60 protein-coding genes are annotated in these 55,071 nt (G+C 59.2%); 33 read left to right on the top strand and 27 right to left on the bottom strand.

What is annotated here, in order from left to right:
- Positions 1 to 71 precede the first annotated feature (71 nt).
- Complete coding sequence (gene rpmB, locus Q1W15_RS03855; RefSeq protein ID WP_019410280.1) at positions 72 to 305, top strand: 50S ribosomal protein L28; 234 nt, start codon at positions 72 to 74, stop codon at positions 303 to 305.
- A gap of 11 nt (positions 306 to 316) precedes the next feature.
- Positions 317 to 472, top strand: a complete 156-nt coding sequence (gene rpmG / locus Q1W15_RS03860; protein WP_003437824.1) for a 50S ribosomal protein L33 — start codon at positions 317 to 319, stop codon at positions 470 to 472.
- Between the two features lie 93 nt (positions 473 to 565).
- Here rpmG and Q1W15_RS03865 read toward each other — a convergent pair whose 3' ends face one another.
- Both Q1W15_RS03865 and Q1W15_RS03870 read right to left on the bottom strand, forming a co-directional pair.
- A complete protein-coding gene (locus Q1W15_RS03865) occupies positions 566 to 1,150 on the bottom strand; it encodes a hypothetical protein (protein ID WP_300722311.1) in 585 nt (194 codons plus the stop codon).
- A gap of 181 nt (positions 1,151 to 1,331) precedes the next feature.
- Positions 1,332 to 1,694: a cupin domain-containing protein gene (locus Q1W15_RS03870; protein WP_300722323.1), complete on the bottom strand. Its 363-nt coding sequence runs from the start codon at positions 1,692 to 1,694 to the stop codon at positions 1,332 to 1,334.
- 236 nt (positions 1,695 to 1,930) lie between these two features.
- Between Q1W15_RS03870 and Q1W15_RS03875 the strand changes: the two genes are divergently transcribed.
- Together Q1W15_RS03875 and Q1W15_RS03880 are read left to right on the top strand one after the other, a co-directional pair.
- Positions 1,931 to 3,424, top strand: a complete 1,494-nt coding sequence (locus tag Q1W15_RS03875) for an aldehyde dehydrogenase (protein WP_300722335.1) — start codon at positions 1,931 to 1,933, stop codon at positions 3,422 to 3,424.
- Between the two features lie 148 nt (positions 3,425 to 3,572).
- The gene (locus tag Q1W15_RS03880; protein WP_300722366.1) at positions 3,573 to 4,718 is read left to right on the top strand and encodes an MFS transporter; all 1,146 of its coding nucleotides are present in this window, start codon (positions 3,573 to 3,575) and stop codon (positions 4,716 to 4,718) included.
- A gap of 72 nt (positions 4,719 to 4,790) precedes the next feature.
- On the opposite strand, the gene Q1W15_RS03885 is transcribed toward Q1W15_RS03880, so the two are convergent.
- Both Q1W15_RS03885 and Q1W15_RS03890 read right to left on the bottom strand, forming a co-directional pair.
- Positions 4,791 to 6,326 carry a phospholipase D family protein gene (locus tag Q1W15_RS03885; protein WP_300723422.1) on the bottom strand — a complete coding sequence of 512 codons (1,536 nt, stop codon included), beginning with the start codon at positions 6,324 to 6,326 and terminating at the stop codon, positions 4,791 to 4,793.
- Positions 6,327 to 6,356: 30 nt separating this feature from the next.
- Entirely contained in the window at positions 6,357 to 7,784 is a 1,428-nt protein-coding gene (locus Q1W15_RS03890) for a PLP-dependent aminotransferase family protein (protein ID WP_300722383.1), read from the bottom strand.
- A 169-nt stretch (positions 7,785 to 7,953) separates the two neighbouring features.
- Between Q1W15_RS03890 and Q1W15_RS03895 the strand changes: the two genes are divergently transcribed.
- Positions 7,954 to 8,187, top strand: coding sequence for a DUF1127 domain-containing protein (locus Q1W15_RS03895; protein ID WP_300722400.1), 234 nt, complete (start codon positions 7,954 to 7,956; stop codon positions 8,185 to 8,187).
- A gap of 104 nt (positions 8,188 to 8,291) precedes the next feature.
- On the opposite strand, the gene Q1W15_RS03900 is transcribed toward Q1W15_RS03895, so the two are convergent.
- Positions 8,292 to 9,593: an FAD-binding oxidoreductase gene (locus tag Q1W15_RS03900; RefSeq protein WP_300722416.1), complete on the bottom strand. Its 1,302-nt coding sequence runs from the start codon at positions 9,591 to 9,593 to the stop codon at positions 8,292 to 8,294.
- 149 nt (positions 9,594 to 9,742) lie between these two features.
- Between Q1W15_RS03900 and Q1W15_RS03905 the strand changes: the two genes are divergently transcribed.
- Positions 9,743 to 10,096, top strand: a complete 354-nt coding sequence (locus Q1W15_RS03905; protein WP_300722433.1) for a YkgJ family cysteine cluster protein — start codon at positions 9,743 to 9,745, stop codon at positions 10,094 to 10,096.
- A gap of 244 nt (positions 10,097 to 10,340) precedes the next feature.
- On the opposite strand, the gene Q1W15_RS03910 is transcribed toward Q1W15_RS03905, so the two are convergent.
- Positions 10,341 to 10,829, bottom strand: a complete 489-nt coding sequence (locus Q1W15_RS03910) for an AsnC family transcriptional regulator (protein ID WP_300722449.1) — start codon at positions 10,827 to 10,829, stop codon at positions 10,341 to 10,343.
- Between the two features lie 156 nt (positions 10,830 to 10,985).
- Here Q1W15_RS03910 and dadA point away from each other — a divergent pair, with 156 nt between their 5' ends.
- From dadA to Q1W15_RS03940, 6 genes are all read left to right on the top strand, one after another.
- The gene (gene dadA, locus Q1W15_RS03915; protein ID WP_300722460.1) at positions 10,986 to 12,287 is read left to right on the top strand and encodes a D-amino acid dehydrogenase; all 1,302 of its coding nucleotides are present in this window, start codon (positions 10,986 to 10,988) and stop codon (positions 12,285 to 12,287) included.
- A complete protein-coding gene (locus tag Q1W15_RS03920) occupies positions 12,259 to 12,612 on the top strand; it encodes a RidA family protein (protein WP_300722468.1) in 354 nt (117 codons plus the stop codon). Before dadA ends, Q1W15_RS03920 begins: the two co-directional genes overlap by 29 nt.
- 100 nt (positions 12,613 to 12,712) lie before the next feature.
- A complete protein-coding gene (gene alr, locus Q1W15_RS03925; RefSeq protein ID WP_300722480.1) occupies positions 12,713 to 13,786 on the top strand; it encodes an alanine racemase in 1,074 nt (357 codons plus the stop codon).
- 127 nt (positions 13,787 to 13,913) lie between these two features.
- A complete protein-coding gene (locus Q1W15_RS03930) occupies positions 13,914 to 14,462 on the top strand; it encodes a cupin domain-containing protein (RefSeq protein ID WP_300722494.1) in 549 nt (182 codons plus the stop codon).
- Between the two features lie 181 nt (positions 14,463 to 14,643).
- The gene (locus Q1W15_RS03935; protein WP_300723437.1) at positions 14,644 to 15,057 is read left to right on the top strand and encodes a c-type cytochrome; all 414 of its coding nucleotides are present in this window, start codon (positions 14,644 to 14,646) and stop codon (positions 15,055 to 15,057) included.
- 133 nt (positions 15,058 to 15,190) lie between these two features.
- Positions 15,191 to 17,116 (top strand): acetyl-CoA hydrolase/transferase C-terminal domain-containing protein, encoded by a 1,926-nt coding sequence (locus Q1W15_RS03940; RefSeq protein ID WP_300722508.1) that lies wholly within the window; start codon positions 15,191 to 15,193, stop codon positions 17,114 to 17,116.
- Between the two features lie 60 nt (positions 17,117 to 17,176).
- On the opposite strand, the gene Q1W15_RS03945 is transcribed toward Q1W15_RS03940, so the two are convergent.
- Both Q1W15_RS03945 and rep read right to left on the bottom strand, forming a co-directional pair.
- The gene (locus tag Q1W15_RS03945) at positions 17,177 to 17,749 is read right to left on the bottom strand and encodes a xanthine phosphoribosyltransferase (RefSeq protein WP_300722521.1); all 573 of its coding nucleotides are present in this window, start codon (positions 17,747 to 17,749) and stop codon (positions 17,177 to 17,179) included.
- Positions 17,750 to 17,805: 56 nt separating this feature from the next.
- Positions 17,806 to 19,815: a DNA helicase Rep gene (gene rep / locus Q1W15_RS03950; protein WP_300722534.1), complete on the bottom strand. Its 2,010-nt coding sequence runs from the start codon at positions 19,813 to 19,815 to the stop codon at positions 17,806 to 17,808.
- 262 nt (positions 19,816 to 20,077) lie between these two features.
- Here rep and Q1W15_RS03955 point away from each other — a divergent pair, with 262 nt between their 5' ends.
- Positions 20,078 to 21,745, top strand: a complete 1,668-nt coding sequence (locus Q1W15_RS03955; RefSeq protein WP_300722549.1) for a bifunctional diguanylate cyclase/phosphodiesterase — start codon at positions 20,078 to 20,080, stop codon at positions 21,743 to 21,745.
- A gap of 21 nt (positions 21,746 to 21,766) precedes the next feature.
- On the opposite strand, the gene Q1W15_RS03960 is transcribed toward Q1W15_RS03955, so the two are convergent.
- The 5 genes from Q1W15_RS03960 to Q1W15_RS03980 form a co-directional block, all read right to left on the bottom strand.
- Positions 21,767 to 22,699, bottom strand: coding sequence for a phosphatidate cytidylyltransferase (locus Q1W15_RS03960; RefSeq protein ID WP_300722565.1), 933 nt, complete (start codon positions 22,697 to 22,699; stop codon positions 21,767 to 21,769).
- A 1-nt stretch (position 22,700) separates the two neighbouring features.
- On the bottom strand, positions 22,701 to 23,321 hold the full coding sequence (locus Q1W15_RS03965; protein ID WP_300722579.1) for a lysophospholipid acyltransferase family protein: 621 nt from the start codon (positions 23,319 to 23,321) through the stop codon (positions 22,701 to 22,703).
- Between the two features lie 82 nt (positions 23,322 to 23,403).
- A complete protein-coding gene (locus tag Q1W15_RS03970; RefSeq protein WP_300722586.1) occupies positions 23,404 to 25,158 on the bottom strand; it encodes a bifunctional alpha/beta hydrolase/class I SAM-dependent methyltransferase in 1,755 nt (584 codons plus the stop codon).
- 10 nt (positions 25,159 to 25,168) lie between these two features.
- Positions 25,169 to 25,789, bottom strand: coding sequence for a CDP-alcohol phosphatidyltransferase family protein (locus Q1W15_RS03975; protein WP_300722600.1), 621 nt, complete (start codon positions 25,787 to 25,789; stop codon positions 25,169 to 25,171).
- 229 nt (positions 25,790 to 26,018) lie between these two features.
- Entirely contained in the window at positions 26,019 to 27,425 is a 1,407-nt protein-coding gene (locus Q1W15_RS03980) for a NorM family multidrug efflux MATE transporter (protein ID WP_300722618.1), read from the bottom strand.
- 152 nt (positions 27,426 to 27,577) lie between these two features.
- Here Q1W15_RS03980 and Q1W15_RS03985 point away from each other — a divergent pair, with 152 nt between their 5' ends.
- On the top strand, positions 27,578 to 28,498 hold the full coding sequence (locus tag Q1W15_RS03985; protein ID WP_300722633.1) for a LysR substrate-binding domain-containing protein: 921 nt from the start codon (positions 27,578 to 27,580) through the stop codon (positions 28,496 to 28,498).
- Between the two features lie 50 nt (positions 28,499 to 28,548).
- On the opposite strand, the gene Q1W15_RS03990 is transcribed toward Q1W15_RS03985, so the two are convergent.
- Positions 28,549 to 30,042 carry a YifB family Mg chelatase-like AAA ATPase gene (locus tag Q1W15_RS03990; RefSeq protein ID WP_300722648.1) on the bottom strand — a complete coding sequence of 498 codons (1,494 nt, stop codon included), beginning with the start codon at positions 30,040 to 30,042 and terminating at the stop codon, positions 28,549 to 28,551.
- 128 nt (positions 30,043 to 30,170) lie between these two features.
- Positions 30,171 to 30,755, bottom strand: coding sequence for a MarR family winged helix-turn-helix transcriptional regulator (locus tag Q1W15_RS03995; RefSeq protein WP_300722661.1), 585 nt, complete (start codon positions 30,753 to 30,755; stop codon positions 30,171 to 30,173).
- A 145-nt stretch (positions 30,756 to 30,900) separates the two neighbouring features.
- Between Q1W15_RS03995 and Q1W15_RS04000 the strand changes: the two genes are divergently transcribed.
- From Q1W15_RS04000 to hpaI, 4 genes are read left to right on the top strand one after another with little or no spacing between them, the layout of a single operon-like run.
- Entirely contained in the window at positions 30,901 to 31,359 is a 459-nt protein-coding gene (locus tag Q1W15_RS04000) for a VOC family protein (RefSeq protein ID WP_300722674.1), read from the top strand.
- 24 nt (positions 31,360 to 31,383) lie between these two features.
- Positions 31,384 to 32,094: a flavin reductase family protein gene (locus tag Q1W15_RS04005; RefSeq protein WP_300722686.1), complete on the top strand. Its 711-nt coding sequence runs from the start codon at positions 31,384 to 31,386 to the stop codon at positions 32,092 to 32,094.
- Complete coding sequence (gene hpaH, locus Q1W15_RS04010) at positions 32,078 to 32,881, top strand: 2-oxo-hept-4-ene-1,7-dioate hydratase (protein WP_300722696.1); 804 nt, start codon at positions 32,078 to 32,080, stop codon at positions 32,879 to 32,881. Before Q1W15_RS04005 ends, hpaH begins: the two co-directional genes overlap by 17 nt.
- A 24-nt stretch (positions 32,882 to 32,905) precedes the next feature.
- Positions 32,906 to 33,670, top strand: a complete 765-nt coding sequence (hpaI, locus tag Q1W15_RS04015) for a 4-hydroxy-2-oxoheptanedioate aldolase (RefSeq protein WP_300722709.1) — start codon at positions 32,906 to 32,908, stop codon at positions 33,668 to 33,670.
- A 61-nt stretch (positions 33,671 to 33,731) separates the two neighbouring features.
- Here hpaI and Q1W15_RS04020 read toward each other — a convergent pair whose 3' ends face one another.
- Positions 33,732 to 34,166 (bottom strand): VOC family protein, encoded by a 435-nt coding sequence (locus Q1W15_RS04020; RefSeq protein WP_300722720.1) that lies wholly within the window; start codon positions 34,164 to 34,166, stop codon positions 33,732 to 33,734.
- Positions 34,167 to 34,210: 44 nt separating this feature from the next.
- On the bottom strand, positions 34,211 to 34,471 hold the full coding sequence (locus Q1W15_RS04025; RefSeq protein ID WP_300722733.1) for an accessory factor UbiK family protein: 261 nt from the start codon (positions 34,469 to 34,471) through the stop codon (positions 34,211 to 34,213).
- 416 nt (positions 34,472 to 34,887) lie between these two features.
- Between Q1W15_RS04025 and glnK the strand changes: the two genes are divergently transcribed.
- The 3 genes from glnK to sutA all read left to right on the top strand — a co-directional run bounded on the left by glnK (position 34,888) and on the right by sutA (position 37,390).
- A complete protein-coding gene (glnK, locus tag Q1W15_RS04030; protein ID WP_002555808.1) occupies positions 34,888 to 35,226 on the top strand; it encodes a P-II family nitrogen regulator in 339 nt (112 codons plus the stop codon).
- 34 nt (positions 35,227 to 35,260) lie between these two features.
- On the top strand, positions 35,261 to 36,598 hold the full coding sequence (locus Q1W15_RS04035; RefSeq protein ID WP_300722747.1) for an ammonium transporter: 1,338 nt from the start codon (positions 35,261 to 35,263) through the stop codon (positions 36,596 to 36,598).
- 465 nt (positions 36,599 to 37,063) lie between these two features.
- Entirely contained in the window at positions 37,064 to 37,390 is a 327-nt protein-coding gene (sutA, locus tag Q1W15_RS04040; RefSeq protein WP_300722762.1) for a transcriptional regulator SutA, read from the top strand.
- 143 nt (positions 37,391 to 37,533) lie between these two features.
- On the opposite strand, the gene Q1W15_RS04045 is transcribed toward sutA, so the two are convergent.
- From Q1W15_RS04045 to Q1W15_RS04070, 6 genes are read right to left on the bottom strand one after another with little or no spacing between them, the layout of a single operon-like run.
- Positions 37,534 to 38,223 carry an HAD family hydrolase gene (locus Q1W15_RS04045; protein WP_300722775.1) on the bottom strand — a complete coding sequence of 230 codons (690 nt, stop codon included), beginning with the start codon at positions 38,221 to 38,223 and terminating at the stop codon, positions 37,534 to 37,536.
- Positions 38,220 to 39,116 carry a tyrosine recombinase XerC gene (gene xerC, locus Q1W15_RS04050; RefSeq protein ID WP_300722791.1) on the bottom strand — a complete coding sequence of 299 codons (897 nt, stop codon included), beginning with the start codon at positions 39,114 to 39,116 and terminating at the stop codon, positions 38,220 to 38,222. The genes Q1W15_RS04045 and xerC overlap by 4 nt, the downstream gene beginning before the upstream one ends.
- 2 nt (positions 39,117 to 39,118) lie before the next feature.
- Entirely contained in the window at positions 39,119 to 39,835 is a 717-nt protein-coding gene (locus Q1W15_RS04055; protein WP_300722806.1) for a DUF484 family protein, read from the bottom strand.
- Positions 39,836 to 39,848: 13 nt separating this feature from the next.
- Positions 39,849 to 40,679 (bottom strand): diaminopimelate epimerase, encoded by an 831-nt coding sequence (dapF, locus tag Q1W15_RS04060; RefSeq protein ID WP_300722834.1) that lies wholly within the window; start codon positions 40,677 to 40,679, stop codon positions 39,849 to 39,851.
- A gap of 4 nt (positions 40,680 to 40,683) precedes the next feature.
- Positions 40,684 to 41,931, bottom strand: coding sequence for a diaminopimelate decarboxylase (gene lysA / locus Q1W15_RS04065; RefSeq protein WP_300722844.1), 1,248 nt, complete (start codon positions 41,929 to 41,931; stop codon positions 40,684 to 40,686).
- Between the two features lie 9 nt (positions 41,932 to 41,940).
- Positions 41,941 to 42,090 carry a lipoprotein gene (locus tag Q1W15_RS04070; RefSeq protein WP_300722853.1) on the bottom strand — a complete coding sequence of 50 codons (150 nt, stop codon included), beginning with the start codon at positions 42,088 to 42,090 and terminating at the stop codon, positions 41,941 to 41,943.
- Between the two features lie 203 nt (positions 42,091 to 42,293).
- Between Q1W15_RS04070 and cyaY the strand changes: the two genes are divergently transcribed.
- The 3 genes from cyaY (at position 42,294) to rnk (ending at position 43,411) form a co-directional block, all read left to right on the top strand.
- Positions 42,294 to 42,626, top strand: a complete 333-nt coding sequence (gene cyaY / locus Q1W15_RS04075) for an iron donor protein CyaY (protein ID WP_300722867.1) — start codon at positions 42,294 to 42,296, stop codon at positions 42,624 to 42,626.
- 2 nt (positions 42,627 to 42,628) lie between these two features.
- Positions 42,629 to 42,835, top strand: a complete 207-nt coding sequence (locus Q1W15_RS04080) for a DUF1289 domain-containing protein (RefSeq protein WP_300722882.1) — start codon at positions 42,629 to 42,631, stop codon at positions 42,833 to 42,835.
- A gap of 162 nt (positions 42,836 to 42,997) precedes the next feature.
- Positions 42,998 to 43,411: a nucleoside diphosphate kinase regulator gene (gene rnk, locus Q1W15_RS04085; protein ID WP_300722896.1), complete on the top strand. Its 414-nt coding sequence runs from the start codon at positions 42,998 to 43,000 to the stop codon at positions 43,409 to 43,411.
- Between the two features lie 47 nt (positions 43,412 to 43,458).
- Here the strand turns inward: rnk and Q1W15_RS04090 are convergent, their stop codons facing one another.
- Positions 43,459 to 44,745, bottom strand: a complete 1,287-nt coding sequence (locus Q1W15_RS04090) for a class I adenylate cyclase (RefSeq protein ID WP_300722911.1) — start codon at positions 44,743 to 44,745, stop codon at positions 43,459 to 43,461.
- Positions 44,746 to 44,921: 176 nt separating this feature from the next.
- A complete protein-coding gene (locus tag Q1W15_RS04095) occupies positions 44,922 to 45,173 on the bottom strand; it encodes a TIGR02647 family protein (RefSeq protein WP_300722927.1) in 252 nt (83 codons plus the stop codon).
- A gap of 363 nt (positions 45,174 to 45,536) precedes the next feature.
- Here Q1W15_RS04095 and oscA point away from each other — a divergent pair, with 363 nt between their 5' ends.
- From oscA to Q1W15_RS04120, 5 genes are all read left to right on the top strand, one after another.
- A complete protein-coding gene (oscA, locus tag Q1W15_RS04100) occupies positions 45,537 to 45,719 on the top strand; it encodes a sulfur starvation response protein OscA (protein WP_300722942.1) in 183 nt (60 codons plus the stop codon).
- Positions 45,720 to 45,787: 68 nt separating this feature from the next.
- A complete protein-coding gene (locus tag Q1W15_RS04105; RefSeq protein WP_300722958.1) occupies positions 45,788 to 46,798 on the top strand; it encodes a sulfate ABC transporter substrate-binding protein in 1,011 nt (336 codons plus the stop codon).
- Between the two features lie 90 nt (positions 46,799 to 46,888).
- Complete coding sequence (gene cysT, locus Q1W15_RS04110; RefSeq protein ID WP_300722971.1) at positions 46,889 to 47,707, top strand: sulfate ABC transporter permease subunit CysT; 819 nt, start codon at positions 46,889 to 46,891, stop codon at positions 47,705 to 47,707.
- A gap of 13 nt (positions 47,708 to 47,720) precedes the next feature.
- Positions 47,721 to 48,593, top strand: a complete 873-nt coding sequence (gene cysW, locus Q1W15_RS04115) for a sulfate ABC transporter permease subunit CysW (protein ID WP_300722986.1) — start codon at positions 47,721 to 47,723, stop codon at positions 48,591 to 48,593.
- 3 nt (positions 48,594 to 48,596) lie between these two features.
- Positions 48,597 to 49,577, top strand: a complete 981-nt coding sequence (locus Q1W15_RS04120; RefSeq protein ID WP_300722998.1) for a sulfate/molybdate ABC transporter ATP-binding protein — start codon at positions 48,597 to 48,599, stop codon at positions 49,575 to 49,577.
- Between the two features lie 67 nt (positions 49,578 to 49,644).
- On the opposite strand, the gene Q1W15_RS04125 is transcribed toward Q1W15_RS04120, so the two are convergent.
- A complete protein-coding gene (locus tag Q1W15_RS04125) occupies positions 49,645 to 49,923 on the bottom strand; it encodes a YheV family putative zinc ribbon protein (protein WP_300723008.1) in 279 nt (92 codons plus the stop codon).
- Positions 49,920 to 51,998: an oligopeptidase A gene (gene prlC, locus Q1W15_RS04130; protein ID WP_300723022.1), complete on the bottom strand. Its 2,079-nt coding sequence runs from the start codon at positions 51,996 to 51,998 to the stop codon at positions 49,920 to 49,922. Before prlC ends, Q1W15_RS04125 begins: the two co-directional genes overlap by 4 nt.
- Before the next feature lie 75 nt (positions 51,999 to 52,073).
- Here prlC and Q1W15_RS04135 point away from each other — a divergent pair, with 75 nt between their 5' ends.
- The 4 genes from Q1W15_RS04135 to Q1W15_RS04150 all read left to right on the top strand — a co-directional run bounded on the left by Q1W15_RS04135 (position 52,074) and on the right by Q1W15_RS04150 (position 54,985).
- Positions 52,074 to 52,622 (top strand): gamma carbonic anhydrase family protein, encoded by a 549-nt coding sequence (locus Q1W15_RS04135; protein ID WP_300723036.1) that lies wholly within the window; start codon positions 52,074 to 52,076, stop codon positions 52,620 to 52,622.
- A gap of 22 nt (positions 52,623 to 52,644) precedes the next feature.
- Positions 52,645 to 53,292 carry an HAD family hydrolase gene (locus Q1W15_RS04140; RefSeq protein WP_300723052.1) on the top strand — a complete coding sequence of 216 codons (648 nt, stop codon included), beginning with the start codon at positions 52,645 to 52,647 and terminating at the stop codon, positions 53,290 to 53,292.
- Between the two features lie 164 nt (positions 53,293 to 53,456).
- Positions 53,457 to 54,038, top strand: coding sequence for an alpha/beta hydrolase (locus Q1W15_RS04145; protein ID WP_300723065.1), 582 nt, complete (start codon positions 53,457 to 53,459; stop codon positions 54,036 to 54,038).
- A 50-nt stretch (positions 54,039 to 54,088) separates the two neighbouring features.
- The gene (locus Q1W15_RS04150; protein WP_300723097.1) at positions 54,089 to 54,985 is read left to right on the top strand and encodes a sigma 54-interacting transcriptional regulator; all 897 of its coding nucleotides are present in this window, start codon (positions 54,089 to 54,091) and stop codon (positions 54,983 to 54,985) included.
- The last annotated feature ends 86 nt before the right edge of the window (positions 54,986 to 55,071 follow it).

Below are 55,071 nucleotides of genomic sequence, written 5' to 3' on the forward strand. Positions count from 1 at the left end.
GCGCCAAATGACTGAGAGATTAAGCGGCCAACCCATGCCGGGTTGGGCATGTGGTTTTAGAGGGCTGAGGCATGTCGAGAGTCTGTCAAGTTACCGGTAAGGGTCCGGTGACTGGGAATAACATTTCCCACGCAAATAACAAAACCCGTCGTCGTTTCCTGCCGAACCTGCAGCATCACCGCTTCTGGGTTGAAGAAGAGAAACGTTTTGTGCGTCTGCGCGTATCTGCTAAAGGCATGCGTATCATCGACAAGCGTGGCATTACTGTCGTGCTGGCCGAAATCCGCCGTGCTGGCAAGATCTAAAGGAGCTAATCATGCGTGAATTGATCCGTTTGGTGTCGAGCGCTGGTACAGGCCATTTCTACACCACTGATAAGAACAAGCGCACCACTCCGGACAAAATCGAAATCAAAAAATTCGATCCGCGGGTTCGCAAGCACGTGATCTACAAAGAAGCCAAAATCAAGTAATTGGTTTTGTTTCTTACAAGAAAGGCCCGCATCTCACGATACGGGCCTTTTTTGTTGCTTGTGTGAGCGCTCAACACCGTCGCCTGAGCCCCATCATCCTTCTTCCGGGTAAGGGATTGCGACTTCCAGAATTTCCATCGCTAATGTCCCTTTGCCATTTGAGCCTCTCTCACTCAGGTAGGGATAACCTTCATCGTACATTCGTTTGATCACCACCCCACTGGCGCTGGTCAGTTTCACATCGTCAAAAAAGTCGCCGAACCCGATACTCTCAGGGTTAACCGCCCCGAGCTGCCATGTGCCCAAGACACTGCCCCCGTACTCCATAAGCCCCAGTGGTCGGTCATATAGCCCCACGTAGCCATTACGGCTGATATCGAGTTGATAGCCCTTGAAGAAAGGCTCCTTACGCGACAAGGGAACACACCGCACATCGTAATAATACTGGCCCGACTCAACGTAACAGCCGAACCAGAAATCCATCTTGATCACGGCCTTGGACAGCACCACACCGTGGTATCGGGTGTAATCGTCGTAGCCCGCAAACAGCCAGCCATCATTGTGCTTAAAAGGGGTGCCTGCATCATAGCCGGCACCCACCCGGTGCAAGATGGCTTGCGACTCCTGCCAGTAAAGCGTTGCCCTGAAACTGTAGGCCTGCTTGAACACAAAACTCATATGACGCTCCTTGTCCGGCGAATGAAAGCGGCTTCTACCGCCCTCAAAGCGTGGCTCAAATGCGCCTTGATGTTCTGGCAGGAACGCTACGGCGGGGTGAAGCCTGACCAGGGAAGTGCCCACACAAAAAAGCCCCGCCGTCTTTCGATGGCGGGGCTTGCGAACGCTCTAGTTCAGCGCTTCAGGGCTTTTGTTCAAAGACGACGTATACCTTCTTACAGGGTTCGAGCACTTCCCATGTCCCTTTGAACCCCGCCGGGATGACAAACCGGTCACCCACGCGCAGGGTCTTGCTGTTGCCTTCCTGATCGCGCAAAACAGAAACGCCCTGCAAGATTTCACAATACTCATGCTCGGTATAAGACACTGTCCACAAGCCCAGCCCACCTTCCCAAACGCCAGCGTTCATTTGCTCGCATGGGCTATGGTAGTGGTTGTGGATAACTTGTTCGGGATCGCCCTTGAGTACCTTCTCCGGCGACGGGCGAAAGCGTTCAGTCTGAGTGGTGGCGGTACCAAAATCGACGACAGTTTCGATGCTCATTGCGCTTATCCCCCCGAAATGACAGTGCGTACGGTTAGCCAAAACAGAGTCTATGTTTATTAAAACGAACAAGCCATGGCGTTTGCGAGACCCGTGTCAAATATATTGAAAGTCTGCGGGCCACTGGTTTAGGGTGGTACGTGCCTGGTGCCAGTCACGCTTGTTGACTGGCCAGCATTCCTGACGCGCCCCATCAAACGTGGCGCGTTTATTTTCACTGAGAGGAGGACACTCGAATGACCACCCTGACGCGTGCTGATTGGGAACAACGGGCCCAGCAGCTGAAAATCGAAGGTCGCGCCTACATCAACGGTGAATACACCGACGCGGTCTCCACTGACACATTCGAGTGCCTCAGCCCGGTCGACGGCCGCTTGCTGGGCAAGGTCGCCAGCTGTGATGCCGCTGACGCCCAGCGCGCCGTCGAAAACGCGCGCAAAACCTTTGATTCCGGTGTCTGGTCGCGCCTGGCTCCGGCCAAACGCAAGGCCGTCATGATCCGTTTTGCCGGGCTGCTCAAGGCTCACGCCGAAGAACTGGCCCTGCTTGAAACTCTGGACATGGGCAAGCCGATCAGCGATTCCCTGAACATCGACGTGCCCGGTGCGGCGAATGCGCTGAGCTGGAGCGGTGAAGCCATCGACAAGATTTACGACGAAGTCGCCGCCACCCCGCACAATCAGCTGGGCTTGGTGACCCGCGAAGCCGTCGGCGTCGTGGCAGCCATCGTCCCGTGGAACTTCCCCCTGATGATGGCCTGCTGGAAGCTGGGGCCTGCGTTGTCGACCGGTAACTCGGTCATCCTCAAACCGTCTGAAAAATCCCCGCTGACCGCCATTCGCATCGCGGCGCTGGCCGTGGAAGCGGGCATCCCTGCCGGTGTGCTGAACGTGCTGCCAGGTTACGGTCACACCGTTGGCAAGGCGCTGGCCCTGCACATGGACGTCGACACGCTGGTGTTCACTGGCTCGACCAAAATCGCCAAGCAACTGCTGATTTACTCCGGCGAATCCAATATGAAGCGCATCTGGCTGGAAGCCGGTGGCAAGAGCCCGAACATCGTCTTCGCTGACGCGCCGGACCTGCAAGCCGCAGCAGAATCCGCAGCCAGTGCCATCGCGTTCAACCAGGGCGAAGTGTGCACTGCAGGCTCGCGCCTGTTGGTCGAGCGCTCGATCAAAGACACCTTCCTGCCATTGGTAGTCGAAGCCCTCAAGGGCTGGAAACCGGGTAACCCGCTGGACCCGGCCACCAACGTCGGCGCACTGGTCGACACACAGCAGATGAATACCGTGCTGTCGTACATCAAATCCGGCCATAGCGAAGGCGCAAAACTGGTCGCCGGGGGCAATCAAATCCTGCAGGAAACGGGCGGTACTTACGTTGAGCCGACCATTTTCGACGGTGTTAGCAATGCGATGAAAATCGCCCAAGAGGAAATCTTTGGCCCGGTCTTGTCGGTGATCACGTTCGACACCGCCGAGCAAGCGATTCAAATTGCCAACGACACGCCTTACGGCCTGGCTGCGGCGGTGTGGACGGCAGACATTTCCAAGGCGCACCTGACCGCCAAAGCCCTGCGCGCTGGCAGCGTGTGGGTCAACCAGTACGACGGCGGTGACATGACCGCGCCGTTTGGCGGCTTTAAGCAGTCGGGTAACGGCCGTGACAAATCGCTGCACGCGTTCGACAAATACACCGAGCTGAAGTCAACCTGGATCAAGCTGTAACACACCTCGCGTAACACCCTGTGCAAGCCTGCCCCTGCTAACCCCTGCGGGAGCGGGCTTGCCCACGATTCAGGCAACCCGGTTTGCTTGATGCGCCGCGTTGGAAAGATCGCGAGCACGCTCGCGCCTACAGATAGGTGGCATGCACATGCGTTGGGCGACGTATTTCGCCGTACTGGCCTCGGTGCTCAGTGTTGGCTTGGCACTGGGCGTCAGCATGCCGCTGGTGTCGTTCCGGCTAGAAGGCTGGGGCTATGGCGGCTTTGCCATTGGTGTGATGGCGGCTATGCCGGCTATCGGTGTGCTGGTCGGTGCCAGCATCGCCAGTAAGCTGGCCGCACGCTTTGGCACGCCCGGGCTGATGCGCCTGTGTTTGTGGTGCGGAGCGCTGTCTATTGGCCTGCTGGCCCTGTTGCCGAGCTACCCGATCTGGCTGGTGCTGCGCCTGTTGATCGGGGTCGTGCTCACCGTCATTTTTATCCTCGGCGAAAGCTGGATCAACCAACTGGTGGTCGAACAATGGCGCGGCCGCTTGGTGGCGCTGTACGGCTGCGCGTATGCCTTGAGCCAGCTGTCCGGGCCGTTGCTGCTGGGGCTGGTGGGCTCTGAAAACGATTACGGTTTCTGGATCGGCGTCGCCTTGCTGACGCTGGCACCCCTGCTGTTGATGGGCCGAGACGGCGCACCGACCACGGAGTCGTGCAGCGTGACCTTTAAGGACTTGCTGGCCTTCTGCCGAGGTTTACCCGCTATCGCCTGGGCCGTGGCGCTGTTCGCCGCCTTTGAGGCGATGATCCTGACATTGCTGCCCATCTACTGCCTGCGCCAAGGGTTTACCGCCGACATTGCGCTGGCGATGGTCAGCACCGTGGTGGTGGGCGATGCGCTGTTGCAACTGCCCATTGGCGCGCTGGCCGACAAGCTGTCACGCCGCTCACTGTTTACCGGCTGCGCAGTGCTGTTGATGCTGTCCAGCCTGGCGGTGCCACTGTTGCTCGATACGCTGTTGATCTGGCCGTTGTGGGTGGTTTTCGGAGCCAGCGCGGGCGGTCTGTTTACCCTGTCGCTGATTCTGATTGGCGAGCGTTACCGTGACGACGCTCTGGTGCGGGCCAATGCCCACGTCGCGCAACTGTGGGGCATCGGCTGCCTGATCGGCCCCCTGGCGGCCGGGGCGGGTAGTCAGTGGATCAGCGGGCATGCGCTGCCGCTGTTTATGGCCGCCGGGGCTTTTGGGCTGGTGATATTGGTATCGCGCCAAGGTGCTTTTGGTGCGGAACAACAACCTGCATAACCCGAAAACCATACCTTGCAGGAGCCGCCGGTAGACGCTCGATTGCTCGCGATTTTTTAATCCATCGCGGCGCTACAGCATCTTCTCCAACCCCACCTGCTTGCTGACCCACGCATTGAGCCGACGCCACCAGTTGCCCGGTTCGTGCGTGAGGGTATGCAACTGGCCATTGTCTTCGGTCAGCCATACCAATTTGCCCTGCTGCAGCCTGGGCTCATAACTCAAGGCGGGCTGCATGCCCTGAAGCGCCAGGTCGCGAGCCTGGGCGGCCAGTTGCGGGCTGTCCACCAGCACACCGACCTCGGTATTCCACAAGCCCGAGCGCGGGTCGAAATTGAACGAGCCGATAAACGACTTCTGCTGGTCGAAGATCATGGCCTTGCTGTGCAAGCTCGAATCCGTACTCATACTGGTCTTGAACAGGTGCGGCCCGCTGCCGCCCGTGCTACCCGGTTGGCGGCGCAACTCGTACAACTTGACCCCATGCTCCAGCAAGGCCTTGCGATAAGGCGCGTAACCACCATGCACGGCCGGCACGTCGGTGGCCTCCAGCGAGTTGGTTAATAAGCGTACATCTACCCCGGCATCCGCCCGGCCAGTGAGGTACACCAGGCCGGTTTTTCCCGGCACAAAGTAGGCCGACACCAGAATCAATTCTTGGGTGACGGCCGAAAGGTCAGGTGCCAGTTGTGTGGTCAGCAGCAGGTGCGGGTCGGGCTCATCCTTGGCCAGCACCTTGCTCGGAGCGTCCCATAACGCCTGGTTCCAGGCCCAGATCAGCTCATCGCGCCACACGTCCAGTTGCGGGTGGGTTTCGTAGGCAGCCAGTTGTTGGTACAGCTCGGGATCGTGTTGTTGCGCCTTTTTCAGTGACACCCTTAAGGCCTGGCGCGCCTTGGCCAACTGCGGTTGAGTGAGGCGCATCGAGACAAAATCCCCGATGGGCTGGCTCAAGGCGCTGTTCCAGTATTGGTCGAAACTGTGCCCCAACTGTTCGGCCACCGGGCCAACACCCAACAGGTCAATGTCGGTGAAGTTGAGGTCGGGCTGAGCGTCGAAATACTCATCACCCAGGTTACGCCCGCCCACAATCGCCGCACTGTTATCGGCAAGCCACAGCTTGTTGTGCATGCGCCGATGCTGACGCGACAGATTGAACAAACGGCCCATTGCGCGGGTAACGCCCGTGCTGCGACCCAGTTGCAGCGGGTTGAACAGCCGTATCTGAATAGACGGGTGGGACGACAGGGTCGCCAGAATATCGTCCAGGCCATCACTGCTCGTGTCGTCGAGCAAAATCCGCACCCGCACCCCACGATCAGCCGCTTTGAGCACTTCATCGATGAGCATGCGTGTACTCAAGCCGTCATGAACGATGTAGTACTGCAGGTCCAGGCTGCTCTGGGCATTGCGGATCAGTTCCGCCCGGGCCCTGAACGCCTCGCTGCTGTTGGGCAACAAGCGAAACCCCGAACGACCGTTGTAAGGCTTTGCCTGGGCCATGATCGAGCGGCCGAAGGACGACTCGGACGCGGGTAACGACTGACTCGGTTCACGGGGGACATCCAAAGAAATACAGCCTCCCAATAACAGCGCGAGCAACACCATCCAGAGTGATTTCAACGTGCGGCGCCCTGTTCAACTCTCAACGGTTTCGGCCAACAACGCGCAGGCCGCCACACCGACCTTGCGCACTGCGTCTTCAAGCTGAAGTGTAGGCTTGGCCGCGTAATTCATTCGCAAACAATTACGATATTTACCCGACGCCGAAAAAATGCTGCCCACGGCGATTTGCACGCCTTGCTCCAACAACACCCGATTAAGGCGCAGGCTGTCAAACCCGGCGGGCAATTCCAGCCACAACAGAAAGCTGCCCTGAGGCCGGCTGGCGCGGGTGCCTGGGGGAAAATAACGGCTGACCCAGCCCAGCATCAGGTCACGATTACGCTGGTACTGCATGCGCATCTTGCGCAGGTGCGGCTCGAAATGGCCGCTTTTCAAAAATTCGGCCACCGCCAGTTGCGGTTGCGGGGCGGTTGAGCCGGTGCTGATGTATTTCATGTGTAACACCCGCTCCAAATAACGCCCCGGTGCCACCCAGCCGACACGCAGGCCGGGGGCCAGCGTCTTGGAAAACGAGCTGCACAACAGGACGCGGCCGTCATCATCAAAAGATTTAATCGTGCGCGGGCGAGGGTACGTGTAGGCCAGTTCGCCATACACATCGTCTTCGATAATGGCCACATCAAAACGTTGCGCCAGCGTCACCAATGCCCGTTTGCGCGCCTCGGACATGATATAGCCCAACGGGTTGTTGCAACTGGGCGTGACCTGAATGGCCTTGATCGGCCATTGCTCCAGCGCCAGTTCCAGAGCTTCAAGGCTGATGCCGGTCAGCGGATCCGTCGGAATCTCCAAGGCCTTCATGCCCAGCCCTTTGAGGGTTTGCATCGCACCGTGAAAACTCGGTGAGTCCACGGCCACAATGTCGCCGGGCTCACACACCGCGCGAATGCTGCACGACAACGCTTCGTGGCACCCGGTGGTAATCACCAGTTCCTCCGGCCCCAACTGGCACCCAGAATCGAGGAGCAGGCGCGCCAGTTGCTCACGCAGGGCCAGCACCCCGCACACATTGTCGTAATACAGCCCGGGCAAATCGAGCCGCCGACTGATGTGCGCCAGGCTGCGTAGCAACGGCTTGAGCGTCGGCGTCGCAACATCCGGCATACCACGCCCAAGTTGAACCACGTCTTTTTGCGGCACCGAGCGCACCAATTCCAGCACCTGCTCCCACTGCGATATTTCCACTGGCCTTTGTGCAGGTTTGCCCACGCCCGGTAACGCGGGCAGCTCACGCTCCATAGGCACAAAGTAGCCCGACTTGGGGCGAGGGGAGGCCAGGCCTTTGTCCTCCAGCAACCGATACGCCTGCTGCACCGTGCTCAGGCTGACGCCGTGCTCGGCGCTTAGCGCCCGTACTGAAGGCAGGCGGTCGCCGGGCCGATAAAAGCCTTGTTCGATGCGCGTACCGAGCATCTCGGCAAGCGTGACGTAGAGGGTCATGGCAGAACTCTTAAGAGGTTAACCCATACAGATGGCCCAAAAAGCGAGGATTCAGCGCCGGAAAAGTCGAATCTGTATGCAAACAAAAACCATTTTTTGAATCTGTCATGGTTTTCAGGGCAGGGCCATCATGCTGACTCCGGGTAATCGAGTCAAAAGGAACTGCCTGATGAATGATCTGAGCGATGTACGCCTGACACTTCGCACCGCGCAATTACAGGCCGGGCGCGAAACGCCTCGCACGGCGAACACGCCTGCCGACTTCAGCCGCTGGGCATTATTCTGGCATCGCCTGCACACCCGTCACATGCTGAGCAAGCTGGATGCCGACGAGCTACGCGACGTGGGCCTAAGCCGGCAGCAGGCACTGCAGGAAAGTGGCAAACCGTTTTGGCACCCATAAGCCCGCAGAAACTGTCGGAGCGAGCTTGCTCGCGATCGTTTGATCTTGCGCCGTCCAGTGGAAGATCGTAGGCAACCGCTCCCTCGGCGGACGGAGCATGACCATCAGCGCAGCTCTTTAAGCCGATGCCACAGCATCCCCAATGCCAGCAGCGGGGAGCGCAAGTATTTGCCGCCAGGAAAGGTGATGTGCGGGACTTTGGCGAACACGTCAAAGCCATCACTGTGCTGGCCGCTGATGGCCTCCGCCAGCAGCTTGCCCGCCAGGTGGGTAACGTTGACCCCATGGCCCGAATAGGCCTGGGCGTAAAACACGTTGAGCTGATCGTGAAGGCGACCAATCTGCGGCAAGCGATTGGCACCAATACCGATCATGCCGCCCCACTGATAATCGATCTTCACATTCTTCAGGTGCGGGAACACCTCAAGCATTTTCGGGCGCATATAAGCGCCAATGTCCTTCGGATCACGCCCTGAATAATGACAAGCACCGCCGAACAGTAAACGGCGATCCGCTGAGAGGCGGTAGTAATCCAGCGCGACACGCTGATCACACACGGCCATGTTCTGCGGCAACACCGCATGCGCTTGGGCTTCGCTCAACGGCTCAGTGGCAATGATGTAACTGCCGGCGGGCAGCACTTTGCCACTGAGGTGAGGGTTCAAGTCCTTGAGGTAGGCGTTGCACCCCAGCACCAGACTTTTGGCCCGCACGGTTCCCTGAGCCGTGTGCACCCGTACTTCGGGCCCGTAATCAATGCGCGTTACCGCTGAGTGTTCAAACAATTGAACGCCCAGTTGCACAGCGGCGGCGGCTTCACCAAGCGCCAGGTTCAGCGGGTGCAGATGCCCCGAACCCATGTCGACAAAACCGCCCACATAGCGGTCCGAACCCACCACACTGCGCACTTCATGGGCTTGCAGCAAGCGGGTTTCGTGACGATAGCCCAGGCCGCGCAATTCTTCGGCTTCCTCGGCAAAACCGTCAAGGTCACGGGGTTTGTTGGCCAGATCGCAATAACCCCACGTCAGATCGCACGCAATATTGAACCGTTCGACGCGCTGGCGGACGATCTCTACCGCCTCCAGCCCCATCAGCTTCATCTGCCGCACACCTTCCTTGCCGACGATGCCCTCAAACTGATCCAGGCCATGGCCCACACCACGGATCAGTTGCCCGCCATTGCGGCCGCTGGCCCCCCAACCCACTTTATGGGCTTCCAGCAGAATCACACTCATACCGCGCCCGGCCAGTTCCAGCGCCGTGTTCAAGCCAGAAAAACCGCCCCCCACCACGCACACATCCGCCACCTGCTCGCCCTGCAACACCGGATGATCAGGCTGCGGCAGGCTACTGGCGGCATAATAAGAAGCGGTATGTTGGCTGCGCTGAACCGGGGCGTTCATGTGCGTCATCCTGATGAGGGGTGTTTGGAAAATTTTACGAAGCATAAGCCGTGCCATTCACACAGGGCAAGAACAGCCCAATGGCGCTGTCTAGGGTCGGGGTTTTCAGGCAGACTCAGTGCCCTTTTTTCAATCGTGCAAGGCTTCAAATGAGCTGCAACAGTCACAAGATCCGCTTTCTCAGGCAGCAAATCCCGTCATTTGAATGCGTGCCGGGTTGCCATGACTGCTGCGGCCCCGTGACCACCTCCTCCGAAGAAATGGCGCGCCTGCCGCGCAAGACCGCAGCCGAGCAAGAAGCGGCGATGGACGAATTGAACTGCGTGCACCTGGGCCCGAACGGCTGCACGGTGTATGAGGAGCGGCCACTGATCTGTCGCCTGTTTGGCACAACGCCCACATTGCCGTGCCCCAATGGCCGGCGCCCGGTCGAGATGATTCACCCAAGCGCCGAGAAACTGGTGCATGACTACATTGCCAGCACCCGCCAAGTGCTCGTCTGACACACCGTCTAGGTGTGTTGGTCTCTTTGTGGAGCGCGCTTGCGCGTGATCGGTTGAGGGTTAAAAGATCGCGAGCAATCGAGCGTCGACCGGCTGCTCCTACGGATGGCAGAGTTTGTAGGAACGAGCTTGCTCGTGATCTGTTGATCTGGCTTTTGATCCAAGGGCCCCCAAACCACGCTGGCCGAACGCAGGTTTTGCGCAGTGGCACGGCGTAAAGCCGGTACCTTATACAGGTGAACGGTCAATCCGGAATCGGCAGGCACAGGCTTTCTTTGACTTCTTCCATCACGATATAGCTCTTGGACTCCCGTACGTGCGGCAATTTGAGCAGGATGTCACCCAGCAATTTGCGATACGACGCCATTTCAGAAATACGCGCTTTGACCAAATAGTCGAAGTCACCCGACACCAGATGGCACTCCAGCACATGGGACAGTTTCAATACTGCACGTCGGAACTCTTCAAAGGTGTCGCCGGACTTGTAGTCGAGGCTGATCTCCACAAACACCAGCAAGCTGCCCTGCAGGTGCTGCGGGTTGAGCCGGGCGTTATAACCCATGATGATCCCTTCACGCTCCAGCCTGCGCACACGCTCGGTGCAGGGCGTAGTCGACAACCCCACCTTCTCCCCCAGTTCGGTAAATGAGATCCGGCCATCGGCCTGCAGCAACCGCAAAATATTGCGATCGATCTTATCCAGCTCACGCTTTGTCTGATGATTTGTACGCATAGGAGATTCTCCTTTGTCAAAAGCGTTTCGGCCGAGAATTGTCGCCAAATATAGCTGGTTATACAGTGAAACTCACTGGCTAATGCTTCATATACTGCGCCCATCTTCGCTTTGAACAATAAACGTCTGCGGCTGGCCGCGATGAGGGTAATAAATATGCGAGTTATGGTATTGGGTGGCGGCGTTATTGGTACTGCCAGCGCCTATTATCTGGCCCGGGCCGGTTTCGACGTGGTTGTCGTAGACCGTCAGCCAGCCGTTGCAATGGAAACCAGCTTCGCCAACGCCGGCCAGGTCTCACCCGGCTATGCCTCGCCCTGGGCCGCACCCGGCGTTCCGCTCAAGGCCGTCAAATGGTTACTGGAGCGCCACGCACCGCTGGCGATCAAGGCCACAGCCGATATCGACCAATACCTATGGATGGCGCAGATGCTGCGCAACTGCACCGCCAGCCGCTATGCCGTGAACAAAGAGCGCATGGTGCGCCTGTCTGAATACAGCCGCGATTGCCTCGACGAACTGCGCGCCGAAACCGGCATTGCCTACGAGGCCCGTAACCTGGGCACAACCCAGTTGTTCCGCACCCAGGCGCAACTGGACGGCGCGGCCAAAGACATTGCGGTTCTTAAAGAGTCAGGGGTTCCCTTCGAGCTGCTCGACCGCGCCGGCATTGCCCGGGTTGAGCCCGCACTGGCCAGCGTTACGGGCATTCTCGCCGGTGCCTTGCGCCTGCCGAACGATCAAACCGGTGACTGCCAGATGTTCACCACCCGCCTGGCTGAAATGGCGAAAAACCTGGGGGTTGAATTCCGCTTCGGCCAAAACATTCAACACCTGGACTACGCCGGCGACCGTATTAATGGCGTGATGATTGACGGCAAGCTCGAAACCGCCGATCGCTACGTGCTGGCATTGGGCAGCTATTCGCCGCAAATGCTCAAACCGCTTGGCATCAAGGCACCGGTATACCCGCTCAAGGGGTATTCGCTGACCATTCCGATCACCAACCCGGACATGGCCCCGGCGTCGACGATTCTCGACGAGACCTACAAAATCGCGATCACGCGGTTCGACAACCGCATTCGCGTGGGTGGCATGGCTGAAATCGCCGGCCTTGACCTGTCGCTGAACCCGCGCCGGCGCGAAACCCTGGAAATGTGTGTCAACGACCTCTACCCGCAGGGCGGCGACCTGAGCCAGGCGAGCTTCTGGACCGGCCTGCGCCCGGCCACGCCGGACGGCACGCCGATTGTGGGCGCGACCCCGTTCAAAAACCTGTTCCTGAACACCGGTCATGGCACACTCGGCTGGACCATGGCCTGCGGCTCCGGTCGCTTCCTTGCTGATGTGATGGCCAAAAAGACCCCACAAATCAGCACCGAAGGCCTCGATATTTCTCGCTACGGCAATCACCAGGAGACTGCAAAACATGTCAATTCAGCGCCAGCTCATCAATGAGCGCATGAGCCAGATCGTGACGCATAGCGGCACCGTTTACCTGTCCGGGCAAGTCGGTAACGACATGAACGCAGGCGTAGAACAGCAAACTCGCGAAACACTGGCCAACATCGAGCGCTTGCTGGACCTGGCGGGTACCGATAAAAGCCGCATCCTGTCGGTCACCATCTACCTCAAGGACATTGATGCCCACTTCGTGGGAATGAACAGTGTCTGGGACGCGTGGTTGCCAAAAGGTACCGCGCCAGCCCGCGCGACCGTGGAAGCCAAGCTGTGCGAGCCGGAAATTCTGGTCGAACTGTCTGTCGTGGCCGCCCTGCCTTAAGGGTTTAGCGCCAGTAGCATCCCTCTTCCGGCGCAGCTCGCGGTTTACGCTGCGGGCCAGCGCCGGTTTTTTATACAACAGCCGTTAGAAGCCCACCGACATGCGTCCAGCCCGTGCCCTGATCGACCTTCAAGCCCTGCGTCATAACTACCAACTGGCCCGCGAAGTGACCGGGGCCAAAGCCCTCGCCGTGATCAAGGCCGATGCCTACGGCCACGGTGCCGTTCAGTGCGCCCAAGCCCTGGAAGCCGAGGCCAACGGGTTTGCCGTCGCCTGTATCGAAGAGGCACTGGAACTGCGGGCCGCCGGTATTCGTGCGCCGATTCTGTTACTGGAAGGTTTTTTTGAAACGGATGAGCTGCCACTGATCGTCGAGCATGATTTTTGGTGCGTCGTGCATTCGTTGTGGCAGCTCGACGCTATCGAGCAGGCTCGGCTCGCCAGGCCGATTCAGGTGTGGCTAAAACTCGACAGCGGCATGCACCGTGTCGGCTTGCACCCAAGCGATTACCAGGCCGCTTATCAACGCCTGCAATCAAGCGCCAACGTGACAAAGATCGTCTTGATGAGCCACTTCGCTCGCGCTGACGAACTGGATTGCGCGCGCAGCGAAGAACAACTCGCGGTGTTTCAGGCGGCCCGTCGCCAGTTGCCGTGTGAAATCAGCCTGCGCAACTCTCCGGCCGTGCTCGGCTGGCCGCATGTACCCAGCGACTGGGTACGCCCCGGGCTGATGCTGTACGGGGCCAGCCCTTTCGAAGTGACCCAAGCCAATGCCGCCCGCCTGCAGCCGGTCATGACCCTGGAGTCCAAAGTGATTGGCGTGCGCGAATTACCCGCTGGTGAACCGGTAGGCTATGGCGCTAAATTCATCACACCCAAGCCCATGCGCATCGGGGTCGTGGCGATGGGATATGCCGACGGCTACCCACGCCAGGCACCCACGGGCACCCCCGTGCTGGTCGCCGGTGTGCGCACTCAATTATTGGGCCGGGTGTCGATGGATATGCTGTGCATCGACCTCACAGACGTGCCGCAAGCGGGCCTGGGATCGACGGTTGAGTTATGGGGCAAACACATCCTTGCCAGTGAAGTGGCCGCCAAGGCCGACACTATTCCTTATCAGATTTTCTGCAACTTGAAACGCGTGCCACGCGTCTATTCCGGCAGTTGATGGGGCGTATGCCATAAATGGAGCCCATGGGGTGCACAGGTTTGAAGTCGAAGTGTTGTAAATACTGAACACTGTCGCCATGATGGCGGCTTCTCGACCTGAATCTGATCCCCTGGAGGCTCCTCTATTGGACGTCGGTGAACGACTGCAATCCATCCGCAAACTCAAAGGCCTGTCGCAGCGTGAGCTCGCCAAACGCGCGGGTGTCACCAACAGCACCATTTCGATGATCGAAAAGAACAGCGTGAGCCCGTCAATCAGCTCCCTGAGAAAAGTGCTGGGTGGCATTCCCATGTCAATGGTCGAGTTTTTTTCCGAAGAAATCCTTCAGGAGAAGCCGACGCAAATTGTCTACAAAGCCAATGAGCTGATCGACATTTCAGATGGTGCCGTGACCATGAAGCTGGTCGGCCGGGCACACCCAAGCCGGGCCATCGCGTTTCTAAACGAAATTTACCCGCCGGGTGCCGACACCGGGGAAGAAATGCTGACCCACGACGGCGAAGAGACCGGGATTCTGGTCGAAGGCCGCCTGGAACTGACGGTAGGGCTTGAAACGTTCGTGCTCGAAGCGGGCGATAGCTATTATTTTGAGAGCTCCAAACCGCATCGCTTTCGCAACCCCTTCGAGGTGGCGGCGCGACTAATCAGCGCAGCCACTCCAGCGAATTTCTAATGAATAGAGGTGCCACGCGTGTTTGCGCAGGCACCCGATGCTGCACTTCGCCCTCTCTAATCCCCCTTTGTCTTTAGGGTTGTTTAAGAGTGGCGGACTAACCGTTATACTTTTGCCGCCCGCAAAACCGTGGTTGTGGGCGTGAATAGCCACCATTGAGGGTGTACGCGTGAACCTAATTATGAAAATGCTGGCCGTACCAGCAACGGTAGTTGCCCTCTGGGCGGTCAACGCTCAAGCGGCGACGAACGATGACATCGCCAAACGCCTGGAGCCGGTCGGTAAAGTCTGTGTTCAAGGCCAGGAATGCCAAGGCATGGCCGTGACAGCATCGGCGGGCGGTGGCGGCGCAATGTCGGCTGACGACATCATCGCCAAGCACTGTACCGCGTGCCATAGCACCGGGTTGCTGGGCGCACCTAAAATCGGTGACACCGCCGCCTGGAAAGAACGTGCCGATCATCAGGGCGGCCTCGACGGCATCCTGGCCAAAGCCATCACGGGGATCAACGCCATGCCGCCTAAAGGCACGTGCATGTCCTGCTCCGATGACGAGCTTAAAGCCGCCATCGAGAAGATGTCCGGTTTGAAATAAACCGATGCGCGTGCAAAAAGCCGCTGACCAGCGGCTTTTTTGTGCCCGCCAGGCGAGCAACTGCCACCTTGCTCTTTGCGACCAAGACCGGTCACTCTCTCATGTACACACGTGGATGGTTTGGGAGGGTCCGATGGTTCAATGCTGTTCGATCACACACGCAGTCGAAGACGTGCTGGCGCGCCTGCCGCAGCACATCCGCCTGGGGTTACCGTTGGGGCTGGGCAAAACCAATCGTTTCGTCAATGCGCTGTACCAGCGCATCAAAGCGATGCCCGAACGAAAGCTGACGATTTACACGGCACTGAGCCTTGGCCGTCCACCCTCGGGCGATGGGCTACAGCGCCGCTTTCTTGAGCCGTTTGCCGACCGGGTGTTTGGCGATTACATCGAACTCGACTACCTGGCCGACCTGCACCGCAATACCCTGCCGAACAATATTCACGTCGAACAATTTTTTATGCAGCCCGGCAGCCTGCTCAACAGCCCGGCGGCGCAGCAGGATTACGTCAGCAGCAATTACAGCCACGCTGCCCGTGATATCAATGCCAACGGGGTAAACCTGGTCGCCCAACTTATTGCCCGTAACCCGCAGGATGCGCAGCGCATCAGCCTGAGTTGCAACCCCGACATCACCCTCGATTTATTACCCATGATCGCCAAGCGCCGGGCCGCAGGTGAAACCATTCTGCTGCTTGGCCATGTGCACACCGACTTGCCGTTCATGCCGGGCGACTCGGAACTGGGTATCAACGACCTGGATATTCTGATCGACGAAGATGAGCGCACGACGCTGTTTTCCACCCCCAATATGCCCGTCGACCTGCAGGACCATTTTATTGGACTGCACGCCAGCTCACTGGTCCGCGATGGCGGCACCTTGCAAATCGGTATTGGCTCGATGGGCGATGCGCTGGTCGCCGCCTTGCTCGCTCGCCAGGCCGATAACGAAGGTTACCGCGCCGTGCTCGATGCGCTGGATATCACAACCTGGCGCACCCTGATTGAACGCGAAGGCGGTCTCGAACCGTTCACCCAAGGTGTCTATGGCTGTAGCGAAATGTTCGTTCACGGCCTGATGGTACTGGTCGATGCAGGCATTGTGCGGCGCAAGGTCTATCCCGATGTGCAGCGCCAGGCCCAAGCCAATGCGGGCACGCTGGATGAAAGCCAGCACAGCGATGGCGTGTGCGTTCACGGCGGTTTTATCCTTGGCCCGCGCAGCTTTTACGAGCGGCTAAATGCGTTGCCCCATGACACCCGCGCCGAATTCAATATGACCGCCATCAGCTACATCAATGAGCTGTACGGCCAGGAAGAATTAAAGCGCCTGCAACGTCGCGATGCGCGGTTTGTGAACAGCGCCTTCACCATGACCCTGCTGGGCGCAGGGGTGGCCGACCAACTGGAAGACGGTCGGGTCGTCAGCGGTGTCGGTGGGCAATACAATTTCGTCGCCCAGGCCCACGCGCTGCACGACGCACGCTCGATCATTATCCTGCGTAGCTGGCGCGAATCGGCTGGCACCGTGAGTTCCAACATCGTCTGGGAATACGGCCACTGCACCATTCCCCGGCATTTGCGCGACATCGTTGTGACCGAATACGGCATTGCCGACTTGCGCGGCAAAACAGACCGTCAAGTGATCGAGGCGCTCCTCAACATCACCGATTCACGGTTCCAGACTGAACTGATCGAGCAGGCACAGCTTGTCGGCAAACTGCCCAAGGACTTTTGCCTTGATGCACGCTTTGCCGACAACAGCCCGGAGCGCCTGCAGGCGATTGCCGTTGCACACCGCCATTTATTCCCGGAATACCCGCTGGGCAGCGACTTCACCGCGCAGGAACAAGACCTGCTGCGTGCCTTGAATTGGCTCAAAAGCAAACTCAAATTCACGCAGATTTACAGGCTGGGCAAAGCCACGTTGGACGCCCCGTCGCCACACACCTTCCCGGAACACCTGGAACGCATGCAGCTCACCGACCCACACGGGTTGCGCGAAGAACTGTATCAGCGCCTGCTGCTGGCAGCGTTACAGGCCAGCGCCAAACACTGAGTCCGTGACTGTAGGAGCGAGCTTGCTCGCGATCTTTTAAAGATCAAAAGCTCGCTCGGTTTACTCGATAAAGGTCACGTGGCCGCCCGCCAGGGATTTAACCCGTGCCAGAGACTCAACGTGGTAGCCCTGCGCGTCCAGTTCCGCACGGCCGCCCTGGAATGACTTCTCGATCACGATACCCAAACCGGCAACGGTTGCGCCCGCTTGTTTGATGATCGAAATCAGCGCTTGCGAAGCTTTGCCGTTGGCCAGGAAATCGTCGATGACCAGCACACGGTCGGTGCTTTTCAGGTGACGCGGCGAGATGGCCACCGTGCTTTCGGTCTGCTTGGTGAACGAGTACACCGTTGCCGTCAGCAGGTTTTCAGTCAGAGTCAGGGACTGATGCTTACGCGCGAAAATCACCGGAACACCCAGTATCAGGCCCGTCATCACGGCCGGGGCGATACCCGAGGCTTCAATGGTGACGATCTTGGTGATGCCCGCATCTTTGAACAAACGCGCGAACTCAGCGCCGATTTCTTGCATCAGTTTCGGGTCGATCTGATGGTTCAAAAAGGCGTCGACCTTCAAAACCTGATCGGAAAGCACGATGCCTTCTTCGCGAATTTTCTTGTGCAGTGCTTCCAACGTAACGTCCTCAAGTAGCGCCTATGCGCTGAAGGTAGGGTAAAAAATAGTCGATTTTAGCGTTTTAGCATCGCGCGTATATCAGCCAATGCTGTATTTCCGCGAACCGCTTTAACTTCGGTAGGGGTGTCGTCGTTGCCTTCCCAGGCGAGATCGTCCGGTGGCAACTCATCAAGGAAGCGGCTCGGCGCGCAATCGATGATCTCACCGTACTGCTTGCGCTTGGCCGCAAAGGTAAATGCCAGCGTCTGACGCGCACGGGTAATGCCCACGTAGGCCAACCGGCGCTCTTCTTCGATGGTGTCCGCTTCAATACTGGAGCGGTGCGGCAGAATCTCTTCTTCCATGCCCATGATGAACACGTAGGGAAATTCCAGGCCTTTGGACGCGTGCAACGTCATCATTTGCACGCCTTCGGCACCGTCTTCCTCTTCCTGCTGGCGCTCCAGCATGTCACGCAGCACCAACTTGCCGATGGCTTCTTCAACCGTCATGGCCCCGTCTTCGTCTTTCTCGAGCGTATTTTTCAACGCCTCGACCAAAAACCAGACGTTGGACATACGGTAGTCTGCGGCTTTATCGCTGGAGCTGTTGGTCCGTAGCCAATTTTCGTAGTCGATGTCCATGATCATGCTGCGCAGCGCCGCAATCGGGTCTTCGCCCGAGCAGTGCTCGCGAACACGGTCCATAAACCGTTTAAACCGTACCAACCGGTCGGTGTAGCGGGCGTCCAGATGCTCACCCAGCCCGATCTCGTCGGTGGCGGCGTACATCGAGATTTTTCGTTCGGTGGCGTAGTTACCCAGCTTTTCCAGCGTGGTCGACCCGATCTCGCGACGCGGGACGTTGATCACCCGCAGGAAGGCGTTGTCGTCATCCGGGTTCACGATCAGCCGGAAATAGGCCATCAGGTCTTTGACTTCCTGGCGACCGAAAAAGCTGTTACCCCCCGAAAGACGGTAAGGAATCTGATGGTGCTGCAGTTTCAGCTCAATCAGCTTGGCCTGGTAGTTACCGCGATAGAGGATCGCGAAATCGCTATAAGGCCGGTCCGTACGCAAGTGCAAGGTGAGGATTTCAACCGCCACACGCTCGGCTTCGGCGTCTTCATTGCGGCAGCGAATGACCCGGATCTCGTCACCGTGGCCCATTTCACTCCATAACTGCTTTTCGAACGCGTGCGGGTTGTTGGCGATCAAGACGTTGGCGCAGCGCAGAATACGGCTGGTGGAGCGGTAGTTCTGCTCCAGCATTACCACTTTCAGCGACGGGTAATCGTCCTTGAGCAGCATCAGGTTTTCCGGGCGAGCACCGCGCCACGCGTAGATCGACTGGTCGTCGTCGCCTACCACGGTGAACTGGTTGCGCTTGCCTATCAGGTACTTCACCAGCAAATACTGGCTGGCATTGGTGTCCTGATATTCGTCTACCAGCAGGTAACGCACCTTGTTCTGCCATTTTTCAAGAATGTCGGCATGTTCTTCAAACAACTTCACCGGAAGCAGGATCAGGTCGTCAAAATCCACGGCGTTATAGGCTTTGAGCGTGCGCTGGTAGTGGGTATAGACGATGGCCGCCGTCTGCTCCTTGGGGTTGCGCGCATTTTCCAGGGCCTGGGGCGGCAGGATCAGGTCGTTTTTCCACGAACCGATCATGTTCTTGATTTCATCGACCCCGTCGTCGCCCGAGTATTCCTTTTGCATGATGTCGGCCATCAGCGCCTTGACGTCCGCTTCGTCAAAGATCGAAAACCCCGGCTTATAGCCCAGCCGCGCGTGTTCCTTGCGAATGATGTTCAGCCCCAGGTTGTGGAACGTACACACCGTCAGCCCGCGACCCTCACCCTTTTTAAGCAGCGAGCCCACCCGCTCCTTCATCTCGCGCGCCGCCTTGTTGGTAAAGGTCATGGCGACAATGTACTGGGCGCGAATGCCACAATTCTGAATCAGATGCGCGATTTTTCGGGTAATAACGCTGGTTTTGCCGGAGCCAGCGCCGGCGAGCACCAAAAGAGGGCCGCCGACGTAGCTCACGGCTTCTTGCTGCCGGGGATTGAGTCGGGACATGACGAGGTCAGGAGTCGCTTGTAAAAAGGGCGGGCATTTTAACAGGCTGAGCAGATATTGCCGCCTCTGTGCGACAGTGTGACGTCACTCTCTATCTAAATTTGCCGCTTTTGTTACTTTGACGCAGGATGACTGACTGTTTTGCGTCTACCGTTCGGTATGCGTTAGCCACATGTATGAGTAATCGGGTCTCATTTGCCATTACTTGACGGCACGTCATAATGCCTTTCGCCTGAATTTATGCAGAGTCTAGGGAGCTAGTTTGACTACGCATATCGAACCCTTGCGTTTGCTGCTACTGGCCAGAGAGCCGTCTTGGGCAGCGCTATTGCGTGAGTGTCTGGCACCAATGGGGAGCGCGGCCGTACTGATTTGCGCGCCAACCTGGGAGTCCGTCAGCTATTTGTTCGAGAACGATCGAAACGCACTGCTCCTGACAACACCCGTGTTGCAACCTGCCACGGGGCGATGCCGCCTGCCCACGGTTCTGCTGCTCGACACCGAACCTGAAGTCCCGCCCCAAGGGGTCAGCGACTGGCTGGTCAACACCACCCTGAACACCGATGTTTTGCGCCGTTGCCTGCGCCATGCCCGCGAGCGCGGTGTGCTCGAACACACGCTGCAACGGCTCGCCGAAGAAGACCCGCTAACCGGCATCGCCAACCGCCAAGGCTTCCAGACCCTGCTGGCCGTGCGTTTGGCTGAAAACGAAGGGCGCGGCGTGGCACTCGGGCACTTGGACCTGGACAACTTCCGGCACGCCAATGACGCCTTGGGCCATCAAGCGGGTGACCGCCTGATCCTGCAAGTCGTGGCACGCCTCAGAGGCCAGCTTGAAGCCTGCGACCAACTGGCCCGACTGGGCAGCGATGAATTCGCCTTGCTGATTGATACCCGGCGCGCGCCGGAGCGGGCCGAATGGATGGCTGAGCGCATCACCGAAGTCATGGCCGAGCCTTACTGGATCGACGGCGAAAGCCTGCTGATTGGCAGCAGCCTGGGCATTGCGCATGCTCGCGCCAACGCCGGGGCGGACCCATTGATGTGGCATGCGCATATCGCCATGCAGCAGGCCAAAAGCACCCAAGGCTGTACTTACCATGTGTTTGATGAGCGTATCAACCGCAATGCCCGTAGCCTGGCCGACCTCGAAAGCGAGCTGCGCCGCGCCCTGCGCCGTGACGAACTGGAGCTGCATTATCAGCCGCGCCTTGATCTGGGCACGGGCAACATTGTCGGGCTTGAAGCCCTGGTGCGCTGGCGCCACAGCGAGCGCGGCTTGCTGGCACCCAGCGAATTTGTACCGTTGGCCGAGCAGAGCGGGCTGATCGTACCGCTGGGGTATTGGGTCATTTCACGGGCGCTGCGCGATATGCAGACGTTGCGCGAGCGCGGGCTGACCGCCTTACACATGGCGGTCAACCTGTCGTTCCGTCAGTTCCAGGACAGCCAGTTACTCTCAACCCTTAGCCGCCTCATCAGCGAGCGTGGTATTGAAGCCCAATGGCTGGAGTTTGAACTGACCGAAACGGCCGTGATGCGTCGCAGCGACCTGGTCAAGCAAACGATGGACGCCTTGGGGCGGCTTGGTGTGCGCTTTTCCCTGGATGACTTCGGTACCGGGTTCTCATCCTTTGTGCACCTCAATAGCTTGCCGATTGCACTGCTCAAGATCGACAAAAGCTTTGTGGGCGGCATGGAAAGCCGAGATGAAAACCGCAAACTGGTGCATGCCATGATCAACCTGGCCCACAACCTCCAGTTGCAAGTCGTCGCTGAAGGGGTGGAAACGCCCGAGCAACTGGCGCTTCTGCGCGATTTCGGGTGCGATCAGGTGCAGGGCTACTTCATCAGTAAGCCACTGCCGCTGGCAGAGCTGCTGGAATTCCTGGCCCAAGGTACCCAACAACAGGTACCGCACGCGGTTTAAGGTGGGCGAGGCCGGCAGGCCTCAGGCCCACCAGTACCGCACAAGGTGAAAGAAAATCGGGGCGGCAAAACACACGGAGTCCAACCGATCCAGCATCCCGCCATGCCCTTCGATCATGTGCCCCCAATCCTTGACGCCCCGGTCGCGCTTGATCGCTGACATCACAATCCCGCCGGCAAACCCCAGCACGTTGATCAACAGTGCAATCAGGAACGACTGCCACACGTTAAATGGCGTGGCCCACCACAACGATGCGCCGACCAGCGAGGACAGCAGAACACCGCCAACAAACCCTTCAACCGTTTTGGACGGCGACAGGTTAGGGGCGATCTTGTGTTTACCGAACAGCTTGCCGCAGACGTACTGCAAGACGTCCGACAACTGCACCACAATCACCAGATAGGCGATCAACAGCAGGTTACGCCCCTCATAGCCGGCAATGTTCAGCGTCAACAGTGCAGGCACGAATGACACGCAGAACACTGCAATCATCAACCCCCACTGCACTTTCGACGTGCGCTCCAGAAAGTGCGTACTGTCGCCTCCCAGAGACGCGAGGATCGGCAAAAGCAGGAACACATACACCGGAATAAAGATCGAGAACAGCCCGTACCAGTCCACATAGATCAGAACATATTGCAGCGGCAAGGCCAGATAAAACGCAGCCGCCAGGGCAGGGTAGTCGCTGCGCCGTGTCGGGGTGAGGGTAAGAAACTCCCGCAGTGCATAGAAAGACACGGTGTAAAACAACAGGATCACGGCACCGGAGCCAAGCCCAAAGGCGATGCCGATAACAACGACCATCACCCACCAGGCTTTGATGCGGGCATTGAGGTTATCGATCACAGGGTTCGCGACCCCATGAGTTCGTCTTTTCAGGACAAAGCCAGTCAGCGAGGCAAGCACCAGAATCGAACCCACCCCACCGAACAGCATCAACGTTTGAGCGTGCATATCACGAGTGCTCCGGAGCGAGGGCGAGCAGGGCGTCGCGGGCACGGGCAAGAAACACCGCCTTGTCTTCAGACGCGTCCAACTGCAAGGGCGCGCCAAAGTGTGTGGTGCACAGCAACGGCAGGGGCAAAAAGCGGCCTTTGGGCATCACCCTGTTGAGGTTAGAGATCCAGACCGGGACCAACTGTGCTTGCGGGTGGCTTTTAGCCAAGTGATAAAGCCCGCTTTTAAACGCCAGCAGCCCCTCTTCCAGGTTACGGGTACCTTCCGGAAAAATGATCAGCGAATCGCCAGCTTCCAGTGCGTTTTCCATCGACTGCAGGGGGTTATCGGCAAAGTCTTTGCGCTCGCGATCGACCAACACGCCGTTGAAAACCTGGGTAATGATGTAGCGGCGCACCGCCGTTTTCTGCCAGTAATCACTCCCCGCCACGGGCCGTGTGAGTGCCCGCAAGCTGGAAGGCAAAGAGGACCACAGCAGCACAAAATCACCGTGACTGCTGTGGTTGGCAAAGTAGATACGCTGCACAGGTACCGGCGCGCACCCCAACCACAAACTGCGCGCACCCGTCACGGTGCGGGCCGCCGAGGTCATTAAAGTGGCCACAACGCGCTCCAACATAGGGGGTTCCTCCTCTTATAAATACCAGCCATGGGCTCACGAGAATGATGGCCAGCGTCACCGGCATAGGGGCATCGAATGGTCAGGCTTTCTGCGCCAGAGACACGGTGAAAATTCCCCACTCATCGACTCGTTGGGTAATTTTTCGAAAGCCAGCAGCCTCCACCAGTTGATCCATTTCTGCTTGGCTACGACGGCGCATAACCCACGGCAGCCCCTGACGGTGACTGGTGAGGACACGGGCGATCAGTTCCAATTGCGGGTGCCACGGCTGACCGGTGTAGACCAGGTAGCCGCCCGGCTCAACGGCATCGGCAAGCCCGGCCAAGGAGCCGCCAACCATCGCGTTATCCGCAAACAGTTCGTACAAGCCGGACACGACTGCTAATGTCTGTTTCGCCTCCAGTGCAGCAAGACTCGACTGGTCAAACGCATCGCCTTTGATGAACTGTGCTCGATGAGCCAAACCCTTCTCACGAATCAGCGCACAGCCTTTCTCCACATTGATATCACTGTAATCGCGTAACAGGACTGACTCGGGCAGCGGCGTGACAGTGTCCAATGCATCAAGAATGTAACGCCCGTGACCCGCGGCGATATCGACGAGATGGACTTCACGCCCTTCAAGTCGAAGCTTGGCCATCGCCAGGCGTAGCAGCTCTTCAATGTTCAACTTGCGCTGCCGAATGCCGAGCCAACCGATCGATTTCAGGTAATTGGCGTCGATCCTGCGCCCGAGTGCACCCTTGCCAGCCGGTTCGTTGCGATAGACGTAATCCAGGGTGCTACCGGAATCGAACCCGGTATCGAAACCCAATTTGATACCTTCGGACATCATTCCCCCCAACCGTAGGCTGGCTCGAGCCATGCGCCAATACAGATCGCATAGTGAGTTGGGGACTAAAGGTGCGGCGAGAGCCTCTGACTCCGCACAGGTCGCGCCGATTTTGTCGGCGTCCAGCAAGGAGGCGCAGTCTAGGGAAGAGTCAAAATTGTGCAGGATAAAACGCTTGGTACTTTTCAAGGCAACGGCGCGATCACGCTCACCGAGCGTATCGTGGAAAAAGCCCGGCAAAATGTGCAATTCCTTTTTCAGGCTGCCAAGGCGGTCGAAAAATTTCTGCTGAGGTTTGCGATGGACCACAAAGTCGGAACCGGAGATCAACAATTGAGTAGGCACCTGAATCGCTTGAGCATCGGCAACAACCCGGTCGGCTGCTTCGCACACGCCTAGCAGCACATTCACTGAAATGGCTTGGGTGATCAGCGTGTCGGTGTTGTAAGACGCAACGCGCTCACGGTCATGACTGAGAAACCTTGCCTTCACATAACTACGGACGAAGAAGTTGCCGCGAAAGGTGCGCATGAGCGCTAGGCCGATACGGGCTAAAGGTAGGTAAAGTTTGACCTTGAACGCGGGCGAGGCAAGCACAAGGGCGCGAATTTTAGGCGCGTAATCATGAACCCAGGTGGCAACAATCACTGCACCTACGCTTTGGGCTATCACCGCAAGGTTATCGGTGGCGATGCAATAGGTGGCGTCGATATGCTCGCAAAAGGTTTGGACATCTCGCACGCTCTTGGAAAAACTGGGGCTATCACCGCGAGCACCTGGGGATAGACCATGGCCGCGGGCGTCCCACGCGAAAAAATCGAACGTTGGAAGGTCTAGCTCTTCGACCAGATGAGCCATACGCCCCGAGTGTTCATGACCTCGATGAAACAACAAAATCGCTTTGCGCGGTTTATCGCTGCAAGGCACCGTGGGGGCCCAATGACGATAGAAAAGCTCAACACCGTCATGGGTGCAAAACCTATGTTCCTGGTGTTCACGCATCGCAAAACCCTTATGCCGAAAAAGAGGTTTTTTCTTCCTTGAGCCCTTGGCGCACCCGGTTGATCAGGGTGCAGGCAAGCAAGGCAGCGACCAGCCACATCACCGTGTCAAGCACGCCTGCACTGAGCCAGCCCAGCGCTACGCCGAGCGCCATGACACCGAATACAAAGGCCCGATCACTCTTGCCCATGGGCCCGTCGTAACGCCGCGACGCCCCGACCATTGGCCCCAACACGCCGGCGTATTCGCTGAGCAGCGCAAGCAGGGTCACCAGCATCACGGGGAGCAGGCTGACGCCAGAAATCAGGGCGAACGGCAGGATCAGCGCGGTGTCAGCCACCACGTCACACAGTTCATTGAGGTAAGCGCCGAGCGTCGACTGTTGGCCAAACTCCCGGGCGAGCATGCCGTCGATAGCATTCAGGGCCATGCGCACCACCATCCACAGCGGGATGAGTGCAAACAGCCACGGGTAATGGGGGAAACCGGCAAGCAGCAGGCCGAGCAGCACAGAAACCACCCCTGCCAGCAGCGTGATCTGGTTAGCCGTTACACCGTGGTCGTAAAGGCGCTGAACCAGCGGGCGCAAAAGCCTCTGGAAAGCCGGTTTTAGCTGATAAATAGAAAGCATCAGAACATTGCCTGAGTGGTCGAATGCCCATCAAAGGGCGGTAAAAATTCGGACCAACACGCTAGCAATTACATACGAGACGGGATGTAGGGTTATTCTGAAAGGGCCCCATTCACCTCATACAAGGAGATAGAGTCCACTTCCTTGAGCGCTGTGGGCACTATGCTTTTGAACGCGAGAACACGCCTGTCATCGCGCCCAAAAGAGGTGAAAGGTGTGGCAGCCTGCGCTAGTGAGGCACTCGGCTCAACCCTGCGACGCTCGAGGCTTTGCGCTCACGCTTGAGCATGCGCCGCATCTTCCACTCGAACGCCAGCGTCAAACTTACGGCCGCGCATGCCAGGCCCAACGCCAAGCCCCACCACACGCCAGTTGGCCCCCAATTGAAGGTGAAGGCCAGTGACCAGGCCATCGGGGCACCAATCGCCCAATAACAGAACAACCCGACCCAAAAGGTTGTCTTCGCGTCCTTGAGCCCGCGAATGGCCCCCATTGCGATGGTTTGTGTGCCGTCAAACAGTTCAAACCAGGCGGCCACGGCCAACAGGCTCACGGCCAGCTCAAACACGGGCCGGAACGCCGGGTCGTTGTAGTCCAGGAACAAGCCGACCAGTTCGTTGGGCCAGAACCAGAACACCACTGAAAAACCAAGCATGGTGGCCGCACCAAAGCCAATACCCACCCGGCCTGCCAGCCGTGCGCCCAGCAAATCACCGCCGCCATAATGCTGGCCAATACGCATGGTGATGGCATACGACATGCCCGCCGGTACCATAAAGGCCGCCGACACGATCTGTAGCGCGATCTGATGGGCCGCCAGTTGAGTGCTGCCCATCGTGCCCATGCACAGTGCCGCAAACGCAAACAACCCGACTTCGACGGCATAGGTTCCCCCAATCGGCAGCCCCAAGCGCCACAATTCGCGCAAGTAGGTCAGATTGATCCGCATCAGGCCTTTTCGAATCGGGTACGCGTCGTAGGCCGAATGCCAGCGGATATACCAGGCCAGCCCCAGCGCCATGCAGGACGCGACAATGGCCGTGACCAGACCGATCCCCATCAGACCCAGTTTCGGCAACCCGAACATACCGGTAATCAGCGCATAGTTGAGCAGGAAGTTAGCCACGGTGCCGATCACACTGATGACCATCACCGGCACCGGCCGGCCCATGGCGCTGGTAAACCCGCGCAGGGCCATAAATGACATGTAGCCCGGCAAGGCAAGGGGCAGCAGCATCAAGAACTCGCCGGCCATTTCCACGTTACTTGGCGTTTGCCCAAATAACAGCAGCACCGGCTTGATGTTCCACAGCAGAATGCTGCCGCCCAGCGCCAGGCCCCAGGCCAGCCACAGCCCGGCCTGCGTCAGTCGCGTGGCCCCCTCAATGTCGCCCGCGCCCTGGCGGATGGACACCAGCGTGCCAACGGCCGCAATCACCCCCAGGCAAAAAATCGATACAAACGAGTAGCTGGCCGCTCCCAGACTTCCGCCTGCCAAGGCTTCGGGGCTCAGGCGCGCCATCATTAGCGTGTCGGTCAGCACCATCAGCATATGCGCCAACTGCGAGGCGACCAGCGGCCCTGCCAGCCGCAAAATGGCCCAGAGTTCAGTACGTGCTGGATGCTGTTTGGTCATCGGTCATAATTCTTAAGGTACGTGAAAAGGCCTGATTTTCGGCGTGTTGGGTCTTTTTAGCAAAGGGATAAAAACGATCTATGGCATGAGTAATACTCATGGATTACGCTGTCGCTCAAACGACTGTCCGTTGTAGGACCGGAATATTCCTCATGCCTCGTAACCTTCCTCCGTTGTATGCCTTGCGCGCGTTTGAAGCGGCCGCCCGCCACAGCTCGTTTACTCGCGCAGGAGAAGAGCTTTCGATCACACAGAGCGCGGTCAGCCGACACATCAAAACGCTGGAGGCGCACTTTGCCTGCCGGTTGTTTCAACGCAACGGCCGCACCTTGCAACTCACCGAAGCCGCTCGTCTGTTGCTGCCCGGCGTACGCGAAGGCTTCAGCGCCCTGGAGCGCGCCTGCACTACCTTGCGCGCCGAAGATGACATCTTGCGCATGAAAGCCCCCTCAACACTGACCATGCGCTGGCTACTGGCCCGCTTGAGCCGCTTTCGGCATTTACAGGCGGGTAACGAGGTGCAACTGACCAGCGCGTGGATGGACATCGACCATGTGGACTTCAACCAAGAGCCTTTTGACTGCGCGGTGTTGCTCAGCAACGGCCATTTTCCGCCCGACTGGGAAGCCACGTTATTGTTCCCGGAGATGCTGATCCCCGTGGGTGCACCGACGCGGCCTGACGATCAGCCATGGGATTTCCAGCGCCTGGCGGCGACCGAATTGCTGCACCCCACGCCCGACCGCCGCGACTGGCGCCGCTGGCTCGACTGCATGGGCCTGGCCGGGCAGGTCTCGCTCAAGGGCGGGCAAGTGTTCGATACGCTGGAACTGGGCATGATTGCGGCCGCCCGGGGCTACGGTGTCTCGATGGGTGACTTGCTGATGGTTGCCGAAGACGTGGCTCAGGGCCGCTTGAGCTTGCCATTTCCGGTGGCCGTGGCCAGCGGCGAAAGTTACTACCTGGTGTGGCCCAAAACCCGTCCCGGCGGCGAACGTCTGCGCCGCCTCAGCGACTTTCTGCACAGCGAAGTCACGGCAATGGAACTCCCCGCCGTCAAACACGTGTTATAGGCCGCCATTCGAAACAGGCGTCAGCGCTGTCGGAACCTGATGGTAAATAATCAGCGGTTATCGGGCCGGTATTGCAACGCTTCGGCCACATGTCTACGCGCGATGCGGTCCTCTTGCTCTAGGTCCGCCAACGTGCGCGCCACTTTCAACAAACGGTGCGCGGCCCTCAGCGACAGGTTCATCCGCTCGCACGCCGCCTCCAGCCAGGCGCTGTCCACGTCATCCAGGGTGCACTGACTGCGCACGCCCGGCAGGTCGAGGCAGGCATTGGCACAGCCCTGGCGCTGTATCTGCCGCCTGCGGGCTGCGGCGACCAACGCCGCCGCGCTGGCCGTGGTGTCGCCGCAAACCAGGGGCGGGTTGAGCGACGTGGTTTCGCGGGCCACCGTGAGGTGTAAATCAATGCGATCGAGCAGCGGCCCTGAGAGTTTGTTGCGGTAACGCTGAATCTGATCCGGGGTGCAACGGCAGCGGCCCGTGGGCTCGCCAAGGTACCCACAGGGGCAAGGGTTCATGGCGGCCACCAATTGAAAGCGCGCCGGAAAACGGGTTCGGTCTCGAGCACGGGCGATCACAATAAAGCCCGACTCCATGGGCTCTCTCAAGACCTCCAGCACTTTGCGGTCGAACTCAGGCAACTCATCGAGAAACAGCACCCCGTGATGGGCCAGGGTAATTTCACCAGGTTGCGGTTTCGAACCGCCTCCGACCAATGCCGGGCCCGAGGCCGAGTGGTGCGGTTGGCGAAAGGGGCGCTGTGGCCAGCTGGCCAGTGGCACATGGCTGGCAACGGACTGAATGGCCGCCACTTCCAGGGCTTCATGCTCATCAAGGGGTGGCAACAGGCCGGGCAAACGGCTGGCCAGCAAGGTTTTACCGGTGCCCGGTGGCCCGGTAAATAACAGGTTGTGACTGCCGGCGGCGGCGATCAAGAGTGCACGCTTGGCCGACAGTTGGCCTTGTACGTCGCTCAAATCGGGGTACGGCTTGCTCACGTTCAACAAGCCGCTGGCCACATAAGGCTCGATCACGGCGCGCCCGGCAAAATGCGCCACCACTTGAAGCAGGTGCTCGACCGCGATCACCGTTAACCCTGAAGCCAGGCTGGCCTCTTCGGCATTTGCCAGCGGCACGACCAGCGCCCGGCCCGCCGCCCGGGCGGCCAATGCCGCGGGCAGTACGCCGCGTACCGGCCGAATTGCGCCCGACAAGGCCAGCTCGCCCAAACACTCGATATGTTCCAGCGCCACCGCCGGCAATTGCCCACTGGCAGCCAGTATTCCCAGCGCGATGGCCACATCAAAACGCCCACCGTCCTTGGGCAGATCGGCGGGGGCCAAATTGAGGGTGATGCGCCGTGCGGGGAAATCAAAACCGGCATTAATGATGGCGCTGCGCACCCGGTCCTTGCTTTCCTTGACCGCCGTTTCGGGCAGCCCGACCAGTGTCAGCGCAGGCAAACCATTGGCAAGGTGCACCTCGACCGTGACGGACGGGGCTTCCACACCCACCTGGGCGCGACTGTAAACGATGGCCAGCGACATGACTCACTCCTTGAGTTCACAAAAAACGCATCCTGCGCGCATTGACGATCAAGGACAGAGTGGAATGGATACGGGATGTGACTTCACAGGCGAGGGCTGAGGGTGTTTGCCACAGCCCTGCGCGGTCTCTAGCGCCGCCCCGATCTAGCGCCGGATTTGAGCTGTGTCCAGAGTTTGGCGAGCACCTTTTGCAGCACTTGGCATTCCGCTTCATCGAGGCCGCTGGTCAGCGATTCGCACATTTCCCAAAATGCCGGCAGCGCCTGGTTCAATAACGTTCGCCCTTCGTCGGTCAGCTCCAGTGCAAAGCTGCGCCGGTCTTCGGTGCTCAACTTGCGCCGGAGCAAGTCGCGCTTTTCCAGCCAATCCAGCAAACCGGTCACCGTGGAGCGGGTCACGCCGAAATACTCAGCGATGTTGGATGGCGTGATCGCTTGACTCTCCACCAGGCCGCGCTCGGCCAGACCGAAGAACATCAGTACATCAAACTTGCTCTCAGACAGCCCAAACGGCGCGAGGCGGGTATTGGCGCTCTGTTCGATGTCGTCGCACAGCCACAGCATCAATAGACCGAGCCCTGCGCGGGTGTGGCTGGTGCTTTCGGCGGCGCTGGCGCGCATCAGCGCCAAGTGCGGACGCGTCGCGTCAAGAGCCGTCAAGGACTGCGGGCAGCGTTCAGCCGGCGTGGAGGTGGGTGTTTTCGACTGGCGCATGAAGGGTGAAGGCCACGGGGAAGGTTGCCAATCATAACCCATGGAAATAGTATTGTTTGCGTATAATACGCCTAACGTACTATCTTGATAGTGCCTCGTAACAACCGCGGCTGAACCTCGACCAAAAACTCCCAAGGAATCTGTAATGCCCATGAACGTCATTGAATTGCACCACGTTGGCTTTGGCGTCGACCATGCACAGGCCGATGCCATGCTGGATTTCTACCGCGACGTACTGGCCCTGCCGCAAGACCCGGCCCGCTGGAAGATCCCCGGCATCTACGGCTCGTGGTTCAACCTGCCCAATGGCACCCAACTGCACATTCTCGGCTGCGAAGGCGTTTCCCGGTACGCCAAGCGGCCGGACCAGGACCCGGTCGCGAACCACTTCGCCCTTGCCGTCGAGGACGTACTCGCCGCCGAGCAAGAGTTGCTGGAGCGCGGTATCGAGTACTTCACCCTCGATAACGTGGCCTCCCCCAACCTCAAGCAGTTGTTCCTGCGCGACCCGGCAGGAAACCTGATCGAACTGCACCAGGCCACCGCCCGCAGCGCTGGCGTCGCGGCGAGCGAGCAGCAAACCGGCCCCACCGACAATCGCTGAATGTGTAGCCAGCAGGAGTGAGACATGTATTTCGATATGAAGGCTTTGACCGGCGAGCAACGCAGCAACCTGGTGCACTCCACGGTGATTCCCCGGCCCATTGCCTGGGTGAGTTCGTGCAGCGCTTCGGGGGCGATCAACGTCGCGCCGTTTTCGTTTTTCAATGTGATGTCCGGGGACCCACCGTTGCTGTGCCTGTGCATTGGTTCGCGCGCGGGCGAACCCAAAGACACGGCGCGCAACATCGTCGAGCGCGGTGAATTTGTGGTCAATCTGGTCTCGGCAAATATGGCTGGGCGCATGGCCATCACTTCAATTGATTTTGAGGCTGGGCTCAATGAAGCCGAGGAGGCCGGGCTCGACATGCTCCCGAGCCAGCAAATCGGGGTGCCGCGCATCGGTTCGAGCCCGTGCTCGATGGAGTGCCGGGTGCGTCAGTTGATCGATATCGACGGTGTGCGAACCTTCGTGTTGGCAGACATCGTCGGCGTGCACCTGTGTGACGAAGCGGTCACCGATGTCACGCGGATGTTTATCGACCCCTTGCCAATGGCCCTGATCGGGCGCTTGCACAGCCCCGGCTGGTACTGCGAAGTGTCACCCGATTTCCAGCTCTCCACGCCCACGCTCCCGCAATGGCAGGCCCTGAAAGCTCAAGGGCAAACGCAGCATTTGTTGAACTGGCAAGCCCCACGCCCGGCACATTCTGGAGGCCGCGATGCTGAATGCAATTGACGTGCGCCAAAGCGCCGAACGCCTGGACAGCGCCGAGCGCTCTCGCGAGCAGATTCGCCAACTCTCGCTAAGCCATCCCGAGATGAGCATCACCGATGCCTATGCCATCCAGCGGGCCTGGGTGCAGATCAAACTTGCCCGTGGCCGGCGGATCATCGGCCACAAAATCGGCCTCACCTCAAGGGCGATGCAAATGGCCTCCCAGATTGATGAGCCCGACTACGGCGTGCTGCTTGATGACATGCTCTGGGACGACGGCGGTGAAATCCCCCGCGAGCGGTTAATCCGGCCTCGGGTGGAGGTGGAACTGGCCTTCATCCTGAACCGTCGGTTGGCGGGCGAGCAGGTGACCTTGCTGGATGTGCTCGATGCCACCCGTTATGTGGTGCCTGCGCTGGAGATTATCGATGCGCGCTCCGAACAGCTCGACCGTGACACTCAGCGGCCGCGCCGGGTGGTCGACACGATTGCCGACAATGCGGCCAACGCCGGGGTCATCCTCGGCGGACGTCCGGTACGCGTCGATGACCTCGACCTGCGCTGGGTGGGTGCCCTGCTGATGCGTAACGGCGTGATCGAGGAGACCGGCCTGGCGGCAGGCGTGCTCAATCACCCTGCCAACGGCGTTGCCTGGCTGTGCCGCCGCCTGGCCGCGTTCGACAGTGGCCTGGAACCGGGACACATCGTGCTCTCGGGCTCTTTCACCCGCCCGGTGCACGCCCACGCAGGCGACACCTTTCATGCCGATTTCGGCCCGCTGGGCAGCGTCGGCTGTCGCTTCGTCTGATCCTTCACTCCTCAGGAGGTAGCCATGCATAACCCCTTCAAACAAGCGCTTAGCAAGGGCGATCCGTTGATCGGCCTGTGGCTGGGCCTGGCCAATGCCTACACGGCCGAGCTGCTCGGTGGCAGCGGATACGACTGGCTGGTGATCGACAACGAGCACGCTCCCAATACCGTGCCCTCGACCCTCGCGCAACTGCAGGCCCTGGCAGCCAGCACAGCCTACGCCGTAGTCCGAGCCGCCAGTGATGACAGCGTAGAAATAAAACGCCTGCTTGATCTGGGTGCTCAGACGCTGCTGATCCCGATGGTCGAAAGCGCCGGGCAAGCGGCGCGGATCGTCGCCGCAACGCGCTACCCGCCAGAGGGAATACGCGGGGTCGGCGCGGCCTTGGCGCGCGCCTCGCGCTGGCAGCAAGTGCCCGATTACCTCGCCAGCGCTGATGCCCAACTCTGCACGCTGGTGCAGGTCGAAAGCAGGGCCGGCCTGCTGGCCCTGCCTGAGATTGCACGGGTTAACGGCGTAGACGGCGTATTCATCGGCCCCGCTGACCTCGCGGCGTCGCTGGGCCATTTGGGCGACCCCGGCCACCCTCACGTGCAACAAGCCATTACCACTGCCATCGACGAGGTTCGTGAAGCCGGCAAGGCGGTGGGTATTCTCAGCGGCGACCCGGCGATGGCCCGCACCTATTTGCAACGCGGAGCGGTGTTTGTCGCCGTCGGATCAGACGTCGGGTTACTGTCGAACGGTGCCCGGGCCCTGCGCGAGTCGTTTCGCGATATCGCGTAAGTGTTCGACCATTATCCCCCGTGGCCTGTTTGCCAAAGCACGGGGGAATAGTCTCTGTCCGCTACAGCGTTTCTTGAAACGCTCTGTTCCCCAGATCTTCGGCAAACCGCAGCAGGTAGCCATCGGGGTCGAGCACCAAAAAGTTGCGCTCGCCAAACGCTCTGTCGTTGCTGCGATACCAACGTTCTTCCAGAGGTTTGCGCAAGCGTTGCCCTGCGGCTTCGAGGCGGGCGATCACATCGGGGGCGTTCGGGCATTTGATCGACAGGTTAATGCCCCGGCCAAAAGGCGCTTCGAGCGGCCCTACACGCCAGGGCGACTCGTCCGAATAATCCTGCTCCAGCATCAACTGGCTGCCATGAAAGGACAGAAACGCAAAAAGATCCTCGGGCCGCTGGTACTCGATGCTAAAGCCGAGCACCTCCACGTAGAACTGCAAGCTGCGCTCAAGGTTCGAGACGATCATCTCAGGCACAAGCGGGTTCATCACAACCATTTAACACATCCCTGATTTAAGTCCCGGCGCACTGCCTTTGCACATTACTGCTCGGGCGGCGCTAACCGGGCTTGCAGCTCGGCCACTTGGGCCTCCAGGCTTTCAAGGCGGGCACGGGTGCGCGCCAGTACGACCATCTGGCTGTCGAATTCTTCGCGGCTCACCAGGTCCAGCTTGCTGAAGCCACTTTGCAGCAAGGCTTTGAACTGGCTTTCAATTTCGTTGCGCGGCAGCGCGGTTTCGCCACTGAACAAACGTGAAGCTTGGCCACTCAGGGCATCGAGAAGGTCTTTGGGCGCGAGCATGGTTGAGGTCCTCAAAACTGATGGCGCGAGTGTATCACGGGGGTTGAGAGCGCACGGGGCAGGGCTCGGCGCACATTTTTCGCGCACGACCTCAGCGGCTCACGCACCAACTTCGCGCACAAATACCCGGCAAAATCAGGCAATGCGCCACTAACGTCAAATAACTCGCTGTAATTGTTGGCATTTTCAGATATGGCAAGGTTTCTGCTTAGTGACTCATGACTCATGCACTGAAGCAGCAGCTGTGACGAAGGCAGTGCGGGCAGGTGGTTCAAGGACAGTTTTCGTCACCAGCGATTGATCGACGTTGCGCAGCCAGAAGACGGCTGACGAAGCGTTACAAAGCCAGACACTGCGCATAGACTTGAGCCGGGTTTGTTTTCCTGGGGCAAGTCCACCAATTCGGGAGAAGTTTCATGAAGCTAGTCACCGCCATTATCAAGCCGTTCAAGTTAGACGACGTGCGCGAGTCGCTGTCCGAGATCGGCGTTCAAGGCATTACTGTAACTGAGGTCAAAGGCTTCGGCCGGCAGAAGGGTCACACCGAGCTGTACCGCGGCGCGGAATACGTGGTCGATTTCCTGCCAAAAGTGAAGATTGATGTCGCCATTGACGACAAAGATCTGGATCGGGTTATCGAGGCGATAACCAAGGCTGCCAACACCGGCAAAATCGGTGACGGCAAGATTTTTGTAGTGAATCTGGAACAGGCTATTCGCATCCGTACCGGCGAAACCGATACCGACGCAATCTAAGCCGCCAAACCCCAACGCCCCAGGAGAAAACACTATGACTCTGCGTAAATTCGCAGGGCTCGGAGCCCTGCTGTCCGTCGTAATGCCTGGCCTGGCCATGGCGGCAGACGGAGCAGCTGCTCCAGTCCTCAACTCCGGCGACACCGCCTGGATGCTGACCGCCACCGCGCTGGTGCTGTTTATGACCATTCCCGGCCTGGCGCTGTTCTATGGCGGCATGGTTCGCTCCAAAAACCTTCTTTCTGTGATGATGCAGTGCTTCGCCATCACCGGTCTTATCAGCATCCTGTGGGTCATCTATGGCTACAGCATTACATTCGACACCACCGGCATGGAGCAAGGCGTCACCAACTTCAATTCGTTTATCGGCGGCTTCTCCAAGGCCTTCCTGGCGGGCGTCACCCCGGACAGCCTGACCTCATCGACGGCGCTGTTCCCGGAAGCGGTGTTCATCACCTTCCAGATGACGTTTGCCATCATTACCCCGGCCCTGATCGTCGGTGCTTTCGCAGAGCGCATGAAGTTTTCCGCCATGCTGATCTTCATGGGCGTCTGGTTCACGCTGGTCTATGCCCCGATCGCGCACATGGTGTGGAGCGGCGACGGCGGCCTGATGTGGGACTGGGGCGTACTGGACTTCGCGGGCGGCACCGTGGTGCACATTAACGCCGGTATTGCAGGCCTGGTGGCGTGCATCGTGCTGGGCAAGCGTAAAGGCTACCCGACCACCCCGATGGCCCCTCATAACCTGGGTTACACCCTGGTAGGTGCCGCCATGCTGTGGATCGGCTGGTTCGGCTTCAACGCCGGCTCCGCCGCCGCCGCCAATGGCACCGCCGGTATGGCCATGCTGGTGACTCAAATCGCCACCGCCGCCGCCGCGCTGGGCTGGATGTTTGCCGAATGGATCACCCACGGCAAGCCGAGCGCACTGGGCATCGCGTCCGGTGTGGTCGCGGGCCTGGTGGCCATCACTCCGGCGGCCGGTACCGTGGGCCCAATGGGTGCCATCGTGATCGGCCTGGCGTCGGGCGTTATCTGCTTCCTGTGTGCCACCAGCCTCAAGCGCAAACTGGGCTATGACGACTCGCTGGATGCGTTTGGTGTGCATGGTGTGGGCGGTATCGTCGGCGCAATCCTGACCGGCGTATTCGCCGCGCCGGTGCTGGGCGGCTTCGGTACCGTGACCGATATCGGCACCCAGGTCTGGATTCAGTTCAAAGGGGTCGCATTCACCGTGATCTATACCGCGGTTGTGACCTTTATCATTCTCAAAGTACTGGACGCCTTGATGGGCCTGCGTGTAGCCGAAGAGGAAGAGGCGGTTGGCCTCGACCTGGCACAGCACAACGAGCGCGGCTACAACCTGTAATCGCCCAGTAAAAAAATACCCGGTTTGCCGGGTATTTTTTTGTCTGAAATGTAGCGATATTCTCTGCAATAGAATGAAAATTCCCACGCCTGCTGGAAAAGATCCGATCTACGATTAATGATGGGGTGAACGCTTACAGTACAACTCGACTATTAGCTGCTTTGCTTTTTTCTTCAGCACGCTAGAATGCGCGCCGAAGGGGGCAAAACGACACCCCGAATACGACGAAAACAGGGAAGATCTCCCGACGTTTTCAAGGCCAGCGTACCGAACGACACGTTGGGCACCTGGCAGTGTTATAGCGCGAGCAACGTGAAACACATGGCGCTCGCAAAGCCCTCAACGCTTAATGGGCGAAGAGGCGTAAGACCGGGGTCAACCTGGCGACTTTTTCACCAGTGGCAATCGACAGTGGTCGCAACTGGTCTATAACTAATCTGCTTTACGCAAGTCATGGGGTAGAACATGAGCGACGACGATCTGGAAAATGATGACCTCGAAGTAGGTGACGACGACGAATCCGAAGAAGGTCTTGAGACTGCAGCCGATGACGTGGCTGACGACGATGGTGGCGATGATGCCCCGGCCCCTGCGGCCAAGGGTAAATCCAAGTCAGCGGTGTCGGTTGACGAGTTGCCAAGCGTAGAAGCCAAAAACAAGGAGCGTGATGCTCTGGCTCGTGCGATGGAAGAGTTTTTGTCCAAAGGCGGCAAGGTGCAGGAAGTTGAGGCTAATGTGGTGGCTGATCCGCCCAAAAAGCCTGACAACAAATATGGCAGCCGCCCTATCTAAGGGCTGTTGTTAGCAGTTGGAAAAACCCGCCGTCGCTGCGGGTTTTTTTGTGGCCCGTACCGCCTCGCTCTTCGCCAGCGATACAACATCTTGCAGGAGCGAGCTTGCTCGCGATCTTTTGATCTTTAAAAGAGCGATGGCTTTCAGCTCAGGCGCTTCAATACCGCAGGCAGTTCGCTCAAGCAGCCAATTTCAGCATCCGGTGCCTTGTCGCCCTCCCACTGTTTTCCGCCGGGGTTGAACCACACGGCGCGTAAGCCCGCTTGCTGAGCACCCGCAATGTCATCTCTGGGGTGGTCACCTATATGCACCGTTGCCTGGGCCTGAGCCTCACCGCGCAACAACGCTTCGTGAAACAGCCGCGCATCCGGCTTGGCCACCCCAATGTCTTCGGCACACAGCACAAAGGCAAAGTGATGCCCCAGCCCAATGCGGTGCACATCAGCGTTGCCATTCGTGACCACGCCCAACGCGTAGTCACGGGCCAATGCAGCCAGGGTCGGCTCGGCCTGTGGAAATACGTCGAGTACGTGGCGTGCCTCGATAAAGGCTTCAAACGCGTCACGGGCCATCACCTGCGCATTGTCGTACCCCGCGTCCTGCAACATCTGCTGCAATATCTGGAGGCGCAAGGCGCTGATGCGGTGCTTGAGGCCCGGCATTTGGACCAGCACCCGCTCGCGGATGGCCTGATACTGCGCCGCCTCAATACCCCCCAAGCGTGATGCGTTTTGGCTCAACCAGTCGCGCAACACCTGCTCGGCTTTGACAATCACCGGCGCGGTGTCCCACAACGTATCGTCGAGGTCGAAGGTAATCAGCTCGATTGTCATTCACTGTCCTTACTGCGTTTGGCCCGTGGGTGGGCGCTGTCATAGACCGATGCCAGATGCTGGAAATCCAGATGGGTGTAGATTTGCGTGGTTTTGATGTCCGCGTGCCCCAGCAACTCCTGCACGGCACGCAAGTCCTGGGAGGACTCCAGCAGGTGGCTGGCGAAGGAGTGCCGCAACATGTGCGGGTGCAGGTTCTGACCCAACTCACGTTCGCCGGCGGCCTTGACCCGCAGTTGAATCGCCCGCGCCCCCAGGCGTTTGCCCCGCTGGCTGACGAAAACAGCGTCATCCTGCGGGTTAGCCAGTGCCCGTAGCGCCAGCCAGGTGTGCAACGCCTCGCGCGCCTTTTGACCCACCGGCAACACACGGGTTTTACTGCCCTTGCCGAGCACTTGCACCAGCCCATCGGCCAAATCCAGTTGCTGCAGATTTAACCCCGTCAGCTCAGACAAACGCAGCCCGGAAGAATAAAACAGTTCCAGAATCGCCTGATCACGCTGGGCCAAAAAGTCGTCTTCAACCGCCCCCTCCAGTAACTGCAAGGCACGGTCGGTGTCCAGGGTTTTGGGGAGCCGTCGCTCGCCTTTGGGCGGAGCCAAGCCGTTGGCCGGGTCGTGATCGCACAGGCCTTCGCGGTTGAGGTAACGGTAGAGGCCGCGCACAGCCGACAGCAAACGCGCAATGCTGCGCGAAGACTGACCTTGCTGATGCAGGCGCGCCACCAGGTGGCGCATGCGCTGGATATCCAGTGCCGTCCAATCAGGGATTGCAGCTTTGATGCAGAAGGCCAGTACTTTGTTCAGGTCGCGACGATAGGCCTCTAGCGTATGGGCCGACACTTGGCGCTCACTGCGCAGGTGAGCGCAGTAAGCGTCCAGTTGCCGTTCCATTTTTAGCGCACCGAGCGCAGAGCGCCGGTAAAGCGGGGCAGCGTGCGGCCCAAGACTTCAGCAATGTAATTGAGAAACAACGTACCGACCGCGCTCTTGTAGTGCTGAGGGTCTCGGCTGGCCACGGCCAAAACACCGTGCAGCCCCAAGTGATTGAGGGTGACGACCGCCGTTGAACCAATCTGCTTGCGCTGCTCTTCGCCAAACAAAAAGTCCAGCTCATGCTCGCGCAGGCTTCCGCTGACGGCTTTGCCTTCGCTCAGCAAGCCACCCAGGGCACGCTGGGCATCGGCACTGTTGACCCAGCGGCCCACCGGCATCGGGTTGTCCCCAAACAACACCAGGCTGACGAAGGGCACCTGAAAGTCCTGACGCAGGCTGTCTTCAACGGCGATCACCAACTCATCAAGGCTGGTGGCATCCATCAACGCCAGATTCAGGCGGCGGGTCTTTTCAAACAGGCGGTCATTGTCACGGGCCACGTCCATCAGTTGTGACAAGCGATGGCGCATCTCGATATTTCGCCCGCGCAACAGCTCCAGCTGGCGCTCCACCAGCGACACTGCCGCGCCGCGCTGGTGCGGAATGCGCAACGCCAACAACAGCTCGTCGTGCTGGCTGAAGAAATCCGGATGCGCCTCAAGATAAGCCGCCACGGCCGCAGCCTCGGGGTTTTGAGCACAGGTTTTGAGGTCTGCAGACTGCGGCTGATCGGTCATCGTGGGCACTCACTCATAAACGGACTTGTCCTTCGTAAACACGCATCGCCGGGCCGGTCATGATCACCGAATGGCCTGGGCCGGCCCACTCGATGGACAAACGCCCGCCGGGCAGGTCGAGGATCAACGGTGAGTCCATCCAGCCTTGGCTGATGGCCGCGACCGCAGCCGCACAGGCACCGGTGCCGCAGGCCTGGGTTTCCCCGGCACCGCGCTCCCACACCCGCAGTTGCCCGCGCTGGCGGTCGACAACGTGCAGAAAGCCGACATTGACCCGCGCCGGAAAGCGCGGGTGATGTTCAATTTTTGGCCCCAGTTCATGCACCGGTGCCGCATTGATGTCATCCACGCGCAGCACGGCATGGGGGTTGCCCATGGACACGGCCGCCAGCTCAACCCGCTGGCCGTCGACATCCAGTTCGTAGCTCAGCGCCTGTTCGTCGGCCACAAACGGAATATCCGCCGGGTTCAAGCGTGGCGGGCCCATATCGACGCTGATCTGCCCATCGCTGCGCACAGTCAGCTCGATAATGCCGCTTTTGGTTTCGACCCTGATTTCACGCTTGGTGGTCAAACGCTTGTCGAGCACAAACCTCGCAAAACAGCGTGCGCCGTTGCCGCATTGCTCCACTTCAGAACCATCGGAGTTGAAGATCCGGTAACGGAAATCCACTTCCGGGTTGCTCGGCGCTTCAACGATCAATAATTGATCAAAGCCCACGCCCGTGTGCCGGTCGCCCCATTGTTTAGCGTGCTTGGGCAAGATATGCGCATGCTGGCTGACCAGGTCAAGCACCATAAAGTCATTGCCCAGGCCGTGCATTTTAGTAAAACGCAGCAACATGGGCTTACTCCGGCAGCAGGCTTTCGCCAGCAAACAGCTCAGCCACGGTTTCGCGACGACGCACTTCAAACGCTTGCTCGCCATCGACCAACACCTCAGCGGCGCGGCCACGGGTGTTGTAGTTCGAGCTCATGACAAAACCGTAGGCACCGGCCGAATGCACCGCCAGCAAATCGCCTTCGGCCAGCGCCAGCGAGCGGTCCTTGGCCAGGAAGTCACCGGTTTCACAGATCGGCCCAACGATATCGTAGAGGCGGGCTTCGGTGTCACGTGGGCGCACGGCGGTCACGTCCATCCAGGCCTGGTACAGCGCCGGGCGGATCAAGTCGTTCATGGCCGCATCGACGATGGCGAAATCCTTGTGTTCGGTGTGCTTGAGGTACTCAACCTGAGTCAGCAGCACGCCCGCGTTTGCCACAATGAAGCGGCCCGGCTCAAACACCAGCGCAAGGTCACGGCCTTCAATGCGCTCGCGCACGGCTTTGATGTAATCGCCCGCCAACGGCGGCTCTTCATCGCGATAACGCACACCCAGGCCACCACCGAGGTCGATATGGCGCAGGTAAATGCCGCAGTCGATCAGACGATCGACCAGTGCCAGCAAGCGATCAAGCGCGTCAATAAACGGTTCGAGGGTGGTCAGTTGCGAGCCGATGTGACAATCAACACCGACCACGTCGAGGTTCGGCAACTGCGCGGCGCGGATGTACACATCTTCGGCATCAGCAATGGCGATACCGAACTTGTTTTCCTTGAGGCCTGTGGAAATGTACGGGTGGGTGCCCGCATCAACGTCCGGGTTGACCCGCAGTGAAACCGGCGCACGAACGCCCAGCTCCGCAGCCACGACCTGAAGGCGCTCCAGCTCGTCGGTGGACTCGACGTTGAAGCAATGCACGCCCACTTCCAACGCGCGACGCATGTCGTCGCGGCTTTTGCCGACGCCGGAGAACACAATTTTATCCGCCGAGCCGCCAGCGGCCAGTACGCGTTCAAGTTCGCCACGGGACACAATGTCAAAACCAGCGCCCAGGCGCGCCAGGACATTGAGCACCCCCAGGTTGGAGTTGGCCTTGACCGCAAAACACACCAGGTGCGCCATGCCGCCCAGTGCATCAGCGTAAGCGTTGTATTGCGCCTCGATGTGCGCCCGAGAGTAGACGTACGTCGGCGTGCCAAAACGCTCGGCAATGGCCGTCAGCGCTACACCTTCGGCAAACAGCTCGCCGTCCCGGTAATTAAAAGCGTCCATGGTGTTCCCTTATTCGTGCTTGTGCGATTGCGACGACTTCGCTTGGTCTTCTGGGGATTGGCTGTGATCGGGCAGATACAGCGGTCCTTTTTGACCACAGGCAGAAACAAGGCAGGCGACCGCGACGAGCGCAGCAAGAGAAGAGATCAGGCGCTTCATGGCGAAATCCTTTGAAAAGCATTAATTGCGCCCGAGTATACCGAGCGCCTACCAGCTTGCCTATGCAGCAGACGGCTCGCACAAACTGACCTGTGCGGATAATCAGTAGTGGCCAGCCGTGCCTGGAACAGGGGTTTGCAATCGGCCTGGAGCGCCCGTATCTTGCGAGCTCCGAGCATGACTAGACATTACGAGGTTCCACCATGAGTTTGACTGAAGCCCGTTTCCACGATCTGGTCGATGCAACCCAGGAAAACCTGGAAGACATCTTTGACGAATGTGATTTTGATGTCGATGTTGAAAACTCGGCCGGGATCCTGACGGTCAAGTTCGAGAATGGCAAAGCGCTGATCTTCAGCCGCCAAGCCCCCGTGCTGCAGCTCTGGCTCGCGGCCCCCAATGGCGGGTTCCACTTTGACTACGACGAGAAGCGCAGTTCGTGGAAATGCGACAAAACCGATGAACTGCTCTGCGAAATGGTTGCCCGCCTGACTTTGGAACATGCCGGTGCCGAGCTGGAATTTGACGAGATCTGATTGTGACCACCCCTGCTAAACCTGCAAAACCGTTGTACAGCAACGTCAGCCCGGCGGTGCCGTCACCTTGCATCAGCACCTGCCGGCTGGATGAGCACAAGGTCTGCCTGGGCTGCTTTCGACACGTCGAAGACATCCGGGAGTGGCGCTCGGCAGACGACCAACGCCGCCGGGTAATTTGTGAACAGGCCCGGCAGCGCCAAGGCTGAAACAGCGGCAGGTGAGTGGGGCTCTGCCCGCCCCCCGGCTTGTGTATTTATTTCGCTGTGGTAGTGTCCGGGTTCGCCTCGCACTATCGAGGTTGGTCAAAACCCCGCCATTACCTGGCGGGGTTTTGCTTTTCCGTGCAGAAAAAAGGAGTCTGCCAGGTCATGAGTACTTCACCTTCCATCATCCTCACGCGCCTGGACGTTCAACGTCTGGAGAAGCTGATCGACAACCTCGACGACTCACTGCCGGGTGTTGTTGCATTGCAGGAAGAACTGGATCGCGCCGAAACGATCGTCGGCCACACCGAAGTCCCTGCTGGCGTTGTGACCATGAACTCTCGCGTGCATTGCCGCGAAGAGGGTAGCGCCAAGGATTACCACCTGACATTGGTGTACCCGAAGGATGCGAACGCCGACGAAGGCAAAATTTCGATTCTGGCACCGGTAGGCAGTGCATTACTGGGCCTGCAAGTGGGCCAACACATCAACTGGCCAGCACCCGGGGGGAAAACCCTCAAACTGAAACTGCTGGAGGTTGAATACCAGCCTGAAGCCGCTGGCGACTTCGATCTTTAGTCCCCTCGAAACATAATGTCACAATAATATCACTTCACGCCGTAGCCTCAGGTTGCGGGCACTCTGAGCGTTTTATCCTTGCGGGCAAAACGGTCCAGAAACCGGTAGCTGATACTTAACTCGCGGGCCAATGCCAGACGCTCATGGCAGGCCTGCTCGGTTTCCCACTGTGCATGATTGTCGAGCTGCGACAACTGGCGCTCATCCCAGCCCCATTCTGCGGTCAAGCGCGCCAGTACCCGGTGCTGCCAGCGCGCCGCCGGTTGAACCGCCGTGTCACTGAGCTTGCAATTGGCCTTCAGGTACAAACTGCGGCGCACCAGTTCAAGGCGCTGCAGGTCACCGCTCCCCTTGAGGTAATGCTCAATACGCCGGTAAACCATCACATAAGGGTCCAGCTCATCCAGGTCCAGTCGGTTGGTGTACATCGCATGCTTGAAGTGCAGGCTCAGGCAATTTACTCGCGGGTACTCGCTGGCGTAGACCTCGATCAGCAACAGCTTGAGCACCGACTTGTAAGGTGACTCAAGCCCCTTCAGCAACTGGCGCTGGCCGGCCCCCTGGAACTCATCGACCGGCACGTGCGCCAAGTGCCCAAGGTCAATGACGTCATCGCGGCACAACGCCCGCCCGGCCAGCAACCGCTGGGTAAAGGCGTCATAACGGCCTTCCTCACACCTGGGCACCCACCACCACAGCGGCGTACGCCCCGCGAGCCAGATGGCCGTGCGGTAAAACTCATCCAGCAACAGCGTGGGCTGCATCACGCCGTCATGGTGGGCACTCAATTGAACGTCGTGCTCATCTTCAGCAAGGCGTTGCGCATGGATCAGAAAGAAGTGCACCTCCCCACCCTGGCCCGCCGCCCAATGCTCCAGCCGCTGGCATTTTTTGCGCAAGGCCTGCAGCGCCGCTTTACCCAAACCGGGGTCGTGGCAGATCCAGACATCAATATCGCTCTGATCGGTCTGGGCCAACGTGCCCAGGCTGCCCATTAAAAACAGGCCCTGGATGGGCGCGTGCGCGCTGACCCGAGGGGTGCAGGCAAAGCCGCGAAACAACGCCATTGCGGTGGTCAGCGAAGCGGTAGCCGGCTCGTAGCCCGCCACCCCGGCAGGCGTTGTGTCCGAGACATAACCGGGCAAGGACGGGTGGTTAACGTGAAAGAACAGCGCCATCAGTTCCAGCAGCGTTTGTTGAGACAGCGCCAGACCTTCCATCGCGCGCGCCAGCCGGCCTTGGTTGACGGCCAAAAACCGCCCACGCAGTTCAGTGAGAAGCTGTCGATCAATGCCCTCACCGACGGTCGGGCATGGTTCTGAGGGGCACGTCATACACTCAACCGGGTCGCAGCGCGAGGTAGAGAAGGGGAGGTTAGTGAGAAGGGAGTTTACAACCAGTCATGCGAAAGGATTAAGACCAAAGCGTTTTTGGCGTCAGATTTTTTACCGTGCCAGAAAATGTGCCCGCGGAATCGCGTGTTAATGGATCCCGTGGGCGCGGCGTGGCATCAGGCTTTTTTGGGGGACTTCGTCGTCAGAATCGTCAACAGCGTTTGAGTGTTTTGAGCCGCATCACGACCCAGGCTGGTCAGATAACCGCCATCCGGTTGATCGATCAGTTCTTTTTCGTACAGTCGCTTGGCGGCTGCAATCGCTTTGGGATCAGCGTTTTGATGGACTTTCAGACCCTCTTGGGTACTGTCCAGGTTAAACAGTGCAAGGACTTCCAGTTCGGCAACCAACTCAGGGGTAAACGACATAAGGACTCCAGACCAGGCGGAAAAGACGACAGAAGGCCTAAGGTGATCTCACTTGAGCGGACTGTCCAGCGACAGTTCGCACCTTAATCATGGCCCATGCCGCACCTGCCCCGCGTTGACGCGCAGGCGAGGCAGTTGGAGTGTAGTCCGAGTCTTCAATTGCACCCGACCAAATGAGACCTCACGCGGCCTTTTAAAAGATCGCAGGCAAGCACGCGCTTGGACGCCTGTCGGCGCATTCAGATGAAAATGATTTTTCAGTTATATAAGCATTCTTAAATAGTATTTTTAAGAATATCCGCGCCTCACTACTATTGCTCCCACGCCAGCCCCCTTAGGCATTCCCATTTTCAGGAGCACACCATGAGCGCATCTCTGCGTAGCGTTGACGGTCAGGACGAAGCCACCATTCTGCGGGAAATCCAGAGCGCGCTACGGGACCTGCGCTTTGGTGCCGTTGAAATCACTGTGCATAACGCGCAGGTGGTGCAGATCGAACGCAAAGAAAAATTCCGTTTGCAGAACCCGGGCCAGAAAAGCAACTGACCGCCCACTAGCGCCCTCGCCTGAGACGCTTATAAAAACTAATAAATGCACACTTTGGAGCCTCACCTATGTCCCTACGCCGTTACGCTCTGGCCGCGCTGGCCAGTGCCATTTTTGCTGGCTCCGCTGTAGCCAAAGACTACGAGTTGTTGAACGTCTCCTACGATCCGACCCGTGAGCTTTATCAGGATTACAACGCCGAATTCATCACGTTCTGGAACCAGTCGCACCCAGACGACAAGGTTAAAATTCAGCAGTCGCACGGCGGCTCGGGCAAACAAGCCCGTGGCGTGATTGATGGCCTGCGCGCTGATGTGGTGACCCTGGCCTTGGCCGGCGACATCGATGAAATCGCCAAACTGGGCAAAACCCTGCCTGAGAACTGGCAAACCCGCCTGCCGGATGCCAGCACGCCTTACACCTCGACCATTGTGTTCCTGGTGCGCAAGGGCAACCCCAAAGGCATCAAAGACTGGGATGACCTGATCAAGAAAGACGTTTCAGTGATCACCCCCAACCCGAAAACCAGTGGCGGCGCGCGCTGGAACTTCCTGGCGGCTTACGCCCACGGCCTGAAAGCCAACGGTGGCGACGAAACCAAGGCCAAGGCGTACGTCCAGGAGCTGTTTAAACACGTGCCGGTACTCGACACCGGCGCGCGGGGCTCAACCATTACCTTCGTCAACAACGGTCAGGGCGACGTGTTGCTGGCGTGGGAAAACGAAGCGTTCCTGGCGTTGAAAGAAGACGGCGGCACTGACAAATTCGAAATCGTCGTACCTTCGCTGTCGATTCTGGCCGAGCCACCGGTTGCCGTGGTGGACAAAAATGCCGACAAAAAAGGCAATGCCGAGATCGCCAAAGCCTACCTCAACCACCTGTACAGCCCGGCGGGTCAGGAGATCGCCGCGAAGAACTTCTACCGTCCCCGTGACGAAGCCGTAGCAGCCAAGTACGCACAACAATTTCCGAAACTGGAGCTAGTCACTATCGACAAAGACTTCGGTGGCTGGAAAACTGCGCAGCCGAAATTTTTCAATGACGGTGGCGTGTTCGACCAGATCTACCAGGCGCAATAACCTGTGGGGTGGGGCTATAAGCCTCGCTGAAAGCTAGAACATAGAGCCCGCGATTGAGTTGCGGGCTTCGTGCGTTAACCAAGGACTCTTATGTCACGTCGTATCTCCCCCGTCATACCCGGCTTCGGGCTGACGCTGGGCTACACCTTGGTGTACCTCAGCCTCATCGTGCTTATCCCTCTGGCGGCCATGTTTGTACATGCCTCGCAACTGACCTGGGACCAGTTCTGGACCATCATCACGGCCCCTCGTGTGTTGGCTGCGCTGAAGCTGAGCTTTGGTACCGCCTTTGCGGCGGCCCTGATCAATGGTGTGATCGGTACCGTGCTGGCTTGGGTACTGGTGCGTTACACCTTCCCGGGGCGCAAGGTCATCGATGCCATGATCGACCTGCCGTTTGCGCTGCCCACTGCCGTGGCCGGTATCGCCCTGACCGCGCTCTATGCCCCCAACGGCTGGATCGGCCAGTTCGCCAACGACCTGGGTTTTAAAATCGCTTACACCCCACTGGGTATTACCCTGGCGCTGACCTTCGTCACCCTGCCGTTTGTGGTGCGCACGGTGCAGCCGGTACTGGCTGATATCCCGCGTGAAATCGAAGAAGCCGCCGCGTGCCTGGGTGCCAAGCCCTTGCAGGTGTTCCGCTACATTCTGGTGCCCGCCCTGTTGCCGGCCTGGCTGACCGGTTTTGCGCTGGCTTTTGCTCGGGGCGTTGGTGAGTACGGCTCAGTGATTTTCATCGCCGGTAACATGCCGATGAAAACCGAGATCCTGCCGCTGCTGATCATGGTCAAGCTGGACCAATACGACTACACCGGTGCCACTGCCATTGGCGTGATGATGCTGGTGGTTTCCTTCATTTTGCTGCTGCTGATCAACCTGATTCAGCGCCGCATCGAAAAACCGTGAAGGGGGCCTGATTATGTCCAGTTCAACCTTAAACGCAGCCAACGCTGCCAACGCCGCCCGCCGTGGCAGCCCGCTGTCGCGACGCCTGTTGATCGGCTTCGGCTGGTCGTTCTTTATCCTGTTCCTGTTGCTGCCCTTGCTGATTGTGGTATCGCAGGGCTTGAAGCTGGGGTTCGGTGCGTTCTTCGACGCCATTCTGGAACCCGATGCGTTATCAGCCCTCAAGCTGACCATCATTGCCGTGGTCATTTCGGTGCCGCTCAACGTGGTGTTCGGCGTCAGCGCCGCCTGGTGCGTGAGCAAATACAGCTTTCGCGGCAAAAGCATCCTGGTGACGCTGATCGACCTGCCGTTCTCGGTCTCGCCGGTGATCGCCGGCCTGGTGTACGTGCTGATGTTTGGCGCACAGGGCTTTCTGGGCCCGTGGCTGCAAGACCACGATATCCAGATCATCTTCGCCTTGCCGGGTATCGTGCTGGCCACCATTTTCGTGACCGTGCCGTTTGTGGCCCGTGAACTGATCCCGCTGATGCAGGAGCAGGGCACTCAGGAAGAGGAAGCCGCACGCCTGCTGGGAGCCAATGGCTGGCAGATGTTCTGGCACGTCACCGTACCCAACATCAAGTGGGGCCTGATCTACGGCGTGGTGCTGTGTACGGCGCGGGCCATGGGCGAATTCGGCGCGGTGTCGGTGGTGTCCGGCCACATTCGCGGGGTCACCAACACCCTGCCGCTGCACGTCGAGATCCTCTACAACGAATACAACCACGTTGCCGCCTTCGCTGTGGCCACTCTGTTGCTGATCCTGGCGCTCTTCATCCTGCTGCTCAAGCAGTGGAGCGAATCTCGCATTAACCGCCTGCGCGCCAGCGCCGCGGAGGAATAAACCATGTCGATCGAAGTCCGTAACGTCAGTAAAAACTTCAATGCCTTCAAGGCCCTGAACAGCATCAACCTGGACATCCAAAGTGGCGAGCTGGTGGCATTGCTGGGCCCGTCGGGCTGCGGTAAAACCACCTTGCTGCGCATCATCGCCGGCCTCGAAACCCCGGACGAAGGCAACATCGTGTTCCACGGTGAAGACGTCTCGGGGCACGACGTGCGCGATCGCAACGTGGGGTTTGTGTTCCAGCATTACGCGCTGTTTCGCCACATGACGGTATTCGACAACGTGGCCTTCGGCCTGCGCATGAAGCCCAAACGCGAGCGCCCGAGCGAAACCCGCATCGCTGAAAAGGTGCACGAACTGTTGAACATGGTGCAACTGGACTGGTTGTCGGACCGCTACCCGGAGCAGTTGTCCGGTGGTCAGCGCCAGCGTATTGCCTTGGCTCGCGCCCTGGCGGTCGAGCCTAAAGTGCTGCTGCTCGACGAACCGTTCGGCGCGCTGGATGCCAAGGTGCGTAAAGAACTGCGCCGCTGGTTGGCCCGCCTGCACGAAGACATCAACCTGACCTCCGTGTTCGTGACCCACGACCAGGAAGAAGCGATGGAAGTCGCTGACCGTATCGTGGTGATGAACAAGGGCGTGATCGAACAGATCGGCTCACCGGGCCAGGTGTATGAAAACCCGGCCAGCGACTTCGTGTACCACTTCCTGGGCGACTCCAACCGCCTGCACATCGGTGAAGACCAGCACCTGCTGTTCCGCCCGCACGAAGTGTCGTTGTCGCGTCACGAGATCGAAGACCACCACGCCGCACAGGTACGTGACATCCGCCCGTTGGGTGCAACCACCCGGGTGACGTTGAAGGTTGAAGGTCAAAGCGAGCTGATTGAAGTGGAAGTGGTCAAAGACCATGACAGCCTCACCGACCTGGCGCGTGGCGAGACGTTGTTCTTCAAACCGAAGGTGTGGCAGAAGGCTTGATACTGTCGTCGCTGACGAGGGATGAAGGCTGCGATGCGGGTCGCATTGCAGCCTCAACGGTGGCGCTTTAAGGCTTTTTCAGCTTCGGATTGGGGAAGAACTGCACCGCCTGCACTTTAGGGTCCGGGGCTTTCTTCAACGCTGACGTATTGACCCGCGTGCCCAATTCATTGGGCACCGACAACCCTTGCTCATTGAGCGTGTCCGAGTACCCGCACGCCACGCATTCGCGGTGCGGTACGTCGTTCTCGTTCCACATCATCAACTTGTCCGGCTCGCTGCACGCCGGGCAAACCGCCCCGGCGATAAAGCGTTTTTTGGTCACATTCACAGGTGTGTCGCTCATGCTGCTGCGTCCTCGGTCAGACCGCTGTGACGCAGGAGCGCGTCAATCGATGGCTCACGGCCACGGAAATCCTTGAACAGCTCCATCGGAGCTTTCGAACCGCCACGGGCCAGGATGGCCTGACGGAACGCCTTGCCGGTGTGCGGGTTGAACACGCCTTCTTCTTCGAAGCGCGAAAACGCATCCGCCGAAAGCACTTCCGCCCACTTGTAGCTGTAGTAACCCGCCGCGTAACCGCCCGCAAAAATATGCGCGAAGCTGTTCGGGAAGCGGTTATAGGACGGCGGGCGCATCACCGACACTTCGTCGCGAATGCCGTCGAGCACCTGCGCCACGCTGCGGCCGTCGCCGTGGGTAGCGTGCAGTTCGAAGTCAAACAGCGAGAACTCCAACTGGCGCACCATCATCAGCCCGGACTGGAAGTTCTTGGCCGCGAGCATTTTCTCCAGCAGGTCCTGGGGCAACGCCTCACCGGTTTCGTAGTGACCGGAGATCAGCGCCAGGCCTTCAGGCTCCCAGCACCAGTTCTCCATGAACTGGCTCGGCAACTCGACCGCATCCCACGCCACACCGTTGATGCCGGACACGCCGGCGTGTTCGATCTCGGTCAGCATATGGTGCAAGCCGTGGCCGAACTCGTGGAACAGGGTGGTGACTTCGTCGTGGGTCAGCAGCGCAGGCTTGCCCGCAACAGCCGGGGTGAAGTTGCACACCAGGTTGGCCACCGGGCTTTGCAGCTCGCCCGCCGCGGTGCGACGACGATCACGGGCACCGTCCATCCAGGCTCCGCCACGCTTGTTGGCGCGGGCGTACAGGTCAAAGAAGAAGCGGCCGACAGGCTGGCCGTTCTCTTTGATTTGGAACAGGCGAACGTCCGGGTGCCAGGTGTCGAAGCCTTTGAGTTCAACAATGTCGATGCCGTACAGCGTGTGCACGATGTCAAACAGGCCTTTCAATACCTTGTCGATCGGGAAGTAGGCGCGCAGCGCTTCTTGCGACACGCTGTAACGCTGCTCGCGCAGTTTTTCGCCGTAGAACCCGCTGTCCCAGCTTTTCAGTTCCGGGCAACCTTGCTCTGCGGCATACGCCTGCAACTGTTCGAGGTCGCGGGCGGCAAACGGCTTGCTGCGCTTGGCCAGGTCGCGCAGGAAGGTCAGCACCTGATCCGGCGATTCCGCCATTTTGGTGGCCAGGCTCAGTTCGGCAAAACTGGCAAAACCCAACAGTTGCGCCAGTTCCTGACGCAGGTCGAGGATTTGTTCCATCACCGGGCCATTATCGAACTGGCCGGCATTCGGGCCTTGGTCCGACGCACGGGTGCAGTACGCGGCGTAGACTTCTTCGCGCAAAGCGCGGTCTTGGGCGTAGGTCATGACCGGGAAGTAGCTCGGGAACTCCAGGCTGATCAGCCAGCCGTCCAGGCCTTTGGCCTGCGCCGCTGCGGCCATTTGGGCCTTAGCCGAATCGGTCAGCCCCGCCAGCGCGGCTTCGTCGGTGATGTGCTTGGTCCAGGCCTGGGTGGCGTCCAGCAATTGGTTGGAAAACTTGCTGCCCAACTCCGACAGGGTGCTTTGCACTTCGGCATAACGCTGTTGCTGCGCCGGTGGCAGGTCGATACCCGACAAACGGAAGTCACGCAGCGAATGCTCAAGGATGGTTTTTTGCGCCTGATCGAAATCCGCCACCTGCGGGCTATGGGCCAACGCTTCGAACGCCTGAAACAGCTCACGGTTCTGGCCCATCTCGGTCGAATACGCGCTCAACGCAGGCAAGCATGCCTCGTAGGCTTCGCGCAGTTCAGCGCTGTTGCACACGGCATTAAGGTGGCTGACCGGGCTCCAGGCCGCGCCCAGACGGTCGTTCAGCTCATCCATGGCCAACACCAGGCCCGCCCAGGTCGGGTGCTGACCTTGCTCGGCGAGGATCTTGCGAATGCCGGCGCGGTTGTCCGCCAGGATCTGCTCGATGGCCGGCTGAACGTGCTCAGGACGGATCGCCGAGAACGGCGGCAGGTCGTAGGACTGCAAAAGAGGGTTGTTCTCGCTCACGATGGGCACCTTGGCTTGAAGAAACATTGGGCCATCTTAATTACAATCGCCGCACTGCGCAGCAACCAGCCCTGCTATCACTGCTAAAGAAGGAAGCTATAGGTGTCTATCCGTTCATTTCAGCAACACACACCGGCCCTGGGCGAACGCGCCTTTGTCGACCGCTCGGCGGTGGTGATCGGCGATGTCGAGATCGGTGCCGACAGTTCCATCTGGCCCCTGACGGTGATTCGCGGTGACATGCACCGCATCCGCATCGGCGCGCGCACCAGCGTGCAAGACGGCTGCGTGCTGCATATCACCCACGCCGGCCCGTTCAACCCCGACGGTTTCCCACTGCTGATCGGCGACGACGTGACCATCGCCCATAAGGTCATGCTGCACGGCTGTACCGTGGGCAGCCGCATTTTGATCGGCATGGGCAGCATTGTGATGGACGGGGCCGTGATCGAAGACGACGTGATCGTCGGGGCCGGTAGCCTGGTGCCACCGGGCAAGCGCCTGGCCAGCGGCTTTCTGTATGTCGGCAGCCCGGTCAAAGCGGTGCGCGAACTGACTGAAAAAGAGAAAGCCTTTTTTACTTACAGCGCCGGCAACTACGTGAAACTCAAAGATCAGCACTTGGCCGAAGGCTACGATCAGCCCGCTTGAGCCGACTTATTTGGAGCCTTACATGCATTACCAGAACGTACTGTTCGACCTTGACGGCACCCTGACCGACCCGCGCGAGGGCATCACCCGCTCCATCCAGTATGGCTTGAGCAAAATGGGCATCGACGAACCGGACCTGACCAAACTCGAGCACTTTATCGGCCCGCCCTTGCTGCAAGCGTTTATGGAATTTTACGCCTTCAGCGAAACCCAGGCCTGGGAAGCCGTGGGCTTCTACCGCGAGCGTTTTGCCGTGACCGGCCTGTACGAAAACCGCGTGTTTGAAGGGGTTACACCGTTGCTTGAAGCCCTTGAAGGCCAAGGCCGGCAGTTGTTTATCGCCACGTCCAAGCCGCAGGTGTATGCCCGCGAAATCGCCCGCCATTTCGATTTCGCCCGCCACTTCAACGAGGTGTACGGCAGTGAACTGGACGGCACGCGCACTAATAAGGTCGAGCTGATTCGCCACTTGATGACCGAACAAGGGCTGGACCCCGCCCAAACGCTGATGATCGGTGACCGCAAACACGACCTGATCGGCGCGCACGAGAACGGCCTGGACGCGGCGGCGGTGGGCTACGGGTTTGGCAGTTTTGAAGAGCTGAATGCGTTTGCGCCCAAGTACCACTTCGCAACCCTGGCGCAATTGCATCAAGCCTTCAAAGGCTAATAAACCGCGAGCACGTTCACGGCCACCGTACGCGCTCGCCCCCCTTTCACCCTCACCAAAATAAATTTTTTGGTTATTACCAAATAGCTTCTTATTCCTTAGCGATTCTAAAAACCCTCCCTATACTGGTTCAGTAATACAAACACAGCGGGAGACGCGCACCCATGGGCAACGAAGCGATTCGCTATTTGATAGTGCCGGGCTGGCAAGGTTCGTCCGACGATCATTGGCAAACCCACTGGCAAAACAGCTTACCGAACAGTGCCCGGGTGGAGCAGGCCGACTGGCTGACACCACGCCGCGAAGACTGGATCGCAGCGCTGGCTGAAGCCATTGCGGCTGACAGCACACCGGTGATTCTGATTGCCCACAGCCTGGGGTGCATCACCGTAGCCCATTGGGCTGAACGTGCGCCCGCCAGCTTGTTAAGCCAGGTGCGCGGTGCGTTGCTGGTGGCCCCGGCCGATGTCGAGCGCCCCACCTGCGCACCCGCCTTGCGTAACTTTGCACCGATCCCCAGCCGGACCTTGCCGTTTCCCAGCCACATTGTCAGCTCTGATAACGACGCGGCCGTCAGCGCACCGCGGGCGATGGCGTTTGCCCTGCAGTGGGGGGCCGAGATTGGCATCATCAGCGGTGCCGGGCACATCAACGTCAAATCCGGCCATCAACGCTGGGAACAAGGGTTTGCCTTTTTGTATCGCCTGCAAACCCGCATTGAGCACGGTGCCCTGCGCCGCGCCTGACTTTTCTGTAACGCCCGCGCCCACCCTTTGGCGGCGGGCGGGAGCCCGCCATGAGCCTGCATGAAACCTTCGGTCAGCCATTGTTGACCTTCCCTGACGCTGAAAAAAGCCCGCTGAGCATCCGCGCCAAGGCGCTGGTGTTTGTAGACCCGCGCTCGCGCCAGCTGCGCAACGACCTGGAGCAATTGGCACCGCGTGCGCTGCCGGTACTGATTCGCGGCGAGACCGGTAGCGGCAAAGAGCTGCTGGCCCGGCATATCCATCGCGCCAGTGACCGTAGCGGGTTATTTGTGTCGGTTAACTGCGGTGCCATCAGCCCCACGTATGCAGACGCCGAATTGTTCGGCTATGCCCCCGGCACCCATAACCGTTCGGCCAGCAGCCGCGCCGGCTGGTTCGGCTCAGCCAATGGCGGCACTTTGTACCTGGACGAAATCGGTGACTTGCCGTTAGCGATCCAGATCAAGTTGCTGGCGGCCCTGGAAACCCATGAAGTCACCCGCGTCGGTGCCCACCAGCCCAGCCCCGTGGACGTGCGACTGGTGGCCGCCACCAGCATCGACCTGACCCAAGCGGTCAACGCGGGCAAGTTTCACGAACGGCTGTATCACTACCTCAGCGAAGGCCGCCTGGATTTGCCCGCCTTGCGCGAACGGCCTGGGGATATTTTGTCGCTGGCCGAATATTTTCTGGGCATCTATAGCCAGCGGTTGAACCTGCCCGTGCCATTTATCAGCGACAGCGCCCAACGGGTGCTGGAGCGCCACAGCTGGCCGGGCAACACGCGGGAGCTGGAGAACGTGATTCACTTTGCGCTGCTGGTGAGTACGGGCGAAGAGATCCAGCCCGAACACCTGAACCTGCCGGATGCATTGAGTCAGATAGAGCTGTTTATCAAAGGGGCCACCGCGCAGGAACTGGCGGCGCTTAAAAACCTGCTGCCCTAGACCAAAACCGCCAGGAGCGTGCTTGCTCACGCTCTTTGGATGGGTAAAGATCGCGAGCACGCGCGCTTTCACAGCGGGGCGAGTCG

This window comes from Pseudomonas sp. (assembly GCF_030150285.1).
Lineage (GTDB): Bacteria > Pseudomonadota > Gammaproteobacteria > Pseudomonadales > Pseudomonadaceae > Aquipseudomonas.

Coding starts and splice junctions, on each gene's coding strand:
- Q1W15_RS03965 (WP_300722579.1), bottom strand. CDS start 23,321: ATGTTGGAGCGCGTTGTGGCCACTTTAATGACCTCGGCGGCCCGCACC.
- Q1W15_RS03960 (WP_300722565.1), bottom strand. CDS start 22,699: ATGCACGCTCAAACGTTGATGCTGTTCGGTGGGGTGGGTTCGATTCTG.
- oscA (WP_300722942.1), top strand. CDS start 45,537: ATGAGCGCATCTCTGCGTAGCGTTGACGGTCAGGACGAAGCCACCATT.
- cysW (WP_300722986.1), top strand. CDS start 47,721: ATGTCCAGTTCAACCTTAAACGCAGCCAACGCTGCCAACGCCGCCCGC.
- Q1W15_RS03865 (WP_300722311.1), bottom strand. CDS start 1,150: ATGAGTTTTGTGTTCAAGCAGGCCTACAGTTTCAGGGCAACGCTTTAC.
- Q1W15_RS03910 (WP_300722449.1), bottom strand. CDS start 10,829: ATGCGTACAAATCATCAGACAAAGCGTGAGCTGGATAAGATCGATCGC.
- Q1W15_RS04140 (WP_300723052.1), top strand. CDS start 52,645: ATGCATTACCAGAACGTACTGTTCGACCTTGACGGCACCCTGACCGAC.
- Q1W15_RS04045 (WP_300722775.1), bottom strand. CDS start 38,223: ATGACAATCGAGCTGATTACCTTCGACCTCGACGATACGTTGTGGGAC.
- Q1W15_RS04150 (WP_300723097.1), top strand. CDS start 54,089: ATGAGCCTGCATGAAACCTTCGGTCAGCCATTGTTGACCTTCCCTGAC.
- Q1W15_RS03875 (WP_300722335.1), top strand. CDS start 1,931: ATGACCACCCTGACGCGTGCTGATTGGGAACAACGGGCCCAGCAGCTG.
- Q1W15_RS04090 (WP_300722911.1), bottom strand. CDS start 44,745: ATGACGTGCCCCTCAGAACCATGCCCGACCGTCGGTGAGGGCATTGAT.
- Q1W15_RS03970 (WP_300722586.1), bottom strand. CDS start 25,158: ATGCGTGAACACCAGGAACATAGGTTTTGCACCCATGACGGTGTTGAG.
- Q1W15_RS04025 (WP_300722733.1), bottom strand. CDS start 34,471: ATGCTCGCGCCCAAAGACCTTCTCGATGCCCTGAGTGGCCAAGCTTCA.
- Q1W15_RS04105 (WP_300722958.1), top strand. CDS start 45,788: ATGTCCCTACGCCGTTACGCTCTGGCCGCGCTGGCCAGTGCCATTTTT.
- cysT (WP_300722971.1), top strand. CDS start 46,889: ATGTCACGTCGTATCTCCCCCGTCATACCCGGCTTCGGGCTGACGCTG.
- Q1W15_RS03880 (WP_300722366.1), top strand. CDS start 3,573: ATGCGTTGGGCGACGTATTTCGCCGTACTGGCCTCGGTGCTCAGTGTT.
- alr (WP_300722480.1), top strand. CDS start 12,713: ATGCGTCCAGCCCGTGCCCTGATCGACCTTCAAGCCCTGCGTCATAAC.
- Q1W15_RS04055 (WP_300722806.1), bottom strand. CDS start 39,835: ATGACCGATCAGCCGCAGTCTGCAGACCTCAAAACCTGTGCTCAAAAC.
- Q1W15_RS03990 (WP_300722648.1), bottom strand. CDS start 30,042: ATGTCGCTGGCCATCGTTTACAGTCGCGCCCAGGTGGGTGTGGAAGCC.
- Q1W15_RS03985 (WP_300722633.1), top strand. CDS start 27,578: ATGCCTCGTAACCTTCCTCCGTTGTATGCCTTGCGCGCGTTTGAAGCG.
- Q1W15_RS03890 (WP_300722383.1), bottom strand. CDS start 7,784: ATGACCCTCTACGTCACGCTTGCCGAGATGCTCGGTACGCGCATCGAA.
- Q1W15_RS03900 (WP_300722416.1), bottom strand. CDS start 9,593: ATGAACGCCCCGGTTCAGCGCAGCCAACATACCGCTTCTTATTATGCC.
- Q1W15_RS04120 (WP_300722998.1), top strand. CDS start 48,597: ATGTCGATCGAAGTCCGTAACGTCAGTAAAAACTTCAATGCCTTCAAG.
- rep (WP_300722534.1), bottom strand. CDS start 19,815: ATGTCCCGACTCAATCCCCGGCAGCAAGAAGCCGTGAGCTACGTCGGC.
- hpaI (WP_300722709.1), top strand. CDS start 32,906: ATGCATAACCCCTTCAAACAAGCGCTTAGCAAGGGCGATCCGTTGATC.
- dapF (WP_300722834.1), bottom strand. CDS start 40,679: ATGTTGCTGCGTTTTACTAAAATGCACGGCCTGGGCAATGACTTTATG.
- Q1W15_RS03940 (WP_300722508.1), top strand. CDS start 15,191: ATGGTTCAATGCTGTTCGATCACACACGCAGTCGAAGACGTGCTGGCG.
- hpaH (WP_300722696.1), top strand. CDS start 32,078: ATGCTGAATGCAATTGACGTGCGCCAAAGCGCCGAACGCCTGGACAGC.
- Q1W15_RS04005 (WP_300722686.1), top strand. CDS start 31,384: ATGTATTTCGATATGAAGGCTTTGACCGGCGAGCAACGCAGCAACCTG.
- Q1W15_RS03980 (WP_300722618.1), bottom strand. CDS start 27,425: ATGACCAAACAGCATCCAGCACGTACTGAACTCTGGGCCATTTTGCGG.
- prlC (WP_300723022.1), bottom strand. CDS start 51,998: ATGTTTCTTCAAGCCAAGGTGCCCATCGTGAGCGAGAACAACCCTCTT.
- glnK (WP_002555808.1), top strand. CDS start 34,888: ATGAAGCTAGTCACCGCCATTATCAAGCCGTTCAAGTTAGACGACGTG.
- sutA (WP_300722762.1), top strand. CDS start 37,064: ATGAGCGACGACGATCTGGAAAATGATGACCTCGAAGTAGGTGACGAC.
- Q1W15_RS03995 (WP_300722661.1), bottom strand. CDS start 30,755: ATGCGCCAGTCGAAAACACCCACCTCCACGCCGGCTGAACGCTGCCCG.
- rpmB (WP_019410280.1), top strand. CDS start 72: ATGTCGAGAGTCTGTCAAGTTACCGGTAAGGGTCCGGTGACTGGGAAT.
- Q1W15_RS04000 (WP_300722674.1), top strand. CDS start 30,901: ATGCCCATGAACGTCATTGAATTGCACCACGTTGGCTTTGGCGTCGAC.
- Q1W15_RS03885 (WP_300723422.1), bottom strand. CDS start 6,326: ATGGTGTTGCTCGCGCTGTTATTGGGAGGCTGTATTTCTTTGGATGTC.
- Q1W15_RS04125 (WP_300723008.1), bottom strand. CDS start 49,923: ATGAGCGACACACCTGTGAATGTGACCAAAAAACGCTTTATCGCCGGG.
- dadA (WP_300722460.1), top strand. CDS start 10,986: ATGCGAGTTATGGTATTGGGTGGCGGCGTTATTGGTACTGCCAGCGCC.
- Q1W15_RS03905 (WP_300722433.1), top strand. CDS start 9,743: ATGAGCTGCAACAGTCACAAGATCCGCTTTCTCAGGCAGCAAATCCCG.
- Q1W15_RS04020 (WP_300722720.1), bottom strand. CDS start 34,166: ATGGTTGTGATGAACCCGCTTGTGCCTGAGATGATCGTCTCGAACCTT.
- Q1W15_RS03920 (WP_300722468.1), top strand. CDS start 12,259: ATGTCAATTCAGCGCCAGCTCATCAATGAGCGCATGAGCCAGATCGTG.
- cyaY (WP_300722867.1), top strand. CDS start 42,294: ATGAGTTTGACTGAAGCCCGTTTCCACGATCTGGTCGATGCAACCCAG.
- Q1W15_RS04145 (WP_300723065.1), top strand. CDS start 53,457: ATGGGCAACGAAGCGATTCGCTATTTGATAGTGCCGGGCTGGCAAGGT.
- Q1W15_RS03935 (WP_300723437.1), top strand. CDS start 14,644: ATGAAAATGCTGGCCGTACCAGCAACGGTAGTTGCCCTCTGGGCGGTC.
- Q1W15_RS03895 (WP_300722400.1), top strand. CDS start 7,954: ATGAATGATCTGAGCGATGTACGCCTGACACTTCGCACCGCGCAATTA.
- lysA (WP_300722844.1), bottom strand. CDS start 41,931: ATGGACGCTTTTAATTACCGGGACGGCGAGCTGTTTGCCGAAGGTGTA.
- Q1W15_RS04070 (WP_300722853.1), bottom strand. CDS start 42,090: ATGAAGCGCCTGATCTCTTCTCTTGCTGCGCTCGTCGCGGTCGCCTGC.
- Q1W15_RS04035 (WP_300722747.1), top strand. CDS start 35,261: ATGACTCTGCGTAAATTCGCAGGGCTCGGAGCCCTGCTGTCCGTCGTA.
- rpmG (WP_003437824.1), top strand. CDS start 317: ATGCGTGAATTGATCCGTTTGGTGTCGAGCGCTGGTACAGGCCATTTC.
- Q1W15_RS03870 (WP_300722323.1), bottom strand. CDS start 1,694: ATGAGCATCGAAACTGTCGTCGATTTTGGTACCGCCACCACTCAGACT.
- Q1W15_RS03975 (WP_300722600.1), bottom strand. CDS start 25,789: ATGCTTTCTATTTATCAGCTAAAACCGGCTTTCCAGAGGCTTTTGCGC.
- rnk (WP_300722896.1), top strand. CDS start 42,998: ATGAGTACTTCACCTTCCATCATCCTCACGCGCCTGGACGTTCAACGT.
- xerC (WP_300722791.1), bottom strand. CDS start 39,116: ATGGAACGGCAACTGGACGCTTACTGCGCTCACCTGCGCAGTGAGCGC.
- Q1W15_RS04095 (WP_300722927.1), bottom strand. CDS start 45,173: ATGTCGTTTACCCCTGAGTTGGTTGCCGAACTGGAAGTCCTTGCACTG.